Genomic DNA, 57,671 nt, shown 5'->3' with positions numbered 1-57,671 from the left:
CCATCCTTTTGTACGGGCATTATTGGCCTGGCATGCCATTGAGGAAATGGAACACCGCGATGTAGCTTTTGATGTGATGAAAAATGTGGCCAAAACCCCAGAATTTACCCGTCGAGCCACCTTAGTCAGCACGACCATTTTAATGTTTAGTTTTACCGTCTACCGTGCCAATGTCATGCTGAAACATGATGGTTTTAGTCCCTTGCAACGCTTGCAGATGAATATCAAGAGCTTACCCTGGTTTTTTGGCCCAAAAGGCACATTGGCCCGAATGGGCAAACAGTATCGAGACTGGTTTAAAAAAGACTTTCATCCGAGTCAGCACCCAGTGATTGCCCAATACGAGGTCTGGATCAACACCCTAAATAAAACCGGCGATCCGATTCAAGCCGGTGAAGCCTTCTGGCAGGCCGCGAAAGACTAAACGTGAGCATCGCTTAAATCAAAAAGCCTTCAAAATTGAAGGCTTTTTGATTTAAGATGATTTACCACTTGGCATAATGCTGCTCAAGCAAGGCATATTCATTCAGTAAAATAATTTCCTGATCATCCTGCTGAATGGTGCCACAGACTTTGGCCTGCCACTGGCTAAACTGGCTGCCGACCAGACGCAAATTCAGATTTTCATAACGTCGCCAACCGGTTGTCACCGTTAGATTCAGCTTTTCATCTAGTGATTGAATCGTCCATTGAGTTTCAGTTTCCTGCTGAAAGAGCACATCAGCCAATGGATAAATTTTTCCGTTGATCCACAAACAGTTTTCATTACCAAAGCTTTCGTTAACACCGGATGCTAAATTAATTCCAATCCGCTGATTGGTCGCATCCCAAAAGTTACATGACAACCAAAACCAGGCAGTTTCTGGACGTAGAAAACCACAGGTGTCATCCAGCAAGGCAAAAGTTCGTTCGTTAAATTGAATCTTTTGTTTTTGTTTATTTAGAAAATAGCCTTCGCAACCTAAGGTCGTGAGCTTTTGCGTATAAGTCCAACCATTAATACCAGTTGGGCTACACATACTTAAAGGATCGGTTCCTGCACAAAAGATTCGTGCACTGAGCTGAATTTCGCCGTATTTACTGACATTGATATAGCGCACACCGTTGGCATGCTGAATATCGACCTGAAAAGGCGATTTATGGAAATAACTGTGATTGAATAATGGCTGTTCGTCCAGCACAGTATGGCGAGACAGGAAATTAATCGCATTCCATTCCAGAACATCATTGGTCATATGGTTGTAGACATAGACAAAACTGTGCCCTGCCCATGCAATATCGGCAATCGCCAGCCCAATGGTATAATGTTCGTGCTGAATACTACAAAATTTGAATTTCTTATATTTTAGATGCTTACGCCAGCCTGACAGCACCTGACCATAAGGGTTCTTGTATTGATATGCCTGATAGTCAATACTTTTTGGAAGTTCCTTGAAACGTCCATAGTGCGGTTGTCCATTTGCCTGAATTAAATCCATTTAAGATGTTCCATCTCAGTCAAAAGCTGTTTTTCCTTTCCGGTATTATGCAGATTATTGAACTTTGATAAAGATTTTTTTTAAGTCACTCGTCGAATCCTGACCCTCAGCCACGCTATAGCCCTATGCTTCAGTTTTAAATCGTAAGATAGGTATTTTCCCAGCGATTCGCACTAAAATGTCCCTCCACCAGCTGTACATATCGGCCATACACCTGATCAATCGCAATGCAATCATCGACATCCAGCACCCGGTCAGTATGCTGTTTTTGCCAGTGCTTGGCGAAATAAGCTTTACCGCGCTGTTTTGCCACCATGGCATTCTGTGCCACCACCAGCACATAACGGTGCAGCTCACCAAATTCACGTGCATCATAACCACCTAAATTAATCAGCCAAAGCTTTTCGGCAGCCTGATTCGGGGCAGCATCGCTAAATTGAACGTGATAATTTTTGCCCTCGAACTCCAGTCCATTAATTTGCGCCCAAGCATCAATATGCAGCCCTTTTTGCTCGGCAAACCAGGCATTTTTCAGTTGAGGATAGGTTTCTTCCAGAGTTTCGCCTACTGCCAGTACCACATCATGAACTTCTGTATTGGCACGGGCATGACGGCCACCAAGCATCACAATAAATAAACTGGGCATTCGATTTCCTTATTTCGCTGCAATTTTAAGAATGATTTGATCAATGCTTAGAAGTATATCGCAAAGTAATTCCATGATATTGAGGTGATGATTCGTCAAGACAAATTTCCTCAATTGACCCGAAGAAATTGTCCCGAAATAGTATCTGCTTACTCAACATTTATTTGTATTTCGAGATCATCACGATCCCGCCCAATGCTCAAAAACTCATCTTCAGTGAATACAATCTGGTAGCATAAAATTTCCTTCCAGCACCACAATGATTTCTAAGCGCCGAAAATTATTTTTTTGTACAAAATACAAACACAGCTAAACCATACAAATCTGTACAAATTTTCGCCCAAATTTCAATCTAAAAGCATATTTCGTTGACTGAAATGCGCTGAAAGACGATACTCTCAATGTTTTTATTTAAGCAAATCGGTTCAATGAGGATGGACCAAAAGTTCGGTCCTCAGAAACTCAATCCAACGCAAGGGGCTATATATGGCTGGTGGAAAGTCAACTATCATTTACACACTGACCGACGAGGCGCCATTACTGGCGACTTATTCTCTGCTGCCGATCATTGAGACCTTTACTAAGCCAGCTGGCGTTGAGATCGTCAAAAGTGACATCTCTGTAGCTGTGCGCGTGCTCTCTGAATTTACAGATTACCTAAGCGAAGAGCAAAAGGTGCCTGACACTCTAGCTGAGCTAGGTCGTCTTACACAAGATCCAGACACGAACATTATCAAACTCCCAAATATCAGTGCTTCTGTTGGCCAGCTAACAGCGTGTATCAAGGAACTCCAGTCTAAAGGCTATGCCCTTCCTGACTATCCTGAAAACCCGGCCACTGAAGAAGAAAAAGCAATCAAGGCACGTTATAGCAAATGTCTTGGTTCAGCAGTAAACCCGGTACTACGTGAAGGTAACTCAGACCGTCGTGCACCTGCTGCCGTTAAAAACTATGTGAAAAAACACCCGCACTCTATGAGCGAGTGGAAACAGTGGTCTCAAACTCACGTTTCACACATGGACGAAGGCGACTTCTACCATGGCGAAAAGTCGATGACTTTAGACCGTGCACGTAATGTGAAAATGGAATTGATCACCAAGTCTGGTGAAACCATCGTTCTTAAGCCAAAAGTTGCACTTCAAGATGGCGAAATCATCGATTCAATGTTCATGAGCAAAAAAGCGCTTTGCGATTTCTATGAAAAAGAATTAGATGATTGTAAAGAAGCCGGCATCTTGTTCTCACTTCACGTCAAAGCAACCATGATGAAAGTTTCACACCCGATCGTATTCGGTCACTGTGTGAGAATTTACTACAAAGACGCATTTGAAAAACACGGCAAGTTATTTGATGAGCTGGGCGTGAACGTAAACAACGGTATGGCTGGTCTTTATGAAAAGATCGAAACTCTACCAACCTCTGTACGTGAAGAAATCATTGCAGATCTACATGCTTGCCAAGAACATCGTCCAGCGCTTGCGATGGTTGATTCTGCCAAAGGCATCACGAACTTCCATTCACCAAACGACGTGATTGTAGATGCTTCTATGCCTGCAATGATCCGTGGTGGCGGTAAAATGTGGGGCGCTGATGGCAAACCTTATGACTGTAAAGCCGTTATGCCTGAATCAACATTCGCACGTATTTACCAGGAAATGATCAACTTCTGTAAGTGGAATGGCAATTTTGATCCACGTACAATGGGTACCGTACCGAACGTTGGTTTGATGGCGCAAAAAGCGGAAGAATACGGTTCACACGACAAAACTTTCGAGATCTCTGAAGCAGGTATTGCCAACATCGTTGATCTTGAAACTGGCGAAGTGTTGATGTCACAAAACGTGGAAGAAGGCGATATCTGGCGTATGTGTCAGGTGAAAGACGCACCGATCCGCGACTGGGTGAAACTTGCAGTAACGCGTGCACGTAACTCTGGCATGCCGGCAATCTTCTGGCTTGACCCGTACCGTCCACACGAAAATGAACTGATCAAGAAAGTTGAAAAATACCTGAAAGATCACGACACTGCCGGTCTTGATATCCAGATCATGTCACAAGTACGTGCAATGCGTTATACGCTTGAACGTGTTGCGCGCGGTCTAGATACCATTTCTGTAACAGGTAACATCTTACGTGACTACCTGACTGACTTGTTCCCGATCATGGAATTGGGTACATCTGCGAAAATGTTGTCAATCGTGCCGTTAATGGCGGGTGGCGGCATGTATGAAACAGGTGCAGGCGGTTCTGCGCCTAAACACGTACAGCAGTTAGTTGAAGAAAACCACTTACGCTGGGATTCACTCGGTGAATTCATGGCGCTTGCAGTTTCTCTAGAAGAAATGGGTATTAAAGAAGGCAATGACAACATCAAGTTACTTGCTAAAACTTTAGACCGTGCAACTGGCAAATTGCTAGATAACGACAAGTCACCTTCTCGTCGTACTGGCGAACTCGACAACCGTGGTAGCCATTTCTACCTGGCGAAGTTCTGGGCTGAAGAACTTGCTGCTCAAGACGAAAATGCTGAATTGAAAGCGAAATTTGCACCACTTGCAAAAACTTTAGCTGAAAATGAAGAGAAAATCGTTACTGAGCTTGCTGAAGTTCAAGGCAAATCAGTAGACATCGGTGGTTACTACGCTGTTGATCAAGAGAAAGTAAATGCAGTGATGCGTCCAAGTGCTACTTTGAATGCAGCACTTGCTACGATCTAAGCTTTTGCAAAACTGACTTGATCAGTAATGTAAAATAAAAAAACCGGCGTCTAGGCGCCGGTTTTTTATGTCTGATTGATGTATCAAAGTTATTCAATTAATCTATTTTTCGCTATAGATATAAATCATCATCTTACTGACAAAACCACTCAAATTCAGTCAAAAACCATTTTAAGAAATGATGAAAATAAATACTTTTAAATATACAGACAATAAAAAACCCCAAGACTGAATGTGCTTGGGGTTTTTTAGAATTTTGGTCCCGAGGGTCGGACTCGAACCGACACGTCATCTCTGACAGCGGATTTTGAGTCCGCCGCGTCTACCAATTTCACCACCTCGGGAGTGGATGAAAGGTATAATACGCGATTTCTCGGCACTGTCAACGCAGAATATTTACATTTGTTTATTTTTAAAACAAATGGCATTTTTTCGTTTTAAAATCGAGCAATTCCCGCCATAAAAAAGAAAAAAGTTTATACTAGCCGCAGTTTTTTTAGCGTAAATCATCATGCAACTTTCTGATTTTAATTTTGATCTCCCCGATGAGCTGATTGCTCGCTATCCCCTGGAAACACGCAGTGCCTCTCGCCTGCTGCACCTCGATGCACACGGTCAATATCACGACCATCAATTTACCGATATTCTGGACTTGCTTGAAGACGGCGACTTACTGGTATTGAACGACACCAAAGTCATGAAAGCACGTCTAAAAGGCAAACGTGCCTCAGGCGGCGCGGTAGAAGTACTGGTTGAGCGCATGATGGATCAGTTTATTGCACATTGTCATATTAAGGCCAGCAACTCACCGAAAGCCGGTGCAGAACTGTTTATTGGCCCAGATGCAGTAAAAGTGACCGTGCAAGGTCGTCATGAAAACCTGTTTATTGTGGAATTTTCACAGCCGATTTTAGACGTCTTAGACAAATATGGCGCCCTCCCTATTCCGCCCTATTTCAACCGTGAAGCAGAAGAAATTGATACCGAACGTTATCAAACTGTGTTTAATGATCCAACCAAGCTGGCCAGTGTCGCAGCACCTACGGCTTCTCTGCATTTCGATAAAGACTTATTGAAAAAGTTAGCAGCCAAAGGAATTCAAACCACCTTTGTCACACTACATGTGGGCGCAGGTACATTCTTACCAGTACGCACTACCGATATTGAAAATCACATCATGCACAGCGAATGGTGCCAGGTGTCCGATGAGTCGATGGAACTCATCAAAACAACTAAAGCGCGTGGCAATAAAGTGATTGCTGTCGGTACAACGGCTACCCGTGCCACAGAAAGTGCGGCGCAGGCCAATGGCGGTGAGCTGAAAGGCTGGACCGGTGATACCCAGATTTTCATTTATCCGGGTTATCAGTTCAAAGTGGTCGATCGTCTGATTACCAATTTCCATTTACCGGAATCGACTCTGCTGATGCTGGTTTCTGCCCTATCCAATCGTGACAATATCCTGAATGCCTACAAGCATGCAGTAGACAGCCACTATCGCTTCTTCAGTTATGGCGATGCCATGCTGATTGATCAGGCACAATAGCGAGAATAGCTGCCCATGCCGATCGAGTCTGTACAACAGTCCATTCATATTCGCCGCAAGAAAAATGCAGTGGTGCTTCAGAATATCGCCCGGCTGTGGGATTTGGGCCGTCAAGCCAAGAGTCATCAAGACCTGCTTGATGGATTGCATCCCTGGAATGGCCCGATAACGCTAAAATTTGAAAATAATCTGCCATTGGCGCTGGCTGGTATTGGTTTGTTGCTCATCGTCAGCATTTTTATTGCACCGGAAAATATCTGGATTCAAAGTGGCGTTTTTCTGGGCGGTCTGCTGCTGTTCTGGGCCTATCTTTGCTATGAGCAGCAACAACCACTAGATGAAGTTATTGGTTTTCTGGAAGATGTAGCACTGGCCAAAAAATATCAGCTTGCCTTTCAGCAACAGCCACAGCATATTTCAATTCCTTTAAATCCCCTGCATTTTATTGGACATTTAAAACGTTTATTTCCCTTATTCAATCAAGGTTCTTTGAGTAATGAGATTACACGTTATGCCAGCACGGTATGGGAAGATGAAAACGGCCAGCAACATCAGGTGCTGCTGTTTCAATATCACTATATTGATGAAGTACAGGTTCGCAACAAGCAAGGGCAGCCGGTTAAATTAATGCAGGTTCACAAAGACCTGTGGGGCGTGTTTGTCTTTGATATCCAGATTCAGGGACTGGCGGTCACGACTTCTGGACGTAAATTTTATTATCCTTATAGCCATCCCTGGCATAGTAGCGATATTCGTACCAATCAACGCTTAAGCTTTTATGGCAGTGATCCGATGCAAACCGCCAAATTACTCAGTCCGGGTTTTGTACTGCGTCTAGCCAATTTTTTTGCACAGCGTCAGGGGGATTTACTGTTTCATCCGGAAAATCGGATGCTCTGCTATCTGGGGCCTCATGATTTATTTCAGGTGTCGAGCAAGCATCGTCATATCAATGATATTTCGACATTGCGCGGCCATCTCAGAACGTTTAAATTAAGACAACTCGAACAGTTACAACATGATCTAATACAGTTTTTAAAATAACTGCTTTTTAAATCAATATTTTTAGAATATAAATATGAATTGGGGAGATCTCGCATGGGATTTTTGGTTTTATGTTTGATCATTATTGCGCTGATTGTGCTGATCATTATGATCCGCAACAGTATTGTCCGTCATCACAACGCGACGATTCGCGCCTGGTCGGATGTTGCCAGTTATGAACGGCAGAAACTGAAAATTCTGGATGGGCTGCAGCCGCTGGTCGAGCAATATTCTTCTTTTGAAAAAGGCACACTGGAAAAAGTCACCGAACTGCGTCAGAACATCATGAATTTAAATATCAACGATGCCGACATTTCTCAGTTACAGCGCATTGAAAGCCTGAACAAACAACTCATGCATAGCCTCAATGTAGTGGTTGAAAACTATCCCGAGCTAAAAGCCAATGACATTTATCTGAAAATGATGGCTGAAATTGAAGAACAGAATGAAAATGTCGGTGCGGCAATTACCATTTATAATCGCAATGTGGAACTGTTCAATAACCAGATCCAGATTTTCCCACACAATGTGATTAATAATATGCTGTTAGGAAAAAAAGCAGTTCGCCCTTTTCGCGATCAGAGCGCAACCCAGAGTTTTGACTATCGTCCAAATTTTCACTGAGCAACTATCTCATCTGATCGACTTTCTCATCCTGGCGTACTCAACTTATAATAAAATGACCCAGGATGAAGCTACACCTTTATAAAACCAATAAAATAAAGAATAAAAATTATGCTGAATTATGTAGAGTGCTTAGAGCAGACGCTGGTCGAGGAATTTTATCAGCTTTATGACCATTATCAGGACGATGGAATCTATGCCTGTAGTCTGGTCTTTGACGAATTTTTACTGCTGGATGATCTGGCCATTTCGACTGAATGCAGTATTTTTAAAGATCCGGAAGATCAGCGGCAATATCTGGCTGAACAAGATCGCTGGAATGTCCCAAAATGGCGTTATCGGGCACAAGCTGCGCCCGACTCTGGACTGATCCCGTTCAAAACTTTGCTGGCCGATTATTTTAAAACCCAGCATAGTTTTGGTCATCCGCTATTGGGACAGCAACAGCTCCACACAACACATCTGGACTTATTACTGCACACGTTTAAACAGACCAAATACCGCCTCTCCGAAGCCTATGGTCTGGATCTGGGCAATATACTTTTTTTCCTGAGCCTGCCAAACCAAGTCGAATTTGAGCGCCGATCTACACTGGAACTCAACCCAGAAAGCGCCTTATTGCAAAACTTTTTAGTCTCCCGACATGCCCAGCCTTTTTCTGAAATCAGCAAGCGATTAAAACTCTCGCAAAATGACAAGGACATTCTGATTGATCTGGAACAAATGCTGGTGATGGAGCCTTATGATTATCTGCAAGTGGCGCAAGATGCCCATTTGCTGACCTTGGAATCCTACTTTATCGACAGCAATATCTATATCCAGAAACTGATCCAGCATATCGCTGCCATGGCCTCTGAGCCGGATGGCAGCTGTGCTCTTAGCCGGGAAGATATCCAGCAGCGCTTGCAACAGTTTTCTGCAAATTCGACTATTTCACCTGATCTTGCATTTATTCAACGATAAATAAAATTACAGAGCGAATGCTCTACAATGCTGGCGTTTAGCGTAAGAATCAAGGAAAATAGCGCCCTTTAGCTATGAACTAGCAGCGAACTGTTTTTTCGCCTGGATGTGGAACTCCTATGAAGTTTGAAAAATTAGGTCAGTCGGGTCGCGCCCGTCGTGGTCGTTTAACGCTTGAACATGGTGTGGTTGAAACCCCGATGTTTATGCCTGTCGGCACTTACGGTACGGTGAAAGGCCTGTTGCCGCGTGATATTAAAGAGATCAAGTCTCAAGTCATTTTGGGCAATACCTTCCATTTGTATTTACGTCCAGGACTCGATGTGATTCGTGAACATGGTGGCCTGCACGAATTTATGAAGTGGAATAATCCCATTTTGACCGATTCCGGCGGCTTCCAGGTGTTCAGTCTGGGCGCAATGCGTAAAATTAAAGAAGAAGGTGTCACCTTCCGCTCACCCATCGATGGTTCAAAAGTATTTTTATCGCCTGAAATTTCAATGGACATTCAGCACACGCTGAACTCTGACATTGTGATGATTTTTGATGAATGTACGCCCTACCCTGCGACGCATGAAGAAGCGCAAAAATCCTTGCAACTGTCTTTGCGCTGGGCGAAACGCTGTAAAACCCAACATCATGAGGTTCTGAAAAACCGTAATGCACTGTTTGGGATTATTCAGGGTGGCATGTATGAAGACTTACGTGAAGAATCGTTAAAGGGCCTGCTTGATATTGATTTTGATGGTTACGCGATTGGCGGTCTGTCCGTTGGCGAGCCTAAAGAGGAAATGATCAAGGTACTGGATTATCTTCCAGAACAAATGCCGGCAGATAAACCGCGCTATTTGATGGGTGTCGGCAAGCCGGAAGATATTGTGGAAGCGGTGCGCCGTGGTGTCGATATGTTTGACTGCGTGATGCCAACCCGAAATGCACGTAATGGTCATTATTTTGTCACAGATGGTCTGGTACGGATCCGTAATGCGAAATATCGTCACGATCAAAGCCCGCTTGATCCACATTGCGATTGCTATACCTGTACCAACTTCACTCGTGCTTATTTATTCCACCTCGAAAAATGTGGAGAAATGCTCGGTTCGATGCTCGGTACCATTCATAACTTGCGTTATTACCTGCGCTTGACTGAATCCATGCGTGATGCCTTGGACAACGGTACATTTGATGCGTTTGTGCAGGACTTTTATGCCCGTCGTGGCCTGGAAGTACCCCCTTGCCCGCAAGATTAATCCATCAGCATTTGCGCTGAGGAAAAAGACAATGTAAATTGCAAGAATATGTCAATTTATTATCAAGTTGATCACCAGTTTTTTTATTTTAGGAAAATGTAATGAGCCTTTTTATTTCGACTGCTCACGCTGCAGGTGAAGCTGCACAACAACCCAGCATGATGGCGAACCTTTTGATGATTGCGGTTTTTATTGCAATCTTCTATTTTTTGATCTGGCGCCCTCAATCTAAACGTGCCAAAGAACATCGTGCTTTGGTTGAAAGCCTTGGTGTTGGCAGTGAAGTCGTTTTTGCAGGCGGATTAATGGGCAAAATCACCAAGATTGAAGGTGACTTCGCAGTGGTTGAATTGAACCGTGGCGTAGAAGTTAAAGTTCAGCGTGCGAGTGTGATTTCAGTCCTTCCTGAAGGCACTTTAAATAACCTTTAATCAAAAATAGTCGTGCCCTTGCACGGCTTTTTCATTTTAAGAAGAAAATAAATGCGTTACCCAGCATGGAAATATGTACTGATTCTAGTTGTACTAGTCATCAGTACCTTATATGCCCTGCCAAGTTTGTATCCAGATGAACCTGCTGTACAGATTTCGGGTGCCAAAGCCGGTACTCAAATTGATGCAAGCATCGTACAAAAAGCAGAGCAAATTTTAACAACTGAAAATATTGCCACCCATGACAATAGCTTTAGCAACAATGCTGCCTTATTACGTGTAGATTCAAGTGAATTGCAACTTAAAGCCAAAGAAGCTTTACGTCGCGGATTAGGTGATGATTACGTGGTTGCATTGAACCTTGCCCCGACCACGCCGGAATGGCTACAAAAAATTGGTGCCAAGCCAATGAAGCTGGGTCTGGATTTACGTGGCGGTGTTCACTTCCTGCTTGAAGTGGACATGGACAAAGCGATTGCGCAGCGCATGGAAACCTCTGCGACAGACCTACGTCGTCAGTTGCGTGATAACAACCTGAAATTTAATAGCCTGAACTTAAGCAGCAACACCATTGTGGTGCAGTTTGCCAGCAACGATGATCGTGCTGCAGCGATGGACTTCTTGCGCCGTAATGGCAATGAGTTTACCCAGCAGGCTGTTGCGACTGATACCGGCTCGACTTTACGTTTGACTTATACTGATGTACGTAAGCAAGAAATCGAGTCTTATGCAGTCAACCAGAACTTGACCACGTTACGTAACCGTATTAACGAATTGGGTGTGGCAGAAGCACTGGTGCAAACCCAGGGCAGCAACCGTATTGTGGTTGAATTGCCGGGTGTACAGGATACTGCAGAAGCAAAACGTGTCTTGGGTCGTACTGCGAACCTCGAGTTTCGTCTGGTTTCTGATCTGAATGATCAATATATTGATCCATATACCGGTCAGGCGACTGGCACATTGCCACCAGGTACAGAAGTATTCGCTTATGAATCCCTGGACAGTGGTCGTCAGCTGCTTTTGAACCGCAACCGGATCTTGACTGGTGAACGTGTTCAGAATGCATCTTCTGGCTTTAGTCAGGACACCGGCGGTGCTGAAGTCAACATTACGCTAGACAGCGCAGGCGGCAAACTGATGTCGGATGCGACCCGTAATGCGGTTGGCAAACGTATGGCGGTACTGTTCATCGAAAACAAACAGCGCATTAGCTATGTGGAAGACCCTGCGACCGGCACTCAAACTGAAGTTCGCACCCCATATACTGAATCTGTCGTGATTAATGCTGCAACTATTCAGGCAGTACTCGGCTCTCAGTTCCGTATTACTGGTCTGGATTCTCCGCAGGAAGCTGCTGAACTTGCCTTGATGCTACGTGCAGGTGCTTTGGCTGCACCAATGTACTTTGTCGAAGAACGTGTGATTGGTCCAAGTCTGGGTCAGGAAAACATCGACAAAGGGGTACTTTCAACGCAAATCGGCTTCATTCTGGTGGCGATCTGGATGGTGGTATTCTTCCGTCTGTTTGGTGTGATTGCCAACTTTGCTCTGGTCTTTAACCTGGCCATGCTTCTTACCGTCATGTCATGGATTGGGGCTTCTCTGACCCTTCCTGGGATTGCCGGTATCGTGATTACCATCGGTATGGCGGTAGATGCCAACGTACTGATCTGTGAAAGAATACGGGAAGAGATGAAATGGGGTGCCTCGCCGAAACAGGCGATTGTGGCGGGTTATGATCGAGCCTATAACACCATTTTCGACTCGAACCTCACCACCTTCCTGGTTGCATTCATTCTGTTCGCGATTGGTACAGGTCCGATCAAAGGCTTTGCCGTGACCCTGATGATTGGTATCATCTGCTCGATGTTTACTGCAATTACAGTAACCCGTGCCGTGGTACAGATCATTTATGGCAAAAAACGTAACTTGAAAAAGTTGAGCATTTAAGGAGATCGATGATGACTGAAAATACTCAACTGAATCAGAAACAGTATGGTCGCCCTGAAGACGAACGCGTCATTCCGTTTATGAAGATTGCTTTGCCTGCGGCATTGTTGTCTATCTTCTTAACGGTTGCGAGTCTGTTCTTTATTGCCACTAAAGGTCTGAACCTGGGTCTGGACTTTACCGGTGGTGTGGCAGCCGAGCTGAACTATACCAATCCGGTCAAACCGGAGGATGTTTCCAAGGCACTGAGCCAGGCTGGCTTCAACGATGCCGTGGTGCAGACTTTAGGTTCAGAACGCGACCTGATGGTACGTATGCCCGTTCAGGAAGACATTGAAGCTGAAGACCTGACTAAAGCGGTCACAGCAGCGGTTCAGCTGCCAAATAATGCGGCAGAGGTACCGAAGCTTGATGTAGTCGGCGGACAGGTGGGTAATGAGCTGTATGTCCGCTCTGGTGGCGCGGTGGCACTGGCACTCTTGCTGATGCTGGTCTATGTCACCATCCGCTTTGAGCTCAAACTGGCGATCGGTGCAGTACTGTCGCTATTCCATGACATCGTGGTGACCCTCGGGATTTTTGCCATGACGCAGTGGCCATTTGACCTGACGGTACTTGCGGCACTCCTTGCGATCATTGGTTTCTCACTGAACGATAATATCGTGGTCTCTGACCGTATCCGTGAGAACTTCCGTAAGATTCGGGGTGCAGAACCGCTTGAAGTGATTAACATTGCCCTGACCGAAACCTTACGCCGTACCATTCATACCTCTATGACGCTATTGCTGGTTGTTGTTGCAATGATGCTCATGGGTGGTGATGGCCTGAAATGGTTCTCGATTGCGATGTTTGTCGGCGTTTTTGTCGGTACTTATTCTTCAATCTATATCGGGACTGGATTTGCACTTTGGCGTGGTTTAAACCGTCAGGACTTTATCGTGCAAGTCAAGCCAGAATTTGAAGACGAAAACCAGATTCCCTAATCTGAGATCTCATTTTCATCGTTCAGCCCGTCCTAGGATGGGCTGAATTATTTCTGCTGTTTGAATGTTGAAGTAGCCGGCAGAATCGCAATCACTGGATGGATTTTTTCAATATCTGTTTTTTGGAAAATGACTTTCCGATTTTCATCCAGACTTCGAAATTCATAAACATCCTGAGCTTCGCCCAACTCTTCTAAAATGAGCTGCAAGCCGTTGACCAGATACACACAGCACATCCCAAAAACTGGCAACTCTTTATCACAAACCAGCCACCAGTCCGGTTTCAGAATGGGAAAATAATAGTGCTCTGCCACCTGAATCGCATAATGCTGTGCTTGCAGATGAAAAATATCTTGATTGAACGAAACCATAGAATCTATGGGATTGAGTTTAAAGGCCTGCTGCTGTACCACCTGCATCTGAAATAAAGCGACCTGTTCTATAGCTGTAGCAAGTTCAATCTTCGGTTCGACCGTCTGATCCAGAATTAAATGAGCTAAGCCAAGTTGCTGTTCCAGTTCCCTTGCCACCTTCTCTCCGATCTGGCGTTTGCTATTCAGTAACTGCGCGATATAAGCAGCAGACAAGCCAAAATGCTCGCAGATCTCTTTGCCGGTTTTAAATTGCTGGGTGTCAATCAGCTGATCAATCACTTTTGTCAGATGATGTCGTCTTCGTTCAAATATTTCTGGCGCACTCATATCGGTCTGTTGATCTGTTTTTATCCATTTTGTTCAAATACCTTACAATAAAAAAGCCCACAATTGAATTGCAGGCTTTCTTCAGCTTAGAAATAAAGAATTAAGTGCCCTGTACCAGACGGCGGGCGCTGATAATGCCCGGCTGCTGTTCAAGACGCGCCAGCAGTTTGGAAAGTTGCGCCAGACCTTTAACTTCAATCAATAGCTTCATATTGGCAATACCGTCCGCTTCCGAAATAGTATTGACCTGACGGATATTGATCTGGTCGGAAAAAATCACTTGCGTCAGATCTTTGAGCAGACCACGTCGATCATAGGCTTCCACCACAATCTGTACGCTCTGGCCACGTGTTGGCTGCATTTCCCAGTCGGCTTCTACCGCACGTTCAGGCTCTTGGGTGATCATGCGCACATAGTCCGGACAAGCCACCTTATGAATGCTTACCCCACGATTCAGGGTGATATAGCCAGCGATCGACTCACCATGCACCGGTTGGCAACATTGCGCGACATGCAGCTCTACGTTATCCAGCCCGTCAATCAGAATACCGTGCGCTGACAGGGTATGACTGGCACGCGGATTCAGCGCTGGCTTCAGCACCAGCTCAGGTTCATCCTGATCCAGATGCATATGACGATTCACCTGATTAATCAAGGCATGCAGGCTGATATCACCATTGACCAGATTCACCAGAATGTCATCACCAGTTTTGACATTAAAATGATTGCAATAATCACTCAAATCGATCGATTTTGGATGAATCGCCAGACGTGACAATTCTTTATTCAGCACTTCACGGCCGACTTCCAGGTTTTTACTGCGGTCCTGTTGACGGAACCAGTGGCGCAACTTGTCGCGCGCACGTGCAGTCTTGATATAACCCAGAGAGTTAACCAGCCAGTCCCGATTCGGCTCACGGTCTTTTTTGGTCAGAATCTCGACCTGTTCCCCGGTTTTCAGGGTATAGGTCAGTGGCACATAGCGCTGATTGACACGCGCGGCATAGCATTTGTTACCAACTTCGGTATGCACATGATAAGCAAAGTCGAGCACAGTTGAATCACGCGGCAACTCTTTGATATCACCATCACGACTAAACACATAAATTTTTTCGAAGCCTTCGAAGTCTTGAATATGTTCGAAGTTTTCGATTTCATCTTCTGCTTCTTTATGTGCACTGGACTCATTGCGTTCCTGATAATGCTCGAGAACTGCGCGTAAAGAATGCAAACGATGATTAAAAGAATGATCGGTGGTTTTCGAGCCTTCTTTATAATTAAAGTGCGAACACACCCCCAGCTCTGCTTCTTCATGCATGCTGTAAGTACGAATCTGCACTTCAAGTGATTTGTTCTCGGCAATTACAGCCGTATGCAGGGAACGATAGCCATTGGCTTTTGGATTGGTGATATAGTCATCAAACTGATGCGGAATATGTCGCCAGATCTGATGTACAATCCCTAAACTGTGGTAACACTCCGGTACGCTCTTGACCAATACCCTTAAGGCACGAATATCATAGAGCTGGTCAAAACTCAGGCTCTTGCTTTTCATTTTTCGATAAATCGAATAAATGTGTTTTACGCGTCCGTTAATTTCAGCTTCGATGCCATATTCAGACAATTCATTGCGTAATTTATCAATCACGAATTGAATATATTGCTCTCGTTCTAAACGTTTTTCATTCAGTAAAGAAGCAATTTCTTTATAACGTTCTGGCGCAAGATAACGGAAGGCCAAGTCTTCCAGTTCCCACTTTAACTGGGCGATGCCTAAACGGTGCGCCAGTGGTGAGTAGATCGTCAGAATTTCTCGGGCAACCCGTTCCTGACGCTCACGCGAGGAATTGGTCAGCTCACGCAAGGCATAGGTACGCTCTGCCAACTTCACCAGAACCACACGCACGTCTTCGGTCACTGAAATCAGCATTTTATAAATGCCGGACAGATGTTCACGCTGATTATTATCGAAATGGTCTTCCAGACGTTTATTCTTTTCGATCAGTTCAGACAGTTTACCCATGGCCAGCGTGCCCTTGACCAGGCTATGCACTTGCTCGCCAAACTTCTCTAACACTTCAGTCAGTGGCATGACGCCTTCACGCACCGAACGATAGAGCATGGCCGCGGACAGGGTATCTTCATCGACATGCAGATGTGCCAAAATATCCGCCATCTCAATACCGGTATAAAAGGTATTGGAACGATGCTGAACCGTACTTTGCAGCTCTCTTTCTAATGTTAAGTGGGCGACTTCTTCGAGCTGCTGTAAAGGTGCCCCATCTAATATGCCACGAACCCGATCCAACCACTCAGTCAGATCGTGGTGTGCTTGTTCGGCATGTTCTACAGTCGTCTCCTGTGACAACTCATTGAGTCGTCCAGGGAGTTGCTCACGTACTGTGACCATACCCTTCTCCTACTTGTAAATACATCATTTCTTCAATCGTTCATTTAATTTTCTTTTTCGAACAATGCAATCGATTCAACATGCCCAGTATGCGTGAACATATCCATCACTCCGGCTTGAGTGAGGCGATAACCCTGTTGTACCAAGAGCCCTGCATCTCTTGCGAGTGTCGCAGGATTACATGACACATAAACGATTCTTTTTGCGCCAAACTGAGGAAGATAATGCATGACTTCTTCTGCGCCAGCACGTGGCGGGTCAATCAATAATGCATCAAAACCTTGATTTGCCCAAGTCTGGTGCGAGAAATCTTTGGTTAAATCTTGTGAATAAAAAGCAACTTGGGCAATACCATTATTTTTGGCATTTTCCGCACCGCGTTGCACCATTTCTTCACTCCCTTCCACTGCAATCACCTGACCAGATGTGCCTACACAGCGTGCCAGTGCTAGAGAAAAATTTCCTAATCCACAAAATAGATCCAGAACCCGCTCACCCTGTTGCAGCTGTAGCAAATTACATGCCAGCGCTACCATTTGCGGATTGATAGTCGAATTCACCTGAGTGAAGTCCACAGGATTAAAACCGAATTTCACATCAAAGTCATCAAGACTATAGTGCAAGCGCGCCGCGGCATCTGGAGCATCAATTCGCGAGAGTGTATCTTTGCCGGCAGGCTGCACATACAGTTGCCAGCCTTTCTGTAACGTAAATTCGCGCAATTGGTTGACATCAGCCACTGATAATTTTGCAGTTTCACGCACCAGTAAGGCAATATCCTGATCCCCCATGGCCAATTCTATATGACCAATGTCAGCCTTGCCATTGAGACTTTGCAGCAATTGTTTAAGGCTTGTAAGCGATCCAAATTCACGATCCAGAATCATGCAGCGATCAATCGAGGTTAATTTATTGCTTTGATTCTCACGAAAACCCACCACCAATGTGTCTTTAGCCGGCAGATAACGCACTCCGATCCGGGCTTTACGGCGATAATCTTCACGCTCGGAACGTAGCGGTGCAAGCCACTGCACAGGCTGGATGCCAGCAAAATGCTGTAAATGCGATTTCAGCACATTCTGTTTTAGTTCAATCTGTGCATCGGCTGCGATATGCTGCATATTACAGCCGCCACAGACCCCAAAATGTGCACAGATCGGCTTGACGCGAATTTCGGAAGCTTCGCTGAGTAATTCAAGACTGTCAGCTTCTTCCAGTTTTTTAACTTCACGGGTAATGCGAGCACGCACGGTTTCACCGGGCAAGGCATAACGGATAAAGACTTTCTTGCCGTGTTTATGCGGTGGATGATCCGGGTGTGAACCATAATGAGCGATGCCACGTCCCTCATGCGAAAGTGACTCAACCTGAAAAATGTACTCGGGTTGCTGGGTAGGACGTGTGTGTGCTCGATGCTTCATGAAAACCTAGGATGTGGGAGTTGGAAAATCAAAACGGGTAAAGTCAGTTCTTTGTGACGTTTCACGCCAAACCGATAAAAAGTCCGCATGCTGCGGTTGGGTATGCAAATATTGAATCGTACTGTGCAGCAAATGCTGATAATCCGGCAATAACAGCTGTCCTTTTAACAACAGCCAGCGGATATAGACCAGCCAGGTATTCAGCACATCGCCTTCACAATAAGAGGTCAGTTCGGTCCATTGCTGATTGCGGACATATTCAGGAACCCGATAGGCCCCGTCACCGCGTTTACCCGGATAACCCAGCAAATGTGCAACATCGTCCAGCTTCTGGAAATGACGCGCATGGAACATGGCCATCACATCCATTAAGTCGACATGACGATGATGGTAACGATTCTGGTAGTTATTATAACGCTTTTGCGTGTCAATTTCGCCCTGATCGAATAGACTCGGTGCAGAGAGTCCATGATACATGGCACGGTATAAAATCACCGGTAAATCAAACTGTGAACCATTCCAGCTGACCAGCGTCGGATGACGCTTATCAAAAATCGATAAGAATTTTCTTAAAATTTCCGCTTCAGAATGCTGTTCCCGGCTAAAAGAAAACAGCTTCATGCCCTGCTCATCGATCCATAAACCGGAAATACAGACAATTTCATGCAAGGGCGGACGCTGAAAATCAGAGCCTGAATCCTGACGGCGCAGTTTGGTCAGGGCCTGATCCAGATCTGCTTCAGGCAAGTCCAGACCAAATAAATGCGCGCCTGATTTGAGATCGGTTTGGGTTTCAATATCGAAAGTTAAAACAGGCAGGCGCATAACACAGTGCTCAAATAATTATTCAGAATCTTGCACAGAGAATAACCCTGTAGACAAGTAACGGTCACCACGGTCACAAATAATACACACAATGACGGCATCCGGATGTTCTTCCGCCAATTTGATGGAAGCCCACACCGCACCACCAGACGAAGTACCAGCACTGATGCCTTCTTTCTGCGCCAGCTTGCGCATGGTTTTTTCAGCTTCAATTTGTGGAATATCAATAATACGATCCACGCGACTGCGGTCAAAAATGGTCGGCAGATATTCTTCCGGCCAGCGACGGATTCCGGCAATGCTTGAACCATCAGATGGCTGTAAACCCACGATCTGAATCTCCGGATTCATTTCCTTCAGATATTTCGAGACACCCATAATAGTGCCGGTGGTACCCATAGAACTGACAAAGTGGGTAATCTTGCCACCGGTTTGCTGCCAGATTTCAGGCCCTGTGGTCAAATAATGTGCTTCGACATTGTCCGGATTGCCAAACTGATTCAGTACCAGACCCACGCCATCATTTTGCATTTGAGCGGCCAGATCACGTGCACCTTCCATGCCTTGTTCTTTGGTGACTTCAATCAGCTCGGCACCATAAGCACGCATCGCATCCTTACGTTCCTGACTCATATTGTTCGGCATGATCAGCTTCATTTTATAGCCACGCATCGCTGCGACCATCGCCAATGCAATCCCCGTATTTCCGCTCGTTGCTTCAATCAGGGTATCACCCGGCTTGATCTGTCCACGCTTCTCGGCCTGCATGATCATATTATAGGCCGGACGGTCTTTGACCGATCCTGCCGGATTATTGCCTTCGAGTTTCGCGAGTACTGTAGCTTGAGTGTGACTTGCCAGACGCTGTAAACGCACCAGTGGCGTTTTGCCGACATAGTGGTCTAACAAAAATTCATCTGCTTGAAAATCGGGGGTGGTATTACTCATTGTGTGCACCTATATCGAGGTGCGGCTATTGTATGAAAAAATGCTTTTCCCTGCATCCATTTAGCACTGCTTTTTCAGGAAACTCTCTAAAACGGACTCAGTATCCCGCTATAAACTTCATTTTCCTGTGATTTAGCAAGATCAAGCAGCTCAGCTGTGAATATAAAAGCGTTATTTTCAGCCCCGGATTTTCAGACGACTGAAGTCTTCATCGCCCGCTTTTCACTGTATTTCAACAATCATTTAACTGAAATCTCTTGTATTTTTAAAGGTTGATCTGAACCCTTATAAAAATAATGCTTAAATTTTAACTGTCGATTTAAAGCATGCTAATATGCCAGACATAAAGAAAATACTGCTTAAATCATGTCAACGATCAATAAAAAGCTGTTTAAACGCCTACACTTAAATCACGCCTATGGACAGTTGATTGCGCTGATTTTTGTGCCGATTACTATTTTGGCCTGTGTTGGCGCGATGCTGGTGTTGACTGAAACCTCGAATGCCGCACGTGCCCAGCAAAAGCAGATGGCGATTGCCATTATGACGCGTTTTCAAGGCACGTCTGAGTATGCACTGGATATTTTAAGCCTGTATCCCTGGCAATATGATCAGGCCCACAATGCCATGCAGAATATGCTCAATGAAAAGCATCTGGTTCGGGCAGCCATTCTGGATGACAGTGGCAAGAATCGTTTAGGTATCGGCTTTCAGGAACAGGCCGCTTGGCCCGATTTTGATAAAATCGGTAACTTTATTGGCCCGATTCTGTATAAAGACAATCATATTTATGCCATTAAAGTGAATGAAAACAGTTTCTCTAAAGGCTGGCTGGCAATTGAACTGGATAATCAGCCGCTGGCCATTGCCCGCTACCGGGTATTGATCGTATTGATTGCAACGGGTCTATTAACCTTATTATTGTTATTACTCTGTCTGAACTTTTACTCACGGCGCTGGATTGCACCGATGTATGAAATTCGCATGCAGTTGCAACGCCTGAATGCCGATACCCTCGGCCAGCATATGGTGATTAACAGCACCGGAGAGCTGCGTTTACTACAACGGGATATTGCCAATGTGGTAAAACGTCTGCATTTTAGTTTTCTGGAACTGCGCGAACATACTGAACAGACTGAAGATGATTTACGTCGTACTTTAGATACGCTCGAAGTACAGAATATTACTTACCGTCAGGCACGTGACCAGGCGATTTCAGCCAACCAGGCCAAGTCGGTGTTTCTGGCCAATATTTCCCATGAACTGCGTACCCCGCTCAACAGTATTGATGGCTTTATTCATCTGCTCTTGCGTCAGGGCAATCTCAGCAATGAGCAAAGTCTATATTTGCAGACCATTCGTAAATCTTCCGCACATTTACTGGCGCTGATTAATGATGTGCTGGATTTTTCCAAAATTGATGCCGGCAAACTGGAATTGGAAACCGCAGCTTTCGATCTGGAAGAAGCCATTTTTGATGTGATGGACATGCTCTCGCCACTGGCGGCACAAAAACATATTGATATGGCTTTCTACTACGCAGACAGCGTACCGAAACATGTGATTGGCGATGCGCTACGCTTTAAGCAGATTCTGACCAACCTGATTTCCAATGCGATCAAATTCACGCCGGATGGCGAAATCATCGTGCGGGCACGTATGGAACATGAGGGGATCGATCGATGTGTCTTGCATTTTAGTGTACAGGACAGCGGCATTGGCCTGAGTGGTACCGATCGTAAGAAGTTGTTTGAATCTTTCTCACAGGGCGATACTTCGGTCACCCGTCAGTTTGGCGGTACAGGACTGGGGCTGGCCATTTCCAAACAGCTGGTCAGCCTGATGCATGGCCAGATTGGTTTTGAAGATAATCAGGAACGTGCCCCAACCGAAAAAGGCTCGACTTTCTGGTTTACTGCACAATTCCTGGTCGATGAAGATACTGTAATTGATCATCCAGATTTCAATGAATTGACGGTGGTGTCTTATCTGGCCCATCCGGCAACCGCGAACGTCTTGCGTCATTATCTGGAAAATTATCAGGTCAAGCATATTGAATGCGCATCGATTCTGGATCTGTTTAGCCGCCTGAATCATCTACAGAACTCTGAAAACACCTGGCTCATCGTCGATCATAGTGGCGACAGCGAAGTCCTGTTACGCGAGATCCGTTCGCGTTATCAGGGTCATTTGGCCGTATATGGTTATCAGATGCAACTCGATCCAAGCATGCTGAACGACCATCGTGCCCGTGCTCTGCATCAGCCACTCAGCCGCAGTGCCTTGATTCAGCTGCTGGGCAATCAACCGGTCTTCGATCAGGAACAGCATGAAGACTTTAATGGTCAGGGCCTGCATATTCTGGCCGTCGATGATCATTTACCCAACCTGATTGTTTTGGAAGCATTACTCGCTGAACTGAATGTCACCACCAGCAAAGCCCTGAGCGGACAGGAAGCGATTGATATCATCCAGCGCCGTTATGAGCAGAAACAGCCGGCTTTTGATCTGGTCTTTATGGATATTCAGATGCCGGTGATGTCGGGAATTGATACCACACGTGCGATTCGCTCACTGGAATCGACCTTTGAAAACCATAACCGACTGCCGATTATTGCCCTGACTGCACATGCGCTGTCGGATGAAAAACATAAGCTGCTGCAAAATGGCATGGATGATTATGTCACCAAGCCGATCCAGATCGAGCAGATTGTGCAGATTCTGACCCACTGGACCACCGAACATTTTAAACGGCTTCCAGTGCTGGAACGCGCCCATGTGATTGATGCACTGGATCCGAATATTCTGGACTGGCAGCAAAGCCTGCAACTGGCAGCCAATAAGGAAGATCTGGCAGTAGACCTGTTGCGCATGCTGGTCGACAGTTTTGCCGATGAACTCACTGAAATGCAGCAGTTAATTGAGCTGGAAGATTTCCCGCAACTGGAACATGTCTTGCATCGTTTATATGGTGCAACCCGCTATGTCGGCGCACCAACTTTACAGAAAGTCACGGGCAGATTTGAACAGTTCGTTTCAACCCTGCGCAAAGAACGTCGCAAGGCCGACGAAAACTTTGTTCAAGACGTGCTGAAACATTTTGATGAACTTAAAGCCGTGGTCGAACAAGTTGAACAGGCCGCCCAGCAAATTCTGAAACAACATTTGAATTAAAACTTGAAGCTGCTCAGTCCGTGACTTAGAAAGTATGACTGAGCTGTCATGCAAGCTCATAGGCCGCATGCTATGCTCGGCTCAGGAAAAATAAGGAAGAATGCCATGTCACTCGTGCGCTTGGAAAAAAATAACGGCATTGCCACAGTTACACTGAATCGCCCGGATAAACGCAATGCCATGAGCTTTGCCCTGCTGCGTGAACTGGTTGCGACTGCGCAGAAAATCAAAAAAGATAAAAGTATCCGTTGCGTCATTTTAACCGGTGAAGCGCAGGTGTTTAGTGCCGGCATTGATCTGGCCGATTTAAATAATCCTAAAAATCGTGCCTATGCGGCCTGGGAGTTAATCCGTCCGGGTCAGAGCCTGTTCCAGAAAGCCTTTCTGGTCTGGCAGGAATTACCGGTGCCGGTGATCGCTGCGATGCAGGGCTTCTGTTTTGGCGCTGGTATGCAGCTTGCTCTGGCCGCAGATATCCGTATTGCACATCCTGATACCAAAATGTCGATTATGGAAACCCGTTGGGGACTGGTACCAGATATGGGACTCAGCCGTTCGCTGAAAGGCCTGATTGGGATTGATCTGGCCAAAGAGCTGACCTTGACTGCCCGGATTTTTGACGGTGCCTATGCCAAAGAGATTGGTCTGGTTACCCATGTGGATCAAGAACCACTGGCACGCGCACAAGCATTGGCTGAGGAAATGCTGCAACGCTCTCCGGATGCCCTGATGGCCTCTAAGTTTGTACTGGATGCCATGCAGCATCGCCCAAATAAATCTTTACGTATGGAAAAAATCTGGCAGCTCAAATTATTGCTAGGTAAAAACAGTCAGCTGGCTCGCAAAAAGGACAAGAATCCGGAAGTCCAGTTCGTGCCACGCCAATATAACTAAATCGAGTTAGAGTCCAAGCAAGGAATAAGAAAAAGCATGCAGTTAAATCGCGATACTAAGATTGCCTTTTTGGGTATGGGCCTGATGGGACGCCGGATGGCGACCCGTCTACTACAGGCAGGTTTTCAGGTCGCGGTATGGAACCGTACCTCGGCGGCTTGCCATCCCTTAATCGACTTGGGTGCAACTGCGCTGTCTTTGAATCAGATTGCGGATTATCCAGTGATTTTGACTTGCTTGGCAGATGATCAGGCGGTGCAATCGGTCTTTGAGCAGATCGTGCCGTATTTGGTTGCCGATCAAATCATTGTGGATTTTTCCAGCCTTTCGGTGCAGCAAACCCACGCGCTTGCAGCACAAGCACAGACCAGACAGGTGAACTGGATTGACTCCCCAGTTTCAGGCGGTACCGCAGGTGCTGAACAAGGCAGTCTGGTGATTTTTGCCGGTGGTGATGCCACAATGATTGAACATCTTGACCCAATTTATGCAGCACTTTCACAGCGCGTTACCCGTATGGGCGACACCGGTACTGGTCAGGCGACCAAAATTTGTAATCAGCTCATTGTCGCAGCCAATAGTACCCTGATCGCGGAAGCAGTGGCATTGGCGGGCCTTGCAGGTGTAGATACACGCCTACTGGCACCTGCCTTGGCGGGTGGTTTTGCCGATTCCAAACCTTTCCAGATTCTGGCGCCACGTATGGCCACACAAACTTTCGAACCGGTGCAATGGAAAGTGCAGACCTTATCTAAAGATCTGAACAATGCCGTGCAACTGGCCCAAAGCTTTGACCTGGATGTTCCGGTCGCGACTCAGGCCTTATCACAGCTGCAAATCCATCAGGCCCAGGGCTTTGCCGAGGCCGATCTGGCCACTGTGATTCAACAGCTCAAGCACGCATAATTTTTACTTTTGTAATACCCTGAATATATAAGGAAAATACATGATTAAACTCGCCGTTAACCTGTCGATGATTTTTACCGAAGTGCCACTCATCGAACGCTTCGCACTGGCTCGAGCACAGGGCTTTAATCATGTCGAAATCCAGTTTCCTTATGAATTAACGATTGGCCAGATTCAAAATCAGCTCAGCATCCATCAACTGAACTTATGCCTGATTAATGTGCCTGCCGGTGATTTAATGCAGGGCGGCCATGGCCTGGCCGGTATCCCGGGGCGGGAAATCGAGTTCCGTCATGCTGTTGAACAAGCCATCCAGTATGCCACGGCCTTAAATGTACCTCGGGTCAATATTCTGGCAGGCAAACAGCCTCTGGATTGTGACCTGTTGCCCTGCCTGAATACGCTGGCAAGTAATCTGAAAATGGCCTGTTCAATGCTGCTCGAGCATCAAATTGAACCGGTCTTTGAAATGGTCAATGGCACCGATATGCCACGTTTTTTGATTCAAAATGTTGCACAAGCTCAGGAAATGCTGGAAGCAGTCAATCATCCGGCCTTAAAAATGCAGTATGACTGCTATCACATGGCGATGATGGGCGAAGATGTACTGGAAAATTTAAAAGAAAATATTCACCTGATTGGTCATATCCAGTTTGCGGATTGTCCGGGACGACATCAACCCAATACGGCGTCCATTCAATATCATGATATATTTCAGTGGTTAAAACATAGTCAATATCAAGCTTATGTCGCTGCCGAATATAAGCCGATGCAGCATTCCAATGACTCCTTTGTCTGGAAAGCCGAATTCTTTCCGGAGCATGACTGAGTGGACTGCGGCTTCATTTGAAATTCAGCACTAAAACCGCTATATTAGACCATGCATAATTGTTAGGAAATTACACACCCCATGAATTTAGAACCATCGCCCAGCGCTTCTAATTCTCACGATCTTACTATGAATTCAAATTCTCAAGCTGTACAGGACTGCTTAAAAGTCGTACATGCTGCACTTGAAGATGTAAAAGCAAAAGAAATTGTTGAGCTTGATGTCAGCGGTATCAGTAATGTGGCTGATGCTATGGTCATTGCAAGCGGCACATCGACACGTCATATCAAATCACTGGCCAATAACGTTGCTGAAGAAGCACGTAAAGCTGGCTTCCGTCCGCTTGGTATTGAAGGCGAACGTGATGCTGAATGGATCCTCATCGACCTCGGTTATGTAGTGGTTCATTGTATGCTTCCAACAGCGCGTAAATTCTATGATCTAGAAAGCTTATGGCGCAATCCTGCAGATACAAACTCTGTAGCGTAAAATCAAATATTCAAAAAAGCGACCTGTGTAGGTCGCTTTTTTATTGCCTGTTCATCGGACTTTATAAGCATTAATACAACTCAAGCTACAGCTATTTTTCTTTAATTTTCATCTTGTCTTATGCACCGATTTGATGGGTATTTTAGGATAAATTCATCATAAACATAGACGTTCGATGACCGCTCAATCATCTTTTTTCCAAAATATAAAATAAAAAATCCCCCTTTATTAAAGGGGGACTTAGGGGGATTTAAATGATTAGTGACCCGTACCATTAATCGCTTTGGTCATATCTTCCACCACTTTCTTGGCATCACCGAAGATCATCATGGTCTTGTCGTTATAGAACAAGTCATTGTCCAGACCTGCATAACCGGTCGCCATTGAACGTTTGATTACCATAATAGTACGTGCTTTATGCGCTTCCAGAATCGGCATGCCATAAATCGGCGATGTTGGATCATCTTTGGCTGCCGGGTTGACAACGTCGTTTGCACCAATCACCAGCACCACATCCGTTGCCGGGAAGTCAGAGTTGATCTCATCCATCTCTAAAATATCTTCATACGGCACATCAGCTTCAGCCAGCAATACGTTCATATGACCTGGCATACGACCTGCCACCGGATGAATTGCAAAACGTACGGTTACGCCCTGCTCTTTTAAGATGTTCGCAAGTTCTTTGACCGCATTCTGTGCACGACCTTGCGCCATTCCATAACCCGGTACAATCACCACGCTGTCCGCATTTGACATGAGGAAGCCCGCATCATCTGCTGAACCAGAACGGTGGTTACGTTGTACCTGCTCACCCGCACCTGCTGTCGGCGCAGCTGTACCGCCCATTGCGCCACCAAACAGAACGTTGATGATTGAACGGTTCATGGCTTTACACATGATATAAGACAGAATCGCACCTGAAGAACCGACCAGTGAACCTGCCACAATCAGCATGTTGTTTTCAAGCGTGAAACCAATCCCGGCTGCAGCCCAACCAGAGAATGAGTTGAGTAGCGAGACCACCACCGGCATATCACCACCGCCGACAGGTGCAATCCATACCCAGCCAAAGACCAGTGCAAGTGCTGTCATTGCCCAGAATGCGGTCATATTCCCTGTTGAGAAGAACATGAAACCAAACACCAACATGGCAATAAAGATGATGGCCTGAACAGGTTTTACCCATGCGCCAGAAATGGTTTTTGCCCATTTCTTCGCAGCCAGTTTTCCATAAGCAAAGACTGATGCTGTAAAGGTAATTGCACCGACAAAACAACCCACGAACAGTTCAAATAAATGAACACGGCTCATTTCATGGAAATTGACGCCATTGGCCGCCAAAAGGTCTGGACCGAGTTCAATCAGTTTGTTGTTATGAATAATTGCAGCAATCGCAATCAAGACCGCAGCCAGACCCACCAATGAGTGCATCAGCGCCACAGTTTCTGGCATTTGGGTCATAGGGACAGTACGCGCACGGGCAATACCCACCACCGCACCTGCTACCATTGCGCCCACAATCATCCACACCACAGGATTATCTGCAACAAAGAAGGTGGTCAATACTGCAATCGCCATGGCGATCATACCGTAACGGTTACCTTGGATTGCAGTTTTAGGACCTGATAAACCACGTAGCGTCAGGATAAAAAGAACGGCACCAATCAGGTAGAACCAATCCGCATATTCTCGAATCATTTCCATGGATTAACCCTCTTTTTTCTTTTGCTTAGGTTTAAACATTTCCAGCATACGTGCAGTCACGGCAAAGCCACCGAAAATGTTAATGCTCGCCAGGAACACCGCAATCGCGCCAAGTACGCTCACCACGTTAATGGTCTGGAAATCCACGCTGCCTTCAACACCGATCACCGGCAGACCAACAGTCTGGATCATTGCACCGACAATAATGATCGATGACAAGGCATTGGTGACCGCCATCAACGGCGTATGCAATGCTGGTGTTACACCCCACACCACGTAGTAACCTACGAAAATGGCAAGGACAAAAATCGTAATTGTTTCAACCATGAGTCTTCTCCTTAACCACGTTTTAGCAGCACTTGGCCGGCATGAGTGACAAGTAGGGCTTTTTGAATTTCTTCTTCTGGATTCAGGACAAAATTCTTGTCGGCATCAAACAGCGTTTCGACAAAATTAAACACGTTACGTGCATATAAAGCCGATGCTTCAGTCGAGACTGTCGAAGGAATATTGGGAATACCGAGAATTTTGACACCATTGCCGGTATGCACGGTTTCACCGCATTTCGAACCTTCAACGTTACCGCCAGATTCCACTGCCATATCTAAAATGACTGAACCCGGTTTCATTTTCGCAACTGTTTCAGCACGGATTAAACGCGGTGCATCACGGCCGGGTAAAAGCGCTGTGGTAATCACAATGTCAGCATTTGATACGGCTTTATCCACAATGGCAGCCTGATCGCGGATGTATTCCTCACCCGGCATCCAGCCATAACCATTCTTGGCCGCATCCGCCGCTTTTTGCTGCTCTTCGGCAGACATCGGCACGTCCAGCCATTTACCGCCCAATGATTCCACTTGGTCTTTTGCTGTTGGACGCAAGTCTGTGGCTTCCACAATAGCGCCTAAGCGTTTTGCAGTGGCAATGGCTTGCAGACCCGCGACCCCGACGCCCATGATCACCACACGGGCCGGTTTGACCGTCCCCGCAGCCGTCATTAGCATCGGGAACATGCGCTGGTATTCAGCCGCAGCCAGAAGGACTGACTTGTATCCTGCAAGGTTGGCTTGAGAAGACAAGACATCCATATTCTGCGCACGAGACAAGGTCCGTGGCAAAAGTTCCAATGCAAATGCAGACACGTTCTGTGCCGCAAATTGGTCAAGCTCAGTATTACGGTAAGGATCAAACATCGCTACGATGGCGGTGTTCGGATTGAGTTTTTGAATTTCCTCACCTTTCGGTGCACGAACTTTTAAAATCAATTGACTGCCGGTGTAGGCATCATCCGTAATTTTGGCACCAACTTGTTCATAGGCACTATCGATATAGGCAGCTTTAAGCCCTGCACTACGTTCGATAATCACGCTATGTCCTGCGCTGATCAATTTCTTTACTGTCTCTGGCGTCGCAGCGACGCGATTTTCACCGACAACAGTTTCGGCTGGAATTCCGATCTGCATGAGCGTTCCTCAAGCTAATTTTTCTTAAGTAAACATCGCTTAAACGATGCTTCCCCTCAGGATGTGTTCTTGTTGAATTTTTGGATTCTAATCAAACTGTTTGAAATTACTACCTACTATTTATTTAATAAATGCCTATATATTGAACTGATGATTCATAAAAATGTTGCTGTACTGGTGCGTGGCTTACATACGCCAAATATTTATATTTGATTATTTTATAAACGATATTCATTTACCTGAATGAAAACCTGAAAATGCGCTCGGCTGATAAGCCGCCTACTTGAGATTTCTTTTGTTACATTGATCTTTCTGACCAAAATTCCTGTTTTGGTTCTTTAGGCTACCCGTTTCTGAATAGGTCTCTCTGCTAAGGACAGCGGCACTTTAGCTTTCCAAGTTTTCTAAATTTGACTTTATTGACAAATAAAGAACTTATTCCCGATAAGCTATCTGATCTGTAAAGTAATACCTTTTATTCAATTTAGTTATGATTTAACACCCATCGAGCTAGGGTTGAATTGATGGATGTGACACAACGAGATCTGTGGGTCTAAGGATCAATTATCTCTAAAATGATCAGACCAAGAGGAACAAAAATCTTGCTGACCATTTATTATATTAATGTCATAAACCGAATAAGTGACTAAAATAAAGTTTATGCACCATATCTGCGCATAAAATGAGAGCCATTATTTAATTTTTTTCATTTTCAGGGGATTTTCCGTTCTTTCTTTGTCCTATGCGTTGTAATAAAGCCAGCTATTGATCAAAAATCTGGCAACCTGATCATTCCTGACTGGTTTTCTAATTCAAGTCTTGTGTAGTCCTTGCGATCTAAGATCTTTTCATTGAGTCATTGTAATATTTTTCTACTTTTAAAGCCTAAAGTTCTCACTTATAGTGCCTTTCATTCCTGCATCAATGCGCTGCTTGTTTTAAATTCTCCTCGGCTTAGATAAGGTTGCTGCTATGAACACGCCCCTCGATATCAGTCAAAACAAGCCCTTATTATGGCTGATGGCGATTGCCTGTGGTTTATGTGCCGGCGCCAACTATTATTGCCAGCCACTGATTTCATCGATTCAGCAATATTATCAGGTGCCGGAATCACAAGTGGCACTCACCGTTACCTTTGCTCAAATCTCTTATGCATTAGGCCTGCTGTTTATTGTACCTTTGGGCGATATGCTGAATAAAACCAAGCTGATTCCCTTTCTCATGCTGGGTGCAGCTGCAGGTTTATTTATTTGTGCCAGTGCGATAAACCTGCCGATGCTGTGGGTTGGCACCATCATTGCCGGACTGTTTTCCGTGGCTGCACAGATTCTGATTCCCTTGGCCACCATGGCAGTCAAACCGGAAAAAACTGGAGAAGTAGTGGGTTTCCTGATGAGCGGCTTGCTGGTCGGTATTCTGCTCTCGACCAGTATTGCGGGATTATTGTCCGACCTGTTTCACTGGAAAATGATCTATATCGTCAGTGGCATCAGCATGCTGGCTTTAAGTTTTTATCTGCGAGGAAAATTACCGAGTCTGCCACGCCTAAGAATCAGCTATGCAGCGATTTTCAAATCTATGGCGAGCTTATTAAAACATGAACCACGATTGGTCTTGCGCTCTCTTACCGGTGCTTGTGCTTTTGCCGCCATGAGCATGCTGTTCTCGACCATTGCCCTGCTGCTGACCCAAGAACCTTTCCAGCTGTCTGATGTCATGGTCGGTCTAGTGACACTGGTCGGCGTCTTTGGCGCATTGTCGACTCAATTCATTGGTAAATGGGCCGATCGGGGCCATATCAAAACCTTGAGCTGGATTGGCTGTTCGATCCTGATTGGGAGCTGGCTGTTCCTATATTTTGGTGCGGTATCGCTGCTGAGCTATATTCTGGGCTATGGACTGATTAATCTGGGGTTGGCGATTACGCATAGCTGTAATCAGAATGTGATTTTCCGCCTGCGCCCCGATGCCAAATCACGGGTCAATTCACTGTATATGACCCTGTATTTTATTGGCGGTGCCTGTGGTTCAGCCTTAGGGGTTTATGCCTGGCATCATGGGGGCTGGAGCATGACCTGTATGGCAGGACTCGGGCTGGCCCTAGGCGCTACCCTATTCGCCTTACTGGATCAATGGCATCACGCCCGGACAGCAGCCTAGATGCTTAACTATACTTAGCTGACTTGAGCCGCTGGATAGAAAGGTTTATTTAAATCTAGAGCAACTGAATTTTCCAATAAAATACAGATAAAGACCGGCAGCAAAGCGGCCAGAATCCGACAGCTTTCCTCGAGTAACTTGTGGTTCAGGGAACTATGATAAGTAATTCCGCCCTGCATGAGCTGATGGTGTAATGTATATAAACGACGAAACACCCCGACTAAAATTTCGACAGAATTCCGCTCATTTAAAGCATGCTGTATGATTTTTTTCTGTGTTTCCAGTTCAGCATTACAGCATTCCAGACTAATTTTCTGGTGACGATAATCCCAAAAACTTTGTTCCATATAGGGGTTCGCTAAGAGTGAGTGGATTGGCTGACTGTACTTTTCCCAGACAATATGATTAATCTTCTGGTCCAGATCATTTTGGCAAAGTATTTCTAGAAATTGACGCAGCTTATCCTTTCCCTGAACCCGATCATCCTCTTCTGCATAAATAGCCTGAAAACCAATCCATAGACTGATGAATTTAAAATCCAGATCTTGATCCAAGTCTAGCGCTTTTTTAAACCAGCCTAAGCCACGATGAATTTTTAAGTTAAAATGTGCTGAATTTTGTGCTTTATGGCTTTTATAAATCTCCTCCAATAACAGCATAATTATTCTCCTTATTTCTATCATTTTTTATATTGGTGTTTCTACTATCAAAATATACCATTCTGGAATGACTTGGAATTCTAATTTTATTTCTTGTTTTATGTCCTGGACTTACTGGCTTGACTCAAGTTCGCCGGGTCGTTCTGCTGATTTTATGCTAGTATTACGCCCTCTTTTTTTGCGATGTTGGCCTAGCGAGCTTGGGCAAAAAAAATAATCTTTGGGTGATTTATTCATCCCTTCTTCTTCCATTTCGTTAAGGCATAATTTTGAATGACTGATCTGACCACCATTGAAAATAAACTTCAACCACGAATCAGTGTTGCCCCGATGATGGATTGGACCACCAAAGACTATCGCTTCTTTGCCCGTCTGTTTAACCCAAATGTGATTATGTACACTGAAATGGTCACCACAGGTGCCATCATTTATGGGGATGCCAAACGGCATTTGGACTTTAACACCGAAGAACAGCCGATCGTGCTACAACTTGGTGGCTCGAATCCTAAAGATCTCGCGATCTGTACCAAGATGGCACAGGATTGGGGTTATAACGAAGTCAATTTAAATGTGGGTTGCCCGAGTGACCGGGTACAGAATAATAAAATTGGGGCCTGCCTCATGGCTGAACCCGATTTAGTCGCGGAATGTATTGCTGAAATGCAGCATGCGGTGGATATTCCAGTGACTGTAAAACACCGGATCGGGATTGATGATATGCAGTCTTATGAAGAAATGCTGCATTTTGTCGATACCGTAGCCAAAACCGGCTGCAATAATTTTATCGTACACGCGCGCATTGCCTTATTAAAAGGTCTATCGCCTAAAGAAAACCGCGATGTGCCGCCCCTGCGTTATGAAGATGTTTATCGCCTGAAGCAGGATCGTCCTGATCTGCTGATTGAAATCAATGGCGGGATCAAGACCTATGCCGAAACGCTGGAACATCTCAAACATGTCGATGGCGTGATGATTGGTCGTGAAGCCTATCATAATCCGTACTTATTGGCTGAACTGGGCCAATTGTGGAATCTGGATGCACCGGATCGTTTCGAGATCATGCAACAAATGCTGCCTTATATTGCCCAGCGCATGGCAGAAGGTGCACCATTGTCAATTATTAGCCGTCATATTTTAGGACTGTTCCAGAACTTGCCGGGTGCACGTAAATGGCGTCAGGCACTAAGCGGTGGCAATGCCAAAACCTTGAAAGATGTGGAAACTGCGCTGTTTAATATTCAAGAAGCAATGCAACGTACTGAAGACTATGTGCGTGAACATCAGCAAGTTGAATTCTAAATACGAATTTAAAAGTCTAATCGATATAAAAAAGCACCGATCATCGGTGCTTTTTTATAGAGATGAGCGAAGACGTTATTGAGTATATGCGGTGATATTACCGACCGGAACCGGTTCTTCCTGATAAGAAACACCTTGAAATTCTGGCTCGGCAATGGGTGTGACCAGAGAACCGTGCTCATGTTCTTTTGACTCATCTACAGGTTCCAGGTCATCTAAGGCTGAAGCCAGCTGCTGTAACTCCCGATCCAGTTGCTGCCGGTATTGCTCTATTTCAATTTCATCAATAAAAGCAAAGGCATCCTCTTCGATCGACCACCTATAGCCTCCATCGACCTTAAAAATTTTGACATTGACCGGATATGCCTCCCCCTGATAATTCAGATGAGAAATCGCTTTAAATTGATTGCCCTGCCGCTGGACAATTTTGACCTTCTGCACAGTAAAACGATAGCGTTGATAATCCTGATTGGAATTAAATTCCTGTTGCATCTGCGCTTGAATATTTCTGGCCAATTCATCCATCGAGACAAAGTAACTGCATCCAGCCAGACAGGCGATCATCCATAACACAATGATTGTTCTCATAGCGCCTCCTTCTTTTTCTTTCCTGTTCCTGCTTATAGCTGATATATGCAGTATTGTTATGCTTGCTTATTCTGTGACCTATTTTATGCTTTTTTGAAAAAACAAGAAATAAGCAGTGCATGAATCATGACTAAATTATTTAAGATTTCTACAGCTTTTTGAATAAATGATAAAAATTTACTCATAAAAAAGCCCTGAATCTAACAGGGCTTTTTTTGTGAAGATTCTTTTAAAAATCGTCATCACTGGATGGATCACGATGCAAGGCATCATGAATCGCTTCAATCAGCTGCTGGGCAATTTCCTGCTTGGAGGCTTTTTCCAGATCACGCTTATCCATCTGATACTGTTCGGCAAAAAATACGGTCATGGCATTTTCATCCGACGCAAAACCGATATCGTCACGTGAGACATCATTGCAGGCAATCATATCCAGTTTTTTCGCGACCAGTTTGCCCGCGGCATATTCTTCAATATTGCGGGTTTCCGCCGCAAAACCGACCATAAACGGACGTTTCTCTTGCTGGGCGATGGTCGCAACAATATCCGGATTTTTCACAAGCGCCACATTCAGCTCATCGCCAGATTTTTTAATTTTGTGTTCTGCAACTTCCGCCACGCGGTAATCCGCCACCGCAGCAGTTGCAATAAAAATATCACAGCCATCTTCCAGCATCTGCATGCTTTCATTGAGCATTTTTACGGCAGAACTGACATTTTTGCGTTTGACACCATTTGGTGTATCCAGAGTCACTGGCCCTGCAATCAGGGTCACATCTGCCCCAGCGGCATAACAGGCAGCTGCCAGAGCAAAGCCCATTTTACCGGTACTGTGATTGGAAATATAACGTACCGGATCAATCGCTTCACGGGTTGGACCGGCGGTGATGGTGACACGTTTACCCGCAAGCTGACCAAATTTTTCTGCGATCGCACGCTGTGCTTGATGGAAATATTCTGTGACTTGTCGTGCCAGATCTTCCGGCTCAGGCATACGGCCTAAACCCACATCGCCACAGGCTTGAGATCCGGCATCCGGCATGATCACATGCACACCATCTTCAATTAAAGTGGCCAAGTTGCGTTGTGTTGGCTTAGCTGCCCACATTTGCTGGTTCATGGCAGGCGCTACCCAGACCGGTGCCTTGGTCGCCAGATATAAAGTACTGAGCAAATCATCTGCCAGACCTGCTGCAAACTTTGCCAAGGTGTCACAACTTGCAGGTGCAACCAGTAACAGATCCGCCCAACGTGCCAGCTCGATATGCCCCATACCTGCTTCCGCTTCAGGATCCAGTAATGCCGTATGGACCGGATTGCCTGATAAGGCTTGAAACGTTAAAGGTGTAATAAAAGCCTGTGCCCCTTGGGTCATCACCACCCGCACATTAAATCCAGCATCTTTCAGACGACGAACCAGAATCGCACTTTTATAGGCAGCAATGCCGCCAGTCACAGCTAAAATGATATTTTTATGAGGAATTACACTTACGTCGAAGCTCACAAACAGGCTACCTTTCTGTTGCAGTGGGGCTCACAATAGCATTAAATAACCGCATTCCCAAGAGATCGGCTTGCGGGAAAACTGATAATTCATAATAAATAAGTCTAATAACTATGCAATTTTCTATTAAAAACTGGCCGGAACAAGAACGGCCGCGAGAACGCTTAATTCAATATGGCGCAGAAAGTCTGTCCGATGCCGAGCTACTGGCCATCTTTCTTCGTTCGGGCTCCCAGCAACATTCCGCAGTCGAACTTGCCCGACTCTTGATTCAGCATTTCGGTCATCTCACTGCCTTACTGGATGCACCTTTACAGGAAGTCAGCCAGTTTCATGGCATGGGCATCAGTAAATATACCCAACTCATGGCCGTCAAGGAACTCGGACGGCGTTATATTTCCGAACATCTGAAACAGGATGCACTGGAGCTCAATAATTCCAAACGGTTACGGGATTATTTACGTTTTGAACTGCTCGGTGAAACTCAGGAAGTGTTTGCAGTGCTGTGTCTGGATGCCAGTTTAAGAAAAATCAGCTTTAAAAAACTGTTTTATGGCTCAGTGAATGCATGTGATATTTCGATTAATCAATTACTGCGCTATGCAATTACCCAGCAGGCAACCTCAATTGTAATTGCGCATAATCACCCACTCGGCCGGGCCTATCCATCTTCAGCAGATCTGCATCTGACTCGCCAGATTCAGCAAGCCTGTCAACTGGTCGATATTTATTTAATCGACCACTGTATCATTGCCCTAGAGGGCAGTTTTTCTTTTGCCGAGCAGCAACTCATTCAACCCGAAATACACAGGTGATTAGCACTTGACAAAGCAGGCACAACTCCACAAGATCATGAAAAAAATTGTGATGATTCCAATAAATGATCGTACGTGACCAGCCGACTGTTTTTAAACTGCTGTTTTCCTGGCGGGGGACGATTTTACCTAAAGTTTTACCACCTTTAGGCGTGGTGATGCTGATGTCAGCTATCATTGGTGGCTTATCACATATTGGCTATTTTCATTTTCCAGAATTACCCCTGGTCGGATTTACCCTGATTGGAGTCGTGCTGTCGATCTTTCTCGGATTTAAGAACTCGGCCTGTTATGACCGCTGGTGGGAAGCGCGCAAACTTTGGGGTATTTTGATTGCCAATTCACGTCATTTTGACCGGGATTGCAGGATGCTGTCCCAAGGTCGCCGTGAGCGTGTGATTCAGCATGTGATTGTCTTTGCCAATGTTCTCCGTGACCGGCTACGCCATCAAACAGCCAATCCGACCGAACTGGTTGAAACCAGCGGCATGAGCCAGCAAGCGGTGACCCAGCTCTATCAACAGGCCAACGCGCCGCAATATACCTTAAGCCTGATTCAATGGGAGTTAATGCAGGCACTCAAAGAAGGTGAAATCTCAGACATCATCTATATGCAGATGAATAATCATGTGGCAGAACTAAGTATTGTCCAGACTGGTTGTGACCGGATTGCGACAACGCCTTTGCCTTTTGCCTATTCGGTCTTGCTGAATCGTACCGTCTATTTTTTCTGTTTTATTTTGCCTTTTAGCCTGGGTTCAACATTGGGTTTATTTACGCCTTTGCTGGTCGGAATTTTGGCTTATACCTTTTTAGGACTAGATGCCTTAAGCTCAGAAATTGAAGAACCTTTTGGCACGCAAAGTAATGATTTGCCACTGGACTCAATGGTGCGTACAATTGAAATTGAACTCTTAGGCACGCTGGGCAAACCAACCCCACCACCGATTCAGGCCAAAGATCATAACCTACTGTAATTTATTCTTCTCTTGCCCTTTTCTATCAGCAAAAGGCACTTCTGCTTTGCAAGAACAAAGTTCGAGTAAAGCACTCAATCAACAAAACTCTCCCAAATCCCGACTTGTCCCGGTTTTAGGCTCGGCACATTCCCGAGTCTGATCCATGGCATATGGTCGCCATGAAAGTCACTGCCAATCGAAACTTTCAGACGATGCTCCGCAATCATCCGATCGACCATCTGGCGAGTGGAACTTGGATCTACCGCTGGCGGCAGTTCAACGGCGTCGCCACCAAACTTGGCAAAGATCTCGATCAGATAACGAATGTTGGTCGCAGATAGGTCATATTTGGTCGGATGTGCCAGCACTGCAAAACCGCCACTTTCATGAATCACCTGAACCGTGTCTTCAAGACTCAAGCCATCAAATTTGACATAGGCTTTCTTGCCTTCCTTGATGTACTTATCAAAAGCCTGTTGCGGGCGAGTCACAATACCTTTTTCTACTAAGGTTTTGGCAATATGCGTCCGTGTTACCCGATCAGGGATATTATCGACTTTGACCAGTACATCGGCATAAATATCCTGACCAATTAAAGGAATCAGTAAGTCACAGATCTGTTTCGAGCGTTCCGCCCGGATTTTCTGCTGCTGATTGAGGGCTTTTTGTAAAGGCTCAGGATTTTGCATATTCAGTGCAACAATATGCACGCCATAATTTTTCTTGGTGGCTGGACGTGACCACTGGCTGGAGATTTCCACCCCAGAAATGATCTTAATCTCATGATTTTTAGCGGCTTCTTGTGCCAGTTCCAGGCCATCCATAGTGTCGTGATCTGTCAATGCCAAAGTATGCACCGATTTCTCTACGGCAGCCTCGACCAATTGCTGTGGAGTTAAAGTTCCATCAGAAATATTGCTATGTGTATGTAAATCTACGCCGTGCATCTCTATACTATGACATTTATTTAATCAGATTTAGATACTCTAACATGAAAGCACTTTTAGACTTTGTGCCACTCATTATTTTCTTTTATTTATATAAAACTGTAGATCCAAAAGACACTGACCATCAACTTTTGCAATTGATCGGTTCTGCGGGGGGTGTCGACAATAATAATATTCTTGTGGCAACCACTGGTCTGATTATTGCTATGCTGGTGGTCTATGGTGCGTTATTTGTCATGCAAAAATTCCGCCTGGATAAGCAGCAATGGATTGTGCTGTTTATGACCGTGATTTTTGGTGGGATCACTCTGATGCTGAGCGATGATTTTTATATCCGTTTAAAGGCGGTATTGCTGAATCTGGTCTTTGCCGGCGTATTCCTGCTGTCGCCTTGGTTTAGTAAAGATAAAAAGCCACTGATTCAGCGTCTGTTTGGCCCGGTTTTCAACTTAAGTGAAAAAGGCTGGATCAAACTGAACTATGCCTGGGTCGCCATGTTTGCACTGATGTCATTTTTACATACCTTCTTTGCCTACTTGTGGCTGGATGGAAAATATTGGGGCGAATTCACGGCATTCGGTGACATGATCGTGATGTTTTCCTTTATCATTATCCAGTTTATTGTATTGCGTAAATACTTTAAGACTGCTGAATAAATCCAACTACAAACAATTGAGAATCATCATGCCATTATTTGTCGTTAGCTGTACCGATCAGGAAGGTACAGTGGAGAAACGTCTTGCCATTCGTCCACAACATCTTGCCCGCTTGCAAAAGCTGAATGATGAAGGCCGTCTGATTGTTGCAGGCGCGATGCCGAAAGATCCGAGTAATCCACAAGCCGGCTTTTATGGTAGTACCATCATTGTCGATTTTGACAGCCGTGAAGACCTGGATACCTGGCTAGAGGATGAACCCTTCCTGAAAGAAGGTGTATATGCACAGATTGATGTGAAACCGTTTAACAAAGCATTCCCTCAAGGATAAGGTTTATGCGTGTTGTTCTTGCCAGTGTTATTGGCCTCTGTTGTACCTTTCATTCTGTATGGGCAGTAGAAGTTGCCACAGTTCAGACAACACCAAACAGTGTCGCCGCTGCTGCTGTACAAGCTGCGGTCGCAACCCCCACTGCTACGCCAAAACCTGCAATTATCCCTGTGGTTGCAACAGCATCTCAAGCCCTTCCGGCAACTGGAAATAAGCCACTGACTGCTGAAGAACTTGCCAGAAATAAAGCTCAGCAAGACGCCAAAGTAAAAGCTTTGGTGAAGGATCAGGCGACGCGTCTGCAACAGCTGGAAAAAGCCAATCTGGAAGCGTTAGCACAAAATCAGGAACTACAACTCAGAAATGACAATCTTGGCGTGCAAGTACAGGTTTTACAAAGCGAACGCAGTGCGCAGATGTTCCTGTATGGTGCTGCCACTTTGGCCGTGGGCGTTTTGCTGGGCTTTCTGATTGCCAGTTACGTTTATACCAAGCGTCGCCGTCAATGGTAATCTATTCCCCTTTCGGACTTATTTAAGGTTGTAGTCGTTTTGTCGCATGCAATTCAAACCGCCGATCTCGATTGGCACTTGGTGGATGGCATTGAAGTGCCTGTCTCTAAACAGTTTGGTGATGTTTATTTTTCTAAAGACAATGGTTTGCTGGAAACCCGCCATGTTTTTTTAAATGGCAATGACCTGCCGACCCGCCTGACTGACTTAAAACCGTTTGAATATTTTTGTGTGGGCGAAACCGGCTTTGGCACAGGCCTGAATATTCTGGCGTTATGGCAGCTCTGGCAACAGACCCGTCCGGACAATCACAGTCATTTGCATGCGATTTCAGTGGAGAAATTTCCGCTCTCTAAACCCGATCTGATTCGCGCTTTAAATGTCTGGCCTGAACTCAAGCCATTGGCAGATCAACTGATTTCCCAATATCCGATGCCAATTGCAGGCTGCCACCGTTTAAGCTTCCGGGAAGAACGTTTCTCAATCGACTTGTGGCTTGGAGATGCCCATGATGTATTTCCCATCATGGAAAAAACCGCACCTGTGAATGCATGGTTTCTGGATGGTTTTGCGCCGTCTTGTAATCCAGACATGTGGGAAGAAAATGTTTTAAATAATATTGTGCGTTTATCCGAGATCGGCACCACTTTCGCTTCTTTTAGTGTCGCAGGTGTCCTGAAACGTGGCCTAAAGAATCATGGGATTTCTATTTCACGTCCAAGAGGTTTTGGGCATAAACGTGAAATGCTCAAAGCCATCTGGAAGCTATCTGAACCAGCCAATTCGGGTGCAGATCAGGATATTACTCAAAAAAAAACAGCATTAAATCCTGAACTTGAATTTAACATACGCCAGATTGCGGTTATTGGTGCCGGAATCGCAGGTTTAAGTGCTGCTTGGGCCTTTGCGCAGCGTGGCCGCCAAGTCACGATTTACGATCAATCAGCGCCACTTGCTGGTGGTTCTGGTAACCCGCTTGCGCTCCTGAACCCAAAACTCTGCCCGATTGAGCAGAGTGCAGAACATTTAATGACCTTGGCTTGGCAACATGCGCTGACTCATTATGCAAAATTCAAAGCCTTTCGACCGATTCAGGTCAGTCAATTGGCACTCAAACATCCCGAGACTCTTTTAAGTCTGGCAAATGAATATCCAGCACATATTCTTTCAGTGCAAACGGCGGATGAGCAGAAACTGCATACTGAATATTCAAGTTTAAAACTTTTAGCAGCAGGAACTATTTCTCCACATCAATTGCGTGATGAAATTTTACAGCATCCGAATATTAAATATATCCAAGCAAAAATCACCAAAATTGAGCAGCTATCTCAACCCGAACTTTTTGAAAATGAAAATTGTTTGGGTCAGTTTGATCATGCGCTGGTTTGTAGCGCGCGCGAGACAGCACAATTCTTTGAGCATTATCCGGCACTCAAGCCAATTCGTGGACAAGTGAGCTGGCTAAACAATAGCGATCAGCCTTTAAGCAAAGATACTGCTTATAACTACGGCGGTTATTGTATGCAACTGGATGATACACATTTAATTCTCGGTGCATCTTTCCATCCCGGCCGGGAGGATACAGAGGTGCTCCCAGAAGATCATGCACATAATCATGAGCTGCTCCAGAGCGTCTTTCCAGATTATGCCGCGTCATTAGCACCGATGGACACCTGGCATGGCCGTGCAGCGCTACGTGCCCAAAGTCAGGATTACTTTCCTTTACTCGGTAAAATGCAGCCTGAACAGGAAATTTATAGTTTTGCCGGTCTAGGCTCCAAAGGCTTTTTATTTGCACCCCTTTGTAGTGAAATTTTGGCCGCCCAGATTCTGGGTGAAGCCTGTCCTGTTCCGGCAAGTCTGGTTAAAAAACTCAGCGTGAGCCGCTTTCAAAAGAAAGTAAAAGCCAAGAAGCCTTATTTTAAGCCACAAATTTAATTACCCTTTTGCATGAATTCCTCTAAGTCTCCCTTTTTTAAAGGGGGACTTTTCTCTACTTTTATGAATAAATCGAATGCCTGTAGCTCCTCCCTTTAGAAAAGGGAGGTTGGGAGGAATTAAATTTCAGCCCATAAAAAAGCGCCTTGCGGCGCTTTTTTTTTAACAGAATGCTTATGCACCCTGTTCAAGCGGTAAGCCTGCATCACGGGCGGCACGAGTACCCCCCATCAGAATGACATATTCACGTGAACTGTCAAAACCCTCTAGTTTTTCAGCAGCACGTGGAGCTTTACTACCCCCACCACACAAGATGTAAATGGGTTGATCCGCTGACACCTGAGTTAGGCTCTCTGCTGAAAGATCGTTAATGGGCTGATTCACCGCCCCTTTCACGTGTGCTTCAGCAAAAGCACTTGTATCGCGTACATCCCAGATAATTGCATTTTCTGGGAACTCAAATGTTGTAATTTCTTGTTTACGGATCATTGCGCACTCCTTTGATGTAAACAACACTTGGCAAATGAAGAAAACATCCCTAGCATCTCAGATATTCTTTCCATTTGTAAAGGTCTAAACCATGCCTTCTTTCGATATTGTTTCTGAATTAGAAATTTTTGAAGTAAATCATGCAGTTCAAAACACGCAAAAAGAAATTGCGACCCGCTTTGACTTCCGCGGTCAGGACGTTTCTATTGAACTGAATGAAAAAAACAAGGAAATCAAGATTTCGACTGAAAGTGATTTCCAGTGTGAACAAGTGTATAGCATGCTCGAAAGTCATTTCTTTAAACGCAAAGTTGATATTCAGGCACTCGATCCACAGAAAATGACGGCTTCTGGTAAAAACGTGATTCAGGTAATCAAACTCAAAGATGGTCTTGACTCTGATACCGCAAAAAAAATCAATAAAGCCATTAAAGAAAGCGGCATTAAAGCGCAATCTTCTATTCAGGGTGACAAGATTCGTGTAACGGACAAGAAGCGCGACACTTTGCAACAAGTGATGACCTTCTTAAAAGAACAGCAATTTGGTTTGCCTTTACAGTTCAATAACTTTAAAGATTAAGACCGCACAGTGTCTTAAAGAAGGAATTATGACGCATCGCAATCGACTGACCAAACTGGTAAAAGCTACTTCCAGACTACCTCAAGCTATTCGTAGTACTTTATTGAGTAAAACCTTTGGCCGGATTATTCCCATGGTAGGTTCTGCCAAGATTCGCTATGTAGAACTCAGTGGAGCAAAAGTGGTGGTCACAATCGCCAACCATAAAGCCATGCAAAACCATATTGGTCAGGTACATGCCTGTGCCATGGCCTTAGTGGCAGAAACTGCGACCGGCTTTGTGACGGCAATGAATGTGCCGGATACCGCGATTGTATTAATCAAAAGTTTGAAGATTGATTTTAAACGTCCGACCAAAGGCGCCATGACTGCAGTCGCTACCTTGACGCCGGAGCAACAAGCACTCATGCAAAGCTCCGATAAAGGCGAAACATTGGTTCAGGTCACGGTCACGGATGAATCCGGAGAAACGCCGATTCAATGTGAAATGCTCTGGGCCTGGATTGCCAAAGATCAGCTCAAGCAATCATAATTCTTTCTAAGCAAGAAAAATCCCAGAGATCATCTCTGGGATTTTTTTATATCTCATTCAATCATTGGGCTACTTGAGACTCTAAAAACTTCTGTTTGGCTTCCTCTGGAATCAGACGCTTATTGCCTTTTACATCGACTGCGACAAAGGTAAATACCCCTTCTGTGACACGAATCGGCGCACGTGAATCATCATGACTGTCCCAGACTTCAATTTCCATCTGAATAGAGGTCTTGCCAACTTTTAAAATCTGGGTATAACAGCTAATGACATCCCCGACTTTCACTGGAACCAGAAAGGTCATCTGGTTAATCGAAATCGTGGCACAACGTCCCTTTGAAAATCGTTCTGCGTGAATCGCGCCTGCCAAGTCCATTTGTGAAACGATCCAGCCACCAAACACATCACCGCTCCAGTTGGTATCTGCAGGCATTGCGATCGTTTGTAGGGAAAGAATCCCCTCTGGTTTTACTTGAGAATCTGACACATTCACTCCAGGCATTTGAATTAGGGTTGGGTATTTAACTGCTGATCAAGCCATTTTTGTAGTTCGCTTGATCGTAATGCACCGCTTATTCTAGCAATTTCGTTGCTTTTATTCATCAACACCAGCGTCGGAATACTACGAACATTAAATGCTGAACTTAAGCGCGGATTCGCTTCGGTATCAATTTTTGCAAAAACCACGTTTGGATATTGCTGCGCGACAGTCGCAAAATGCGGTGCCATCATTTTACAGGGGCCACACCATTCTGCCCACAGATCAATCAAGATTGGTAAATCACTATGGGTGACAAACTGGCTGAAATTCTGCTCATTTAATTCAATTGGCGCCAATGGAATCAGGGCCTGATGACATTGACCACAGGCAGGGTTGGCGGTGAGTTTATCTTCAGGAACACGATTTTTGGCCTGACATTCTGGGCATACAATAATCATCTAGCGTACTCCAATATGTTGATGTAGGAATTCTAATTGGGTTGAAACGGCTTTTTCAAACCATTCACCATGATAAATATCAAAATGCCGGATATTCCACTCCTGATATTGTACAAACGGTGCAAGATTGGTTACGGTTTCGCGACTGGATTCAATCGGAATTAAACTATCCAGTTTTGCTGCAATAAACAGCACCGGAATGGTGATTTTTCTAACTTGCTGAATCGGGCGATAACGCATTAAATTAAAAAAGACCCGCGCAGGAATTTGACCACTCCAATAATAATCCGGATTCACAATCGACAGATAACCCTCGTAGCTGTCCTGTGTCGGCATAAAACACAGCTCGTAAGGATCGACCACCGGCAAGGTTTTGGGCTGCATACCGACCTTGCTTCCCATATAGTCCTGACTAGAAACCTTAAGTGCCTTAGGGAGTTGCTGCAAAGGATAAAACCTGGCACTTTCAGCCCCATCGACAAAAGGCACCTGTACCATTGCGGCCTGAATATTTTTCAGTTCTGCTGCCAGAGTGAGTACATGCCCTCCGCTTAAGGCAGTTCCCCAGAGCACGATCCGTTGACTATCAATCGACTTACGTGCCTGAATATGCTTGATCATGGTTCGCCAGTCATCCAGCTGGGCAGAAATCGAGACCAGCTCACGCGGTCGCCCGGTACTGCCGCCCCAATAGCGATAATCGAATAACACCACCGCATAGCCGGCACTGGCAAAATGCTGGGCATAGTGCACCAGTTTAAATTGACGTAAGGCCGCCAGACCATGGGCCATCAAGATCACGGCCGGTTTTTCTATATTTTTAGGCCGATAAAAATCTGCAGCAATCACGTCCTGACCGCTTTTGACATACAGTGGCTCAACTGTATAAGCCTGCATACGCGCTCCATTGCGTTATCTTATGGTGATCATCATTTATAAAAATTTCACAACAGCTTCAGCATGTTTTCCGCTTAATGCTATCATAAAGCATATCGATATAAATGAAATGATGGAGTGGCGTCATGAGCGAAAATGTAGGCTTTGCTGGTCAAATTGGTCCGGAACACGTGACTCAGGTGGTCGAGAAAGGTTTTAAATCGATTATCAATAACCGCCCGGATATGGAAGGTGGTTCTGAGCAGCCGACCAGTGCACAAATTGAAGAAGCTGCACGCAGTGCCGGTCTGGATTATGTCTTTCAGCCTGTCGTCGCTGGTCAGATTACTGAGCTCGATGTACGTACTTTTGCCAATCATTATAATGAATTACCAAAACCTATTCTGATGTTCTGCCGTACTGGAAATCGCTCAAATAATTTATATCAACTGGCAAAACAGATGGACCTGCTGGATGACTAAGTCTTTTTGGAAAATTGTAGTACTGGCAAGCTGTTTAAGTGTCAGCTCACTTGGTTTTGCCGCAAATGATCTCAGCCGTGCAATGACCTCTTCGCTGAGTGTGTCAGGTGAAATGACATTAAGCAAGTTTCAGCAATTGATTCAGCAAGGTTTCAAATCTGTGATTGTCAATCGGCCGGATCAGGAAACTGGCAATAATGTCACGGTGAGTCAATTACGCTCCATTGCGGAGAAATCTCAAGTGAGTGTAATTTATCAGCCTGTGGTGAGTGGCCAGCTTTCTCAGGCCAATATTGAGGAATTTGCTCGATATTATAATGAGCTACCTAAACCTATTTTGATGGTTTGCCGGAGCGGTACACGTTCAGCGACCTTGTTTAACCAGGCTAAATCTCAAGGATTGATTCATGAATAAAATCTTGGTTGTGTTATGTCTGAGCTTGACCTTTATCGGCTGTAGTTCAATGAACTTGAAGCCAACTGTAGGCGTAAGTGTGGGAACATCAATTTAAGTTTTTAAACTGCAGTCCCCATAAAAAAACAGCGCCGAAGCGCTGTTTTTTATTCAACTTAGTTAGAACAAGTCGTATATGGGCTTACACGATTAGGCGCGTAGCTACCATCAGCAGCATAATCGGTGCTCAAACTTGGTAATGTCAGTGTTGTATAACCCCTGGTAGGTGTTTGTGCGAGTGTAGTTTTCGCTCCCACTTCTACAGCTACCCAATGCGCATTTGCTTTTGGATATTCAATGACAAAGTCAAATCGACCAGTACTATCGGTGCGGTAGGTCGTGGTATATGGATGTGTAGTACTATTATTGTTCGCTCCACCTAAGAAACGCACTACACGTAATGCCTGACCATTAGCCATCCAAGTTGTTGTTGTTGGATCCACCGTACATGTCGTTGCTGAGTTTGTATCTTGAACTTCTGCAGGTATTGCACCAACTAATGGATAATAATAATCACTTGGTTTAATCCAGCCTTTTAGATTCGTAAATGGATAAATCGCATCTAGCTCTTTAACTGGTGTTGTGATTGGATTCCCTCCTGAAGTAAAAGTAGGATCCCCATTTAAATCCAATACAGGTTTATTAACTATCTTCCATGGATCTTTCTGAATTTCAAATTTCCATTCACCTAAGACGTAAGATGTTGGACGAATGTCTAAAACCACATCCTGATTTGCCACTGGCTTCCCATCAACATCTACCAGCTGAACAGAACCCTCTTTTTGATAATAAATTCCGTTACCCGTTGATGTAAGCTCTGTTGGATTAAAGTTAACCGCAATAGAACCAATCGTTACTGGCACTTCGGAATTTACTACATCAATCACATGCGGTACACGTCGCTCTGTATTCTGCGTATCTTTAACTACAGCTTCCACACGTAAATCAGCAGCAACGAAGTCATAGCTTGGATTACGTAAACTTTCATCAATTACAATTGAAAATTTTGCCCAACCACTCTCATCACTTTCAATAGTAGATGCGCCATGAATATAGGCACCATTTTGATTATATTGAGGAATTGTTAATGTAACTGCTTTACCAGCTTGACTTGAACCATCCAAGTCGACTACCAATACTGATACTTCGACAGAATCACCACGAACATTTAACTTATTTTTAGATACTTTGATTTTTAAGTCCAATTCTGGTGCTAAAACTGTTGGTGAGTGCACTTGAATACTGCCAGGTAGACTTACTGAAGCACCTGTTGCCGTGGTATGGGTTGCCGTTAATTCAATTGGTAGAACTGGTAATACTAATGCACCTTGTAGTGATTTCATCGATACTTCAAATACAGCTTCACCAAATTGATTAGTAATGAGCTGTGAAGCCCCTTTAATACTAGTCACATCTCGCGGATCAGCAATAGCTAAGCTAACTTTTTCATTCGCAACACCGCCTTGATTCTTATCAAGAAGTTTAACCGTCACAAATGCACTATCACCTGCTGAACTTAATGACACACGACTACTGTCAATAGTTAAGTGATAAGGATTAATGATATCTTGAACAACAAAATTTAATTTAGTCGGAATTTCATTCCCACGTGGATCACGAATTGTACCCGTGACTGCAATAGAATTTAATACCGCTGTTGTAATACCTTTTGGCACAATCAAATCAAGAGCGACTGCTCCATTTCCTTGTATTACCACTCCATCAGCACTCAACTTAACTCCAGCATCAATAGCTTCCTGATTCAGGCTTAAGCGCATTGGTGTTCCACCCGCTGTATTAATACCCATTTCGTCTTTAACAGAAGCATAAATTTTAACTGTTTGACCAGCTGTAATTGTTCTCACATCTGATGTTAAACGTGGATTTAAGGCATTTGTAGGCGCAGTAATGCTAATTACACTTGTTTGCTGTAAACGATCACCATTATTTAAGTTGGTACCAACTACAGCAAAGACAATACCATTTTTGATCAGACTAGGATCATATGCTCCTTCAGAAACAGTAACAGTAAACTCTGCTTCACCCTTACTATTGGTTTGTTTTGGTATATTACTTAATGTCACACGGCTAGAAGTAAGGCTGGACAAAGCAAGTGCAATTGGCGTATTTGGAATAGCATTACCATCTTTATCAACTGCTTTAATCTTAACTCGCGTTTCACCACCTAGTACAGAAATTGTATCTAATGGTTTATCGTCTACTGTAGTAAAAATAAGATTTGCTAAATTTTGCAACACAACAGTAGGTTTCTCTAATTCAATTTTACGAACTAACGTATATTCAGAACCATCAGCACGTCGTGCTGTTGCAGTAAATTCAAGATCATTAGCTGCTAGATTTTCAATCTCCATTTCACTTTGCGGATTAATCGTCACCTCAAATATTGCAAGACCATTGCTGTCTGTCATGACTTGAGATGGTGAAACAAAACTTACACCATTACTTAAAGCTGCTTGATTTAGCCCTAGTGAAACTACTTGGTTTGCAAACGCCTTACCTTCGATATCTTTTGCATTAATCGTTACTTGGATCGTCTTAGATGTATTAACTCCCAATGCAATAACATAGTCAGATGCGTTCAAAGTAAAGTAATCTAGAATCTGCCCAGCATTTGGTGATTTAAAGTTCAATGTCTGAACAGCAATTTTACCGTTATTTGTTGTCGCTGTTACACGAACGCCTGAACTTAAAATATTAATCTGTTCCTGAGTATTTGCAACTTTATATTCAAACTCAAAATAAGCATAACCATTGGCATCAGTAAGTTTAGTTGCTTCACCAGTTAAGGTTAACTGTGCAGTTTTTAACTGTTCTAACGTTAAATTTGGTGTGTCAATCGTGACCTTCGCGCCTTGCAAAGCACCTTTATCCGAAGATAAAGCTTTTACTGGAACAATAATTCTTTGATCTTTTGAATAATCAAATGCTTGCAGAATTGGATCAATTAAAACTTCTGCTGGTGTAGATTCAACATTAGGTGCTCTTAAATCAATACGACGAAAAGCTTCATAATTTGAACCATCAGCACGTTTGGCTGTTAAAGTAACCTGTAAATCACCTGACTCAAGGTCGCTAATCAAGTTTTGAACTTCGACCTTATTACGTGGCAATGCCTTAAAGGTGAAGGTCACATAACCATCAGCATCAGTTTTTTGTGAAAAGGTTTGCGCACCAATGTTCGCACCTGTTGGATCAAGTAAATAAATACCATTCTTATGCGCTTGTTCATTATAGCTAATTGTTACATCTTGATTGGCAAGTGATGTACCACCCACATTTATTGCACGTACCTTAACTGTAATATCAGTTTGTACGTTTTCTTCGATCGCAGCATAACCATCTGTATCAATAGAGATATAATCTAAAGCTTCTGAAGTCAAAGACTCTCTAAAGTTCAATTTTGCTGTCTGCGTTTTTCCGTTTGCAGTTGCTGTTACAGTCACACCATTTAAGATATCACGCTGTACTGTGGTATTTGCATATTGATATTCAAATACAAACGTTGCATAACCATCATCACCTGTAAACTGTTCAGCGGCACCATTTAAGCTAAAGTTCAACTGTGCTAACTTATTTTGAACATCCGTGGTGATCGCAACTTTTTCATTTTTAAGCGTGCCACCATCGACATCTAGTGCTTTTACGCGTACTTGAATCTTATGATCTTGAGTATAGTCAAATGAGTTTAATACTGGATCAATGACTAAAGTCTCAACTTTAGATTCAAATTGCTCTTCAGCTTGTACCAATTCAACTTTACGTTGAGCTTGACGAACAGACCCATCGGCGACAGCTGATAACACTTTCACTGTTACGCCATTTGCCAATAATGCTTCTAATTCCTGTTGGTTCTTCGGATGCACACTGAATTCAAATTTGGCATAACCTTCTGCATCCGTTGCAACAGATGAAGCGGTAAGAAGATTAATTCCATTTTCATTGGTCAATTCAATTTGAACATTTTGATTTGCCAATACTGCGCCATCAGTACCTTTTGCAAGTACCGACAATGCAACTTTTGTTTCTGTATCGATATCAATCACCGCTTTACCGATCATATCGATGACCAAGTAATCAAGCGTATTGGTTTGAGTTTCCGCAAAGTTAATAACTGTGCGCTGCTCTTTACCATTGGCTGTCGCCAATAAGTTTACGCCTTTAAGTGCAAGCGGTTTTTGTTCTGTCGATTGGGCATCATAGTTATAGCTAAATTCGAAAACAGCATAACCTTGATCATCGGTATATTGTTCAGTAGCACCATTTAAACTTAAATTCAGTTTTGCTAATTCTGCACTTGATATGTTTTCAGGACGCAAGGTAATTTTTTCATTACGTAATGCACTTCCATCTTCACCCATAGCCTTTACACGCACAGCAATCGTATGGTTTTTACTGTAATCATAGACACTAATTGGATCGATGATGAGATAATCAACCTCACTTGGTGCTTCTGCTTCTGATTTATAAAGTTCAACTTTTCTTGAAACTTTATATGCAGATCCATCTGCTCTCTGAGCAGAAAGACGTACATTGAGTCCACTTGCAAGTAACGCTTCTAATTCCGATGCATTTTCTGGCGCAATTTTGACTTTAAAAGATGCCTGTCCCTGAGCATTGGTCAATACTTCAGTCGATGAATTAAATGAAATACCACGATTGGTCTCTGATTCATCTAGTTCAATTTTGACTGATTGGTCCTTTAATGCAGTGCCATTGGTTGCTAGTGCTGTAACATTTACAACAACTTCTATCGGATTATCCGTCGAAATAACTGCACGACCACCTGTAGACACAACTAAATAATCAAGTTTGATCTCTTGTTCATTTACCGGTTCTTTAAAGTTAATAATGGTATTGTTGCTCTTACTATTTGCAGTTGCTGTAACTTCAAAACCGTTCAGAAGTTTCTTCTGCGCAGGAGACTGTGCATTATATTTATAGTCAAACGTAAATGTTGCGTAACCATAATCATCAGTCAGTTTAGTTGCATCCCCGACTAGACTTATATTTAAGTCCGCTAATTCTTGCGCACTAAAGACCGTTGTTAAGCTGACTTTTTCATTACGCAAAGATTGACCTGCTTGACCAATCGCCTTGACTCGCACTTGAATTGTTTGATCTTGCGTATAGTCATATGCAGCTTGCAACGGATCAATTAATAGTGAAGAGACTTGTGAAGCTTGCTCTTGCTCAACAAGCTTAATTGTTCTTAAGGTTGTATATTCAGAACCATCCTTTGCAGTTGCTTTAACCGCAACTGTCACACCACTTGCAAGCAATGCATTTAGTTCATCTTTATTCTTTGGTTTGGCACTTAAAACGAACTCAGCATTACCTGATGCATCTGTAACTAGGCTGTTAGCGCTTGTATACGTTATACCATTTGAAACTGCAGTATTATCAATACCAATACTAATACGTTGGTTGGCTAAAACCTTACCATCTGTACCCATTGCCTTGACACGGATCTTGATCGGTGTATCTGTAGCGGTAGAAATTAACGCTTGTCCATCTGTATCAACAGTAAAGAAGCTCAAGTCAACCGTATCACTTGGTGCCTTAAAGTTAATTTGAATATTGCTTACTTTGCCATTTGATAAAGCATTGAAAGTAAGACCTTTTTTAGCAAGCTCTTCTTGTTCAGGCGTTGCATCGTATTGGTAACTTAGTTTAAATGTTGCATAACCAGATGCATCCGTGATTTGCTCTGCTTGGGTTGTAAAACTTAAGCCTAACTTCTGCATCTGCTGATTCGTTAAAGCAGATTTTAATTGGATTTTTTCTTTCGCTAATGGACTTCCATTTACGTCCAACGCTTTTACACGAACCGTGATTTCTTGATTTTGTGTATAGTCAAAACGAGTCAAGATTGGATCAACCATGAGATAATCGACTTGACTTGGACCGGTTTCAATAATTGAGTTTGCAGCTAGCTCAACTTTACGTGTAATCACATGTCGAGAACCATCATTACGATAGGAAATAACTGCGACTGTCACCCCCTTTTCAATGAGCGTATTTAACTCTGTCAGATTTCGAGCTGCTACTTTCAGCTTAAATTCAACATTACCTTGCGCATTTGAAACAAGCTTCGTTGCTGTTGCATATGACACGCCATTAGAAATTGCGGTTTCATCAATACCAATTGACAATTCTTGGTTAGCTAATGCTTTACCATCAATACCAATAGCTTGAGCACGTACAACAATTTCTGTTTCTTGGCTAAGACCAATTTGTGCCACACCATCTGTATCTAAAGTAAAGTAATCTAGATCAACTTTGTCACTCACACTCTTGGTATTAAAGTTAACTTTAATGGTTTGATTTTTTTGATTAGATAAAGCTGTTGAAGTAAATGTAATACCTTGCTTCGCTAAAGCTTGTTGTTCTGCTGTTTTATTATATTTGTAGTCATAAATAAAGTTAGCATAACCGTCTGCGTCTGTTAAAACTTCTGCGGCAGTACGTAAGCTTAAACTTAATTTATTTAATTGATCATCTGAAAGTAACGACTTAATCACCACTTTTTCATTTTTAAGTGGTCCACCTTTTTCACCAATCGCTTTTACTTTAATGGTAATTTCTTGATTTTTGGTAGGATCGAAGTTTTCATTGATTGGATCAATTAAAAGATATTTGACGGCTTCAGTAGCAACTACTTCATCTTCAACTACAATTTTAATACTGCTCGTAATATTATTATCTGTTGTAAATGTTGCTGTAATACCTGAAGCCTTCAAAGCTTCAACAGCTGTAGCAGTCTGAGAAGCAGGTGTTTTAATTCTGAAAGTTACATAACCATCTTTACCAACGGTTTGACTTTCATTTAAGTCAAAGTTAACACCATCACTACTACCTTCAAACTTAACAGCATTCGCTACAGCTTCGCTATTTAAAGAAAGTTTGATTTTACCTTTTTCAGCTGCTTTACCATTATTGGCAATCGCTTTGACTTTAATTTCGACGCCATCAGACATCGCATTGATTTTATAAGAGGATGCAATTTCTAAGCGTTGAATCGCCTCTTGATCTGCTGCATTTTCATCAGAAGTAACCACATCTACAGTGACATTTGCAAATACTTTTGAATTATCAATATAAGTAGCTTTAAGCTCAATTCCTTCTTGCGACAGTGCAATCGGAGTATCTGAATTACTCTCTAAAATAAACTCAGCAAATCCTTGAGAATTTGTAATAGCATCTGATTTATCAAGAGTGACGAGGCGACTTGATTGATTGGTTTCTAAACGAACGTTCTGACCGGCTAAATCTTTATTATCAGTATTTTTAGCATAAACTCGAATTATAGCTTTACCATTTTTAGCTGAAATTGCACGATCGGGTTTAATGATTTCAAGCTTATTTACTACAGTTGAAATATCTTTAAATGTCAAAGATGTTACTGCATGTCTCTCAGCACGATATTCATCAATAAGTTTAAAATTTAAAGTTTTAGAACTATTTACCAGTTTTTTAATTTGTTCAGATGTTAAGTTTTGATTTGCTACAATTTTAAAAGTGGCTTTTCCTTCATTATCAGTTTGAATCGAAGAACCATTAGCAATTACAAACATTCCTTGCATTTCAGCTGGCAAAGCCAGTTCTACTGCTTGACCTGCTTTTGAGCCACCTTTTTTATCTGTGACTTGTACAGAAAATTCAGCAGAACCTCTAGGTAAATCTAAAGTTAGGCCTTGTGGTACTTCTAAATTATAATCACTGACAATAACACTTGATTTTTTAATATTAAGCGTATAAACCTGTTTCACCTGAGTACCGTCAACAACCGCTGTTAACTGTACTTTACCTGACTCAATATTCATCGTTGGAATTTTAAGTTCAAAAATAGCAAAACCATTATCAGCAGTGGACACTAATGAATTTGTGCTTGTCACTCCAATATTTTCTTTATCCTCAATCGATAAACGTACATTCTTCCCAGAAACCCCCCCTTTGTCTGCATTTAATACTTGAACTGCAATTTGAATAACAGAGTTATCAACAATTTGGATCGCACTTTGACCATTTTGATCTTGTAAGGCAATATTTAAGCTTTCAGGAATTTGAGCGCTATTATCTGTAGACTCATTTCCTTCACCACTAGATCCACCTGTTCCTGGTTGACTATTATTCCCTTTATCATAATACCCGTCACTACCGCCCCCTCCGCAAGCAACTAAAGAAATTGAGGTCGCTAAAACTGTTGTGTTTACCCCTAATTTTTTTAAATTTATAAACAAACTCATAATTTTTCCCACTAAATATAATAGTTAAGCAGCCATAAAAAAATAGCTTTTGGCTTTTATACAAAATTTACTTAAATTAGCAAAAATAAGCAATCTAGTTACATAAATTACATCATAAACATTGTAAATCTTAAAGATAAATAACTACTTTTGAGAATTGGTAATCATTCTATGTACGACCTCATCATTATTGGCGCAGGCACTGCAGGGATCAGTGCTTATAACGAAGCCATCAAATACACCCAAAATATTTTAATTATTAATGACGGCCCATGGGATACAACCTGTGCACGTGTCGGCTGTATGCCAAGCAAACTTCTGATTTCATCTGCAAATCGCATGCATGACATTCAATCCGCGAAAGACCTCGCTTTACAACATGAAGCTGTAATAGATACTTCAGGTGTGATGCAACGTCTACATAGCTTAAGAGAACGTTTCATTCGTGCAACCCTAAAAGGCGTTGATCGATGGGAGGCTTCACATAAAATTTCTGGTCATGCAACGTTTATTAATGCCCATACAGTTGAAGTCAATGGACAAGCTTATCAGGCTAAAAGCTTCATTATTGTGGTTGGTTCACGACCTAATATCGATAAAACATTCAAGGAAGAATTAGGAGATAAATATCTAACTTCTGATGAGATATTTGAACTTTCTCAATTACCCAAGTCTTTAGCAGTGATCGGAAGTGGTGTGATTGCCATTGAACTGGCACAAGCCATGCAACGACTGGGCGTAGACACTACCCTGTTCGCTCGTAGCCAAAAAGTAGGTGCCTTAACCAGTCCAGTCTTACAAAAGCTGGCACAGGAGCAATTGAGTAAAGAACTCAATATCAAGTTCAAAATCTTGCCAGATCAAGTTAAAAAACAAGCTGATCATATCCAGATTAATTTTACTGAAAATGATCAAGCTCAAACTATTCAAGTTGAATATATTTTGGGCGCTACAGGCCGTCAGACTAATCTGGATCGATTGAGTTTAAATCAGTTAGAGCCTAGTTTTGCTGATATCAAAAAATTGCCTATCAATAAAAAAACCAAACAACTCGCAGATATGCCGATATTTATAGTGGGTGATGCCGCACCTGATGCCCCCATTCAGCACGAAGCTGCTCATGCTGGTAAAGAAGTGGTTCATAACTGTTTAAATTATCCCGAAATTAAACCGATTCCCGCACTCACCCCACTGGCAATCGTATTCTCTCACCCGGAAATGGCGATTATCGGGCAAAGTTTTAAACAGTTAGAAAAGCAAAATATTGAGTTTATTCGAGGATTTGCCTCCTATGAAAATCAAGGACGTGCACTGGTTCTTGCTGAAAATAAAGGTGGTATTGAAGTTTATATTGATAAAAAATCAGGCAAATTATTAGGCGCAGAACTCTTCTGTTCACAAGCTGAACATCTTGGCCATCTTCTGGCCTGGACCATTGATGCAGATCAGGATATTCATCAAATCCTGGCAAAACCTTTTTATCACCCAACACTGGAAGAAGGTCTCAGATCTGCTCTTAAACATGCTCGTCGTCAATTTGATGCATTGTAAGTGTTTGCTGACGCTCATTGAGTACATTAATCAAACGGTAACTGTGCGCAACTAAGCGATCTAACCAACGCTGAGCAGCCAATAACTCAAAAGTTTTGGCTGCATTCAGCTGATACGTTGAAGCATAAATATTAGTTTTTTCACGTAATTCGCTACGATGCTGTTTACTCCACTGTTTTAGATGTCCCATTTCAATATACAGTTGGCTCAAATCTTCAGATGAGCGAGTATCTAGCATGCTATTTCCAGCATTTTCCAGAATCTGGATAAAATCCAAGGCAAGTTGATGAATCGCGGGTTGGGTACGAATACTCACAACATGCTTTAGATTTTCCAAATCACTACGCAACACTTTCAGATAAACCATCATCCTTAATAAGCTAAACAGCCGACTTTGATCAGTGCTATTTTCAGGCACAACAATTTTTTCTAAATAATCCTGTAATTTGTAAATTAATTCGTCTTGCTGTTTTAATTCATTGGCCGAAACCAATTCTGCTGACTTGATGGCTTTTAGAATCCAGGAATATTGGGTCAATATGGTTTTAAAGATCACTTGTTCTGCCGTATTAATTGCGACCGCAGGCACTGCCAAACTGGCTTCATCTAAGGCCTGTAATAATGAATCTTCATGTGCCGGAATATATTTCACCAACAGCTGTTCAAAGGGGTGAATCAATGGCATAAAAAATAAGGCACCAAATACACTGAAGGCTGTATGAAAAGCTGCCACAATGACCACATGATCCCAACCAGATAAAAAATACTGTGGTTGATACAGCCATAAAAACAAGGGAACCAAAATACAAAATGCAAAAATTGCACTCACGACATTAAAACAGACATGCACAGCAGCAGTTCGTTTTGCATTCGCATTTGCACCGATGGCTGCCAGTACTGCAGTTGCAACGGTTCCAATATTCTGGCCAATGACGAGCACAAGCGCTTGATCGAGCTGAATCGCCTGACTTGCTAATGCAGCAAGTGTCGCTGTAATGGCGGCACTAGAGGACTGCAAAATCACAGTCATGACCAAACCGAAAAGTACCAATAACAGCTTTGCAGCAAAACTTTCGGTCGAGAAAATTGAAAGATCGAGATGTTCTGCGACACCTGACATTGCTACTTGAAGCAAATCAATTCCAAAGAAAATCAGGCCGAATCCCGCAAGCACCAAGCCGGTAAGCGCTGTACGTCCATGTGCTAATATTTTAAGTAAAGCGCCTATGGCAATGAGAGGCAAAGCCACTTGTCCAATAGAAAACTTTAAACCTAAAAAAGCCACAATCCAGCCAGTACTGGTTGTACCGATATTGGCGCCAATAATTACACCAATGGCTTGCGAAAAAGAGAGTACGCCTGCACTGACAAAGCCAATGGTTGCTAGAGTCGTGGCTGTGGAGGATTGCACAATCAAGGTCAAGGCAATACCTGAAGTCATTGCTTTAAAAGGAGAACCAGTAAACCGACCTAACCATTGTCTTAATGTTTCACCTGCAATATCTTTAAGGCTCTCGGTCATTAAAGTCATACCAAGCAAAAATAAACCGATTCCACCACAGAGCTGTGTAAATACCTCAAACACGCAGATTCCTAGGCTTTAAATTTTAATGATTAAAACATAATCAGGCTGATTTAAAAACAGCAAATAACCTTGAGTAAATTCAGAATATTATTTTTACTATATTTAATTTTACTATAAATCCCGCACATAAAAAAACACCCCCTGCTGA

General features: G+C 43.8%; 48 protein-coding genes and 1 tRNA gene (1 of these 49 running past the window's edge). 28 read left to right on the top strand and 21 right to left on the bottom strand.

From position 1 onward, the window contains the following. On the top strand, window positions 1-424 hold the 3' end of the coding sequence (locus tag LOZ91_RS12315) for a metal-dependent hydrolase (protein WP_244783282.1). 455 nt of this gene lie to the left of the window's left edge; the window shows 424 of its 879 coding nt (coding positions 456-879); its start codon lies off the left edge, out of view; its stop codon occupies window positions 422-424. Between the two features lie 61 nt (window positions 425-485). Here the strand turns inward: LOZ91_RS12315 and LOZ91_RS12310 are convergent, their stop codons facing one another. Beyond that, window positions 486-1,478: a DUF2804 domain-containing protein gene (locus tag LOZ91_RS12310; RefSeq protein WP_100329830.1), complete on the bottom strand. Its 993-nt coding sequence runs from the start codon at window positions 1,476-1,478 to the stop codon at window positions 486-488. 136 nt (window positions 1,479-1,614) lie between these two features. Then, window positions 1,615-2,124, bottom strand: coding sequence for a DUF1543 domain-containing protein (locus LOZ91_RS12305; RefSeq protein WP_005098068.1), 510 nt, complete (start codon window positions 2,122-2,124; stop codon window positions 1,615-1,617). Between the two features lie 486 nt (window positions 2,125-2,610). Here LOZ91_RS12305 and LOZ91_RS12300 point away from each other — a divergent pair, with 486 nt between their 5' ends. Then, the gene (locus tag LOZ91_RS12300; protein ID WP_005168597.1) at window positions 2,611-4,842 is read left to right on the top strand and encodes an NADP-dependent isocitrate dehydrogenase; all 2,232 of its coding nucleotides are present in this window, start codon (window positions 2,611-2,613) and stop codon (window positions 4,840-4,842) included. A gap of 257 nt (window positions 4,843-5,099) precedes the next feature. Here LOZ91_RS12300 and LOZ91_RS12295 read toward each other — a convergent pair. Then, window positions 5,100-5,186 (bottom strand) — tRNA-Leu (locus LOZ91_RS12295). A gap of 167 nt (window positions 5,187-5,353) precedes the next feature. On the opposite strand from LOZ91_RS12295, the gene queA reads away from it, so the two are divergent. The 8 genes from queA (at window position 5,354) to secF (ending at window position 13,633) form a co-directional block, all read left to right on the top strand. Continuing rightward, a complete protein-coding gene (gene queA, locus LOZ91_RS12290; protein WP_244783281.1) occupies window positions 5,354-6,388 on the top strand; it encodes a tRNA preQ1(34) S-adenosylmethionine ribosyltransferase-isomerase QueA in 1,035 nt (344 codons plus the stop codon). Window positions 6,389-6,403: 15 nt separating this feature from the next. Continuing rightward, complete coding sequence (locus tag LOZ91_RS12285; RefSeq protein WP_244783280.1) at window positions 6,404-7,432, top strand: hypothetical protein; 1,029 nt, start codon at window positions 6,404-6,406, stop codon at window positions 7,430-7,432. 54 nt (window positions 7,433-7,486) lie between these two features. Then, entirely contained in the window at window positions 7,487-8,056 is a 570-nt protein-coding gene (locus tag LOZ91_RS12280; RefSeq protein ID WP_005098074.1) for a LemA family protein, read from the top strand. A 111-nt stretch (window positions 8,057-8,167) separates the two neighbouring features. Then, a complete protein-coding gene (locus LOZ91_RS12275; protein ID WP_100357988.1) occupies window positions 8,168-9,019 on the top strand; it encodes a DUF4303 domain-containing protein in 852 nt (283 codons plus the stop codon). 119 nt (window positions 9,020-9,138) lie between these two features. Beyond that, window positions 9,139-10,269 carry a tRNA guanosine(34) transglycosylase Tgt gene (gene tgt / locus LOZ91_RS12270; protein WP_005098076.1) on the top strand — a complete coding sequence of 377 codons (1,131 nt, stop codon included), beginning with the start codon at window positions 9,139-9,141 and terminating at the stop codon, window positions 10,267-10,269. A 101-nt stretch (window positions 10,270-10,370) separates the two neighbouring features. After that, window positions 10,371-10,700 carry a preprotein translocase subunit YajC gene (gene yajC, locus LOZ91_RS12265; RefSeq protein WP_005098077.1) on the top strand — a complete coding sequence of 110 codons (330 nt, stop codon included), beginning with the start codon at window positions 10,371-10,373 and terminating at the stop codon, window positions 10,698-10,700. Window positions 10,701-10,751: 51 nt separating this feature from the next. Next, complete coding sequence (gene secD, locus LOZ91_RS12260) at window positions 10,752-12,650, top strand: protein translocase subunit SecD (RefSeq protein WP_244783279.1); 1,899 nt, start codon at window positions 10,752-10,754, stop codon at window positions 12,648-12,650. A gap of 8 nt (window positions 12,651-12,658) precedes the next feature. Beyond that, window positions 12,659-13,633, top strand: a complete 975-nt coding sequence (gene secF, locus LOZ91_RS12255; protein ID WP_171255744.1) for a protein translocase subunit SecF — start codon at window positions 12,659-12,661, stop codon at window positions 13,631-13,633. A gap of 47 nt (window positions 13,634-13,680) precedes the next feature. Here secF and LOZ91_RS12250 read toward each other — a convergent pair whose 3' ends face one another. The 5 genes from LOZ91_RS12250 to cysM form a co-directional block, all read right to left on the bottom strand. Next, window positions 13,681-14,334: a hypothetical protein gene (locus tag LOZ91_RS12250; protein ID WP_159516640.1), complete on the bottom strand. Its 654-nt coding sequence runs from the start codon at window positions 14,332-14,334 to the stop codon at window positions 13,681-13,683. A gap of 100 nt (window positions 14,335-14,434) precedes the next feature. Beyond that, window positions 14,435-16,744: a bifunctional (p)ppGpp synthetase/guanosine-3',5'-bis(diphosphate) 3'-pyrophosphohydrolase gene (locus LOZ91_RS12245; protein WP_005098082.1), complete on the bottom strand. Its 2,310-nt coding sequence runs from the start codon at window positions 16,742-16,744 to the stop codon at window positions 14,435-14,437. Window positions 16,745-16,788: 44 nt separating this feature from the next. After that, entirely contained in the window at window positions 16,789-18,165 is a 1,377-nt protein-coding gene (gene rlmD, locus LOZ91_RS12240; RefSeq protein ID WP_005098083.1) for a 23S rRNA (uracil(1939)-C(5))-methyltransferase RlmD, read from the bottom strand. Window positions 18,166-18,171: 6 nt separating this feature from the next. Next, the gene (locus LOZ91_RS12235) at window positions 18,172-18,990 is read right to left on the bottom strand and encodes a 3'-5' exonuclease (RefSeq protein ID WP_005098085.1); all 819 of its coding nucleotides are present in this window, start codon (window positions 18,988-18,990) and stop codon (window positions 18,172-18,174) included. An 18-nt stretch (window positions 18,991-19,008) separates the two neighbouring features. After that, a complete protein-coding gene (cysM, locus tag LOZ91_RS12230; protein ID WP_005168623.1) occupies window positions 19,009-19,938 on the bottom strand; it encodes a cysteine synthase CysM in 930 nt (309 codons plus the stop codon). Window positions 19,939-20,304: 366 nt separating this feature from the next. Between cysM and LOZ91_RS12225 the strand changes: the two genes are divergently transcribed. The 5 genes from LOZ91_RS12225 (at window position 20,305) to rsfS (ending at window position 26,230) form a co-directional block, all read left to right on the top strand. Beyond that, complete coding sequence (locus tag LOZ91_RS12225; RefSeq protein ID WP_244783278.1) at window positions 20,305-23,112, top strand: ATP-binding protein; 2,808 nt, start codon at window positions 20,305-20,307, stop codon at window positions 23,110-23,112. 105 nt (window positions 23,113-23,217) lie between these two features. Then, a complete protein-coding gene (locus LOZ91_RS12220) occupies window positions 23,218-24,006 on the top strand; it encodes a crotonase/enoyl-CoA hydratase family protein (RefSeq protein ID WP_100329837.1) in 789 nt (262 codons plus the stop codon). A 36-nt stretch (window positions 24,007-24,042) separates the two neighbouring features. Then, window positions 24,043-24,912, top strand: a complete 870-nt coding sequence (locus tag LOZ91_RS12215; RefSeq protein ID WP_005168630.1) for an NAD(P)-dependent oxidoreductase — start codon at window positions 24,043-24,045, stop codon at window positions 24,910-24,912. A 40-nt stretch (window positions 24,913-24,952) separates the two neighbouring features. Continuing rightward, on the top strand, window positions 24,953-25,741 hold the full coding sequence (locus tag LOZ91_RS12210) for a TIM barrel protein (RefSeq protein ID WP_100329839.1): 789 nt from the start codon (window positions 24,953-24,955) through the stop codon (window positions 25,739-25,741). An 81-nt stretch (window positions 25,742-25,822) separates the two neighbouring features. Further along, window positions 25,823-26,230 carry a ribosome silencing factor gene (rsfS, locus tag LOZ91_RS12205; protein ID WP_005098092.1) on the top strand — a complete coding sequence of 136 codons (408 nt, stop codon included), beginning with the start codon at window positions 25,823-25,825 and terminating at the stop codon, window positions 26,228-26,230. A gap of 258 nt (window positions 26,231-26,488) precedes the next feature. Here rsfS and LOZ91_RS12200 read toward each other — a convergent pair whose 3' ends face one another. Genes LOZ91_RS12200 through LOZ91_RS12190 form a run of 3 tightly spaced genes read right to left on the bottom strand, consistent with a single transcriptional unit; the run spans window position 26,489 to window position 29,400 of the window. Further along, window positions 26,489-27,934, bottom strand: a complete 1,446-nt coding sequence (locus tag LOZ91_RS12200) for an NAD(P)(+) transhydrogenase (Re/Si-specific) subunit beta (protein ID WP_005098093.1) — start codon at window positions 27,932-27,934, stop codon at window positions 26,489-26,491. A 3-nt stretch (window positions 27,935-27,937) separates the two neighbouring features. Beyond that, on the bottom strand, window positions 27,938-28,261 hold the full coding sequence (locus tag LOZ91_RS12195) for a proton-translocating transhydrogenase family protein (protein ID WP_004281642.1): 324 nt from the start codon (window positions 28,259-28,261) through the stop codon (window positions 27,938-27,940). Window positions 28,262-28,272: 11 nt separating this feature from the next. After that, window positions 28,273-29,400, bottom strand: coding sequence for a Re/Si-specific NAD(P)(+) transhydrogenase subunit alpha (locus LOZ91_RS12190; protein WP_180072739.1), 1,128 nt, complete (start codon window positions 29,398-29,400; stop codon window positions 28,273-28,275). A 972-nt stretch (window positions 29,401-30,372) separates the two neighbouring features. Between LOZ91_RS12190 and LOZ91_RS12185 the strand changes: the two genes are divergently transcribed. Beyond that, a complete protein-coding gene (locus LOZ91_RS12185) occupies window positions 30,373-31,560 on the top strand; it encodes an MFS transporter (protein WP_005098097.1) in 1,188 nt (395 codons plus the stop codon). 14 nt (window positions 31,561-31,574) lie between these two features. Here LOZ91_RS12185 and LOZ91_RS12180 read toward each other — a convergent pair whose 3' ends face one another. Continuing rightward, entirely contained in the window at window positions 31,575-32,219 is a 645-nt protein-coding gene (locus LOZ91_RS12180; RefSeq protein ID WP_180050882.1) for a hypothetical protein, read from the bottom strand. Window positions 32,220-32,501: 282 nt separating this feature from the next. Here LOZ91_RS12180 and dusA point away from each other — a divergent pair, with 282 nt between their 5' ends. Further along, window positions 32,502-33,518, top strand: coding sequence for a tRNA dihydrouridine(20/20a) synthase DusA (dusA, locus tag LOZ91_RS12175; protein WP_244783290.1), 1,017 nt, complete (start codon window positions 32,502-32,504; stop codon window positions 33,516-33,518). A gap of 75 nt (window positions 33,519-33,593) precedes the next feature. Here dusA and LOZ91_RS12170 read toward each other — a convergent pair whose 3' ends face one another. Next, window positions 33,594-34,106 (bottom strand): hypothetical protein, encoded by a 513-nt coding sequence (locus LOZ91_RS12170; RefSeq protein ID WP_100357996.1) that lies wholly within the window; start codon window positions 34,104-34,106, stop codon window positions 33,594-33,596. 229 nt (window positions 34,107-34,335) lie between these two features. Beyond that, window positions 34,336-35,610, bottom strand: coding sequence for a bifunctional phosphopantothenoylcysteine decarboxylase/phosphopantothenate--cysteine ligase CoaBC (gene coaBC / locus LOZ91_RS12165; protein WP_005168644.1), 1,275 nt, complete (start codon window positions 35,608-35,610; stop codon window positions 34,336-34,338). 113 nt (window positions 35,611-35,723) lie between these two features. On the opposite strand from coaBC, the gene radC reads away from it, so the two are divergent. Beyond that, the gene (radC, locus tag LOZ91_RS12160) at window positions 35,724-36,425 is read left to right on the top strand and encodes a DNA repair protein RadC (RefSeq protein WP_244783277.1); all 702 of its coding nucleotides are present in this window, start codon (window positions 35,724-35,726) and stop codon (window positions 36,423-36,425) included. A gap of 65 nt (window positions 36,426-36,490) precedes the next feature. Further along, window positions 36,491-37,402, top strand: a complete 912-nt coding sequence (locus tag LOZ91_RS12155; RefSeq protein WP_004281608.1) for a bestrophin family protein — start codon at window positions 36,491-36,493, stop codon at window positions 37,400-37,402. Window positions 37,403-37,476: 74 nt separating this feature from the next. Here LOZ91_RS12155 and LOZ91_RS12150 read toward each other — a convergent pair whose 3' ends face one another. Next, complete coding sequence (locus LOZ91_RS12150; RefSeq protein ID WP_244783276.1) at window positions 37,477-38,331, bottom strand: PHP domain-containing protein; 855 nt, start codon at window positions 38,329-38,331, stop codon at window positions 37,477-37,479. A gap of 44 nt (window positions 38,332-38,375) precedes the next feature. Between LOZ91_RS12150 and LOZ91_RS12145 the strand changes: the two genes are divergently transcribed. The 4 genes from LOZ91_RS12145 to mnmC are packed head-to-tail and all read left to right on the top strand — an operon-like array spanning window position 38,376 to window position 41,768. Further along, a complete protein-coding gene (locus LOZ91_RS12145; RefSeq protein WP_005168649.1) occupies window positions 38,376-38,987 on the top strand; it encodes a septation protein IspZ in 612 nt (203 codons plus the stop codon). A 28-nt stretch (window positions 38,988-39,015) separates the two neighbouring features. Continuing rightward, window positions 39,016-39,318 carry a YciI family protein gene (locus LOZ91_RS12140; RefSeq protein WP_005098111.1) on the top strand — a complete coding sequence of 101 codons (303 nt, stop codon included), beginning with the start codon at window positions 39,016-39,018 and terminating at the stop codon, window positions 39,316-39,318. A gap of 5 nt (window positions 39,319-39,323) precedes the next feature. Next, a complete protein-coding gene (locus tag LOZ91_RS12135) occupies window positions 39,324-39,830 on the top strand; it encodes a hypothetical protein (RefSeq protein ID WP_005168651.1) in 507 nt (168 codons plus the stop codon). Window positions 39,831-39,869: 39 nt separating this feature from the next. After that, complete coding sequence (gene mnmC / locus LOZ91_RS12130; protein ID WP_244783275.1) at window positions 39,870-41,768, top strand: FAD-dependent 5-carboxymethylaminomethyl-2-thiouridine(34) oxidoreductase MnmC; 1,899 nt, start codon at window positions 39,870-39,872, stop codon at window positions 41,766-41,768. A 174-nt stretch (window positions 41,769-41,942) separates the two neighbouring features. On the opposite strand, the gene LOZ91_RS12125 is transcribed toward mnmC, so the two are convergent. Next, window positions 41,943-42,257 carry a rhodanese-like domain-containing protein gene (locus tag LOZ91_RS12125; protein ID WP_005098114.1) on the bottom strand — a complete coding sequence of 105 codons (315 nt, stop codon included), beginning with the start codon at window positions 42,255-42,257 and terminating at the stop codon, window positions 41,943-41,945. Between the two features lie 91 nt (window positions 42,258-42,348). Here LOZ91_RS12125 and LOZ91_RS12120 point away from each other — a divergent pair, with 91 nt between their 5' ends. Continuing rightward, the gene (locus LOZ91_RS12120) at window positions 42,349-42,837 is read left to right on the top strand and encodes a YajQ family cyclic di-GMP-binding protein (RefSeq protein WP_005098115.1); all 489 of its coding nucleotides are present in this window, start codon (window positions 42,349-42,351) and stop codon (window positions 42,835-42,837) included. A 28-nt stretch (window positions 42,838-42,865) separates the two neighbouring features. Then, the gene (locus tag LOZ91_RS12115) at window positions 42,866-43,369 is read left to right on the top strand and encodes a DUF4442 domain-containing protein (protein WP_005168656.1); all 504 of its coding nucleotides are present in this window, start codon (window positions 42,866-42,868) and stop codon (window positions 43,367-43,369) included. Between the two features lie 61 nt (window positions 43,370-43,430). Here LOZ91_RS12115 and LOZ91_RS12110 read toward each other — a convergent pair whose 3' ends face one another. From LOZ91_RS12110 to LOZ91_RS12100, 3 genes are read right to left on the bottom strand one after another with little or no spacing between them, the layout of a single operon-like run. Then, window positions 43,431-43,856 carry an acyl-CoA thioesterase gene (locus tag LOZ91_RS12110; RefSeq protein ID WP_005098118.1) on the bottom strand — a complete coding sequence of 142 codons (426 nt, stop codon included), beginning with the start codon at window positions 43,854-43,856 and terminating at the stop codon, window positions 43,431-43,433. Window positions 43,857-43,876: 20 nt separating this feature from the next. Beyond that, entirely contained in the window at window positions 43,877-44,308 is a 432-nt protein-coding gene (gene trxC / locus LOZ91_RS12105) for a thioredoxin TrxC (protein ID WP_005098120.1), read from the bottom strand. Then, on the bottom strand, window positions 44,309-45,205 hold the full coding sequence (locus tag LOZ91_RS12100) for an alpha/beta fold hydrolase (RefSeq protein WP_244783274.1): 897 nt from the start codon (window positions 45,203-45,205) through the stop codon (window positions 44,309-44,311). A 125-nt stretch (window positions 45,206-45,330) separates the two neighbouring features. Here LOZ91_RS12100 and LOZ91_RS12095 point away from each other — a divergent pair, with 125 nt between their 5' ends. Further along, on the top strand, window positions 45,331-45,666 hold the full coding sequence (locus tag LOZ91_RS12095; protein ID WP_005098133.1) for a TIGR01244 family sulfur transferase: 336 nt from the start codon (window positions 45,331-45,333) through the stop codon (window positions 45,664-45,666). Next, window positions 45,659-46,081: a sulfur transferase domain-containing protein gene (locus LOZ91_RS12090; protein WP_100329847.1), complete on the top strand. Its 423-nt coding sequence runs from the start codon at window positions 45,659-45,661 to the stop codon at window positions 46,079-46,081. The genes LOZ91_RS12095 and LOZ91_RS12090 overlap by 8 nt, the downstream gene beginning before the upstream one ends. Window positions 46,082-46,236: 155 nt before the next feature. On the opposite strand, the gene LOZ91_RS12085 is transcribed toward LOZ91_RS12090, so the two are convergent. Beyond that, window positions 46,237-54,387, bottom strand: coding sequence for a hypothetical protein (locus LOZ91_RS12085; RefSeq protein ID WP_244783273.1), 8,151 nt, complete (start codon window positions 54,385-54,387; stop codon window positions 46,237-46,239). Between the two features lie 171 nt (window positions 54,388-54,558). On the opposite strand from LOZ91_RS12085, the gene LOZ91_RS12080 reads away from it, so the two are divergent. Next, window positions 54,559-55,938, top strand: a complete 1,380-nt coding sequence (locus LOZ91_RS12080; protein WP_244783272.1) for a dihydrolipoyl dehydrogenase — start codon at window positions 54,559-54,561, stop codon at window positions 55,936-55,938. Here the strand turns inward: LOZ91_RS12080 and LOZ91_RS12075 are convergent. Then, window positions 55,904-57,523 (bottom strand): Na/Pi symporter, encoded by a 1,620-nt coding sequence (locus LOZ91_RS12075; RefSeq protein ID WP_244783271.1) that lies wholly within the window; start codon window positions 57,521-57,523, stop codon window positions 55,904-55,906. The genes LOZ91_RS12080 and LOZ91_RS12075 overlap by 35 nt on opposite strands. Window positions 57,524-57,671: the final 148 nt, after the last annotated feature.

The organism is Acinetobacter sp. F-1, assembly GCF_022869025.1.
In the GTDB taxonomy this organism is placed as follows: domain Bacteria; phylum Pseudomonadota; class Gammaproteobacteria; order Pseudomonadales; family Moraxellaceae; genus Acinetobacter; species Acinetobacter pseudolwoffii.
Note: the sequence above shows the minus strand (reverse complement) of the source record. Positions and strands in the feature narration are given on the sequence as shown.

What these genes read in the sequence shown, in the direction of transcription:
- LOZ91_RS12310 (WP_100329830.1), bottom strand. Translation starts at nt 1,478, where the DNA reads ATGGATTTAATTCAGGCAAATGGACAACCGCACTATGGACGTTTCAAG.
- LOZ91_RS12305 (WP_005098068.1), bottom strand. Translation starts at nt 2,124, where the DNA reads ATGCCCAGTTTATTTATTGTGATGCTTGGTGGCCGTCATGCCCGTGCC.
- LOZ91_RS12300 (WP_005168597.1), top strand. Translation starts at nt 2,611, where the DNA reads ATGGCTGGTGGAAAGTCAACTATCATTTACACACTGACCGACGAGGCG.
- queA (WP_244783281.1), top strand. Translation starts at nt 5,354, where the DNA reads ATGCAACTTTCTGATTTTAATTTTGATCTCCCCGATGAGCTGATTGCT.
- LOZ91_RS12285 (WP_244783280.1), top strand. Translation starts at nt 6,404, where the DNA reads ATGCCGATCGAGTCTGTACAACAGTCCATTCATATTCGCCGCAAGAAA.
- LOZ91_RS12280 (WP_005098074.1), top strand. Translation starts at nt 7,487, where the DNA reads ATGGGATTTTTGGTTTTATGTTTGATCATTATTGCGCTGATTGTGCTG.
- LOZ91_RS12275 (WP_100357988.1), top strand. Translation starts at nt 8,168, where the DNA reads ATGCTGAATTATGTAGAGTGCTTAGAGCAGACGCTGGTCGAGGAATTT.
- tgt (WP_005098076.1), top strand. Translation starts at nt 9,139, where the DNA reads ATGAAGTTTGAAAAATTAGGTCAGTCGGGTCGCGCCCGTCGTGGTCGT.
- yajC (WP_005098077.1), top strand. Translation starts at nt 10,371, where the DNA reads ATGAGCCTTTTTATTTCGACTGCTCACGCTGCAGGTGAAGCTGCACAA.
- secD (WP_244783279.1), top strand. Translation starts at nt 10,752, where the DNA reads ATGCGTTACCCAGCATGGAAATATGTACTGATTCTAGTTGTACTAGTC.
- secF (WP_171255744.1), top strand. Translation starts at nt 12,659, where the DNA reads ATGATGACTGAAAATACTCAACTGAATCAGAAACAGTATGGTCGCCCT.
- LOZ91_RS12250 (WP_159516640.1), bottom strand. Translation starts at nt 14,334, where the DNA reads ATGAGTGCGCCAGAAATATTTGAACGAAGACGACATCATCTGACAAAA.
- LOZ91_RS12245 (WP_005098082.1), bottom strand. Translation starts at nt 16,744, where the DNA reads ATGGTCACAGTACGTGAGCAACTCCCTGGACGACTCAATGAGTTGTCA.
- rlmD (WP_005098083.1), bottom strand. Translation starts at nt 18,165, where the DNA reads ATGAAGCATCGAGCACACACACGTCCTACCCAGCAACCCGAGTACATT.
- LOZ91_RS12235 (WP_005098085.1), bottom strand. Translation starts at nt 18,990, where the DNA reads ATGCGCCTGCCTGTTTTAACTTTCGATATTGAAACCCAAACCGATCTC.
- cysM (WP_005168623.1), bottom strand. Translation starts at nt 19,938, where the DNA reads ATGAGTAATACCACCCCCGATTTTCAAGCAGATGAATTTTTGTTAGAC.
- LOZ91_RS12225 (WP_244783278.1), top strand. Translation starts at nt 20,305, where the DNA reads ATGTCAACGATCAATAAAAAGCTGTTTAAACGCCTACACTTAAATCAC.
- LOZ91_RS12220 (WP_100329837.1), top strand. Translation starts at nt 23,218, where the DNA reads ATGTCACTCGTGCGCTTGGAAAAAAATAACGGCATTGCCACAGTTACA.
- LOZ91_RS12215 (WP_005168630.1), top strand. Translation starts at nt 24,043, where the DNA reads ATGCAGTTAAATCGCGATACTAAGATTGCCTTTTTGGGTATGGGCCTG.
- LOZ91_RS12210 (WP_100329839.1), top strand. Translation starts at nt 24,953, where the DNA reads ATGATTAAACTCGCCGTTAACCTGTCGATGATTTTTACCGAAGTGCCA.
- rsfS (WP_005098092.1), top strand. Translation starts at nt 25,823, where the DNA reads ATGAATTTAGAACCATCGCCCAGCGCTTCTAATTCTCACGATCTTACT.
- LOZ91_RS12200 (WP_005098093.1), bottom strand. Translation starts at nt 27,934, where the DNA reads ATGGAAATGATTCGAGAATATGCGGATTGGTTCTACCTGATTGGTGCC.
- LOZ91_RS12195 (WP_004281642.1), bottom strand. Translation starts at nt 28,261, where the DNA reads ATGGTTGAAACAATTACGATTTTTGTCCTTGCCATTTTCGTAGGTTAC.
- LOZ91_RS12190 (WP_180072739.1), bottom strand. Translation starts at nt 29,400, where the DNA reads ATGCAGATCGGAATTCCAGCCGAAACTGTTGTCGGTGAAAATCGCGTC.
- LOZ91_RS12185 (WP_005098097.1), top strand. Translation starts at nt 30,373, where the DNA reads ATGAACACGCCCCTCGATATCAGTCAAAACAAGCCCTTATTATGGCTG.
- LOZ91_RS12180 (WP_180050882.1), bottom strand. Translation starts at nt 32,219, where the DNA reads ATGCTGTTATTGGAGGAGATTTATAAAAGCCATAAAGCACAAAATTCA.
- LOZ91_RS12170 (WP_100357996.1), bottom strand. Translation starts at nt 34,106, where the DNA reads ATGAGAACAATCATTGTGTTATGGATGATCGCCTGTCTGGCTGGATGC.
- radC (WP_244783277.1), top strand. Translation starts at nt 35,724, where the DNA reads ATGCAATTTTCTATTAAAAACTGGCCGGAACAAGAACGGCCGCGAGAA.
- LOZ91_RS12155 (WP_004281608.1), top strand. Translation starts at nt 36,491, where the DNA reads ATGATCGTACGTGACCAGCCGACTGTTTTTAAACTGCTGTTTTCCTGG.
- LOZ91_RS12150 (WP_244783276.1), bottom strand. Translation starts at nt 38,331, where the DNA reads ATGCACGGCGTAGATTTACATACACATAGCAATATTTCTGATGGAACT.
- LOZ91_RS12145 (WP_005168649.1), top strand. Translation starts at nt 38,376, where the DNA reads ATGAAAGCACTTTTAGACTTTGTGCCACTCATTATTTTCTTTTATTTA.
- LOZ91_RS12140 (WP_005098111.1), top strand. Translation starts at nt 39,016, where the DNA reads ATGCCATTATTTGTCGTTAGCTGTACCGATCAGGAAGGTACAGTGGAG.
- LOZ91_RS12135 (WP_005168651.1), top strand. Translation starts at nt 39,324, where the DNA reads ATGCGTGTTGTTCTTGCCAGTGTTATTGGCCTCTGTTGTACCTTTCAT.
- LOZ91_RS12125 (WP_005098114.1), bottom strand. Translation starts at nt 42,257, where the DNA reads ATGATCCGTAAACAAGAAATTACAACATTTGAGTTCCCAGAAAATGCA.
- LOZ91_RS12120 (WP_005098115.1), top strand. Translation starts at nt 42,349, where the DNA reads ATGCCTTCTTTCGATATTGTTTCTGAATTAGAAATTTTTGAAGTAAAT.
- LOZ91_RS12115 (WP_005168656.1), top strand. Translation starts at nt 42,866, where the DNA reads ATGACGCATCGCAATCGACTGACCAAACTGGTAAAAGCTACTTCCAGA.
- trxC (WP_005098120.1), bottom strand. Translation starts at nt 44,308, where the DNA reads ATGATTATTGTATGCCCAGAATGTCAGGCCAAAAATCGTGTTCCTGAA.
- LOZ91_RS12100 (WP_244783274.1), bottom strand. Translation starts at nt 45,205, where the DNA reads ATGCAGGCTTATACAGTTGAGCCACTGTATGTCAAAAGCGGTCAGGAC.
- LOZ91_RS12095 (WP_005098133.1), top strand. Translation starts at nt 45,331, where the DNA reads ATGAGCGAAAATGTAGGCTTTGCTGGTCAAATTGGTCCGGAACACGTG.
- LOZ91_RS12090 (WP_100329847.1), top strand. Translation starts at nt 45,659, where the DNA reads ATGACTAAGTCTTTTTGGAAAATTGTAGTACTGGCAAGCTGTTTAAGT.
- LOZ91_RS12085 (WP_244783273.1), bottom strand. Translation starts at nt 54,387, where the DNA reads ATGAGTTTGTTTATAAATTTAAAAAAATTAGGGGTAAACACAACAGTT.
- LOZ91_RS12080 (WP_244783272.1), top strand. Translation starts at nt 54,559, where the DNA reads ATGTACGACCTCATCATTATTGGCGCAGGCACTGCAGGGATCAGTGCT.